At 61.1% G+C, this 57671-nt stretch carries 47 protein-coding genes and 1 pseudogene (2 of these 48 cut by a window edge); 28 read left to right on the forward strand and 20 right to left on the reverse strand.

The annotated features are described in order from the left end of the window. Positions 1 to 369 carry the 5' portion of a DUF427 domain-containing protein gene (locus ACSQ3Z_RS12600; RefSeq protein ID WP_436171583.1) on the reverse strand. It extends 21 nt beyond the left edge of the window, so 369 of the gene's 390 nt are visible here — the first part of the coding sequence; its start codon is at positions 367 to 369; the stop codon falls past the left edge of the window. Positions 370 to 518: 149 nt separating this feature from the next. Further along, entirely contained in the window at positions 519 to 875 is a 357-nt protein-coding gene (locus ACSQ3Z_RS12605) for a hypothetical protein (protein ID WP_436171584.1), read from the reverse strand. A 187-nt stretch (positions 876 to 1062) separates the two neighbouring features. Here ACSQ3Z_RS12605 and ACSQ3Z_RS12610 point away from each other — a divergent pair, with 187 nt between their 5' ends. Together ACSQ3Z_RS12610 and ACSQ3Z_RS12615 are read left to right on the forward strand one after the other, a co-directional pair. Next, a complete protein-coding gene (locus ACSQ3Z_RS12610; protein WP_436171585.1) occupies positions 1063 to 2691 on the forward strand; it encodes a fatty-acid--CoA ligase in 1629 nt (542 codons plus the stop codon). Between the two features lie 177 nt (positions 2692 to 2868). After that, complete coding sequence (locus ACSQ3Z_RS12615) at positions 2869 to 3654, forward strand: DUF1499 domain-containing protein (protein ID WP_436171586.1); 786 nt, start codon at positions 2869 to 2871, stop codon at positions 3652 to 3654. A 3-nt stretch (positions 3655 to 3657) separates the two neighbouring features. Here ACSQ3Z_RS12615 and ACSQ3Z_RS12620 read toward each other — a convergent pair whose 3' ends face one another. Then, positions 3658 to 4566, reverse strand: coding sequence for an MBL fold metallo-hydrolase (locus tag ACSQ3Z_RS12620; RefSeq protein ID WP_436171587.1), 909 nt, complete (start codon positions 4564 to 4566; stop codon positions 3658 to 3660). A 114-nt stretch (positions 4567 to 4680) separates the two neighbouring features. Between ACSQ3Z_RS12620 and ACSQ3Z_RS12625 the strand changes: the two genes are divergently transcribed. Continuing rightward, entirely contained in the window at positions 4681 to 5274 is a 594-nt protein-coding gene (locus tag ACSQ3Z_RS12625) for a biotin transporter BioY (RefSeq protein WP_436171588.1), read from the forward strand. A 79-nt stretch (positions 5275 to 5353) separates the two neighbouring features. Here the strand turns inward: ACSQ3Z_RS12625 and ACSQ3Z_RS12630 are convergent, their stop codons facing one another. Both ACSQ3Z_RS12630 and ACSQ3Z_RS12635 read right to left on the reverse strand, forming a co-directional pair. Continuing rightward, positions 5354 to 6472 (reverse strand): glycosyltransferase, encoded by a 1119-nt coding sequence (locus ACSQ3Z_RS12630; protein ID WP_436171589.1) that lies wholly within the window; start codon positions 6470 to 6472, stop codon positions 5354 to 5356. Further along, on the reverse strand, positions 6469 to 7593 hold the full coding sequence (locus ACSQ3Z_RS12635) for a glycosyltransferase family 4 protein (protein ID WP_436171590.1): 1125 nt from the start codon (positions 7591 to 7593) through the stop codon (positions 6469 to 6471). Before ACSQ3Z_RS12635 ends, ACSQ3Z_RS12630 begins: the two co-directional genes overlap by 4 nt. A gap of 196 nt (positions 7594 to 7789) precedes the next feature. On the opposite strand from ACSQ3Z_RS12635, the gene ACSQ3Z_RS12640 reads away from it, so the two are divergent. The 7 genes from ACSQ3Z_RS12640 (at position 7790) to ACSQ3Z_RS12670 (ending at position 14937) form a co-directional block, all read left to right on the forward strand. Continuing rightward, positions 7790 to 8812 carry a glycosyltransferase family 2 protein gene (locus tag ACSQ3Z_RS12640; RefSeq protein ID WP_436171591.1) on the forward strand — a complete coding sequence of 341 codons (1023 nt, stop codon included), beginning with the start codon at positions 7790 to 7792 and terminating at the stop codon, positions 8810 to 8812. Positions 8813 to 8858: 46 nt separating this feature from the next. Then, positions 8859 to 9947 (forward strand): glycosyltransferase family 4 protein, encoded by a 1089-nt coding sequence (locus tag ACSQ3Z_RS12645; protein ID WP_436171592.1) that lies wholly within the window; start codon positions 8859 to 8861, stop codon positions 9945 to 9947. Continuing rightward, a complete protein-coding gene (locus ACSQ3Z_RS12650) occupies positions 9934 to 10668 on the forward strand; it encodes a class I SAM-dependent methyltransferase (RefSeq protein ID WP_436171593.1) in 735 nt (244 codons plus the stop codon). Before ACSQ3Z_RS12645 ends, ACSQ3Z_RS12650 begins: the two co-directional genes overlap by 14 nt. Continuing rightward, positions 10665 to 11585, forward strand: a complete 921-nt coding sequence (locus tag ACSQ3Z_RS12655) for a lysylphosphatidylglycerol synthase domain-containing protein (RefSeq protein WP_436171594.1) — start codon at positions 10665 to 10667, stop codon at positions 11583 to 11585. The genes ACSQ3Z_RS12650 and ACSQ3Z_RS12655 overlap by 4 nt, the downstream gene beginning before the upstream one ends. 249 nt (positions 11586 to 11834) lie before the next feature. Further along, entirely contained in the window at positions 11835 to 12596 is a 762-nt protein-coding gene (locus ACSQ3Z_RS12660) for an FkbM family methyltransferase (protein WP_436171595.1), read from the forward strand. A 223-nt stretch (positions 12597 to 12819) separates the two neighbouring features. Next, positions 12820 to 12966, forward strand: a complete 147-nt coding sequence (locus ACSQ3Z_RS12665) for a hypothetical protein (RefSeq protein WP_436171596.1) — start codon at positions 12820 to 12822, stop codon at positions 12964 to 12966. A gap of 237 nt (positions 12967 to 13203) precedes the next feature. Further along, positions 13204 to 14937, forward strand: a complete 1734-nt coding sequence (locus ACSQ3Z_RS12670) for a hypothetical protein (protein WP_436171597.1) — start codon at positions 13204 to 13206, stop codon at positions 14935 to 14937. A gap of 293 nt (positions 14938 to 15230) precedes the next feature. Here ACSQ3Z_RS12670 and ACSQ3Z_RS12675 read toward each other — a convergent pair whose 3' ends face one another. From ACSQ3Z_RS12675 to ACSQ3Z_RS12715, 9 genes and pseudogenes are all read right to left on the reverse strand, one after another. Next, positions 15231 to 18107: a glycosyltransferase family 4 protein gene (locus tag ACSQ3Z_RS12675; RefSeq protein WP_436171598.1), complete on the reverse strand. Its 2877-nt coding sequence runs from the start codon at positions 18105 to 18107 to the stop codon at positions 15231 to 15233. Further along, on the reverse strand, positions 18104 to 19660 hold the full coding sequence (locus ACSQ3Z_RS12680) for a methyltransferase domain-containing protein (protein WP_436171599.1): 1557 nt from the start codon (positions 19658 to 19660) through the stop codon (positions 18104 to 18106). Before ACSQ3Z_RS12680 ends, ACSQ3Z_RS12675 begins: the two co-directional genes overlap by 4 nt. Beyond that, positions 19657 to 20883: an ABC transporter ATP-binding protein gene (locus ACSQ3Z_RS12685; protein WP_436171600.1), complete on the reverse strand. Its 1227-nt coding sequence runs from the start codon at positions 20881 to 20883 to the stop codon at positions 19657 to 19659. Before ACSQ3Z_RS12685 ends, ACSQ3Z_RS12680 begins: the two co-directional genes overlap by 4 nt. A gap of 2 nt (positions 20884 to 20885) precedes the next feature. Beyond that, positions 20886 to 21671 (reverse strand): ABC transporter permease, encoded by a 786-nt coding sequence (locus ACSQ3Z_RS12690; protein ID WP_436171601.1) that lies wholly within the window; start codon positions 21669 to 21671, stop codon positions 20886 to 20888. Positions 21672 to 21690: 19 nt separating this feature from the next. Beyond that, positions 21691 to 22635 (reverse strand): GDP-mannose 4,6-dehydratase, encoded by a 945-nt coding sequence (locus tag ACSQ3Z_RS12695; RefSeq protein ID WP_436171602.1) that lies wholly within the window; start codon positions 22633 to 22635, stop codon positions 21691 to 21693. A gap of 36 nt (positions 22636 to 22671) precedes the next feature. After that, positions 22672 to 23658, reverse strand: a complete 987-nt coding sequence (gene gmd / locus ACSQ3Z_RS12700; protein WP_436171603.1) for a GDP-mannose 4,6-dehydratase — start codon at positions 23656 to 23658, stop codon at positions 22672 to 22674. Between the two features lie 78 nt (positions 23659 to 23736). After that, entirely contained in the window at positions 23737 to 25152 is a 1416-nt protein-coding gene (locus tag ACSQ3Z_RS12705) for a mannose-1-phosphate guanylyltransferase/mannose-6-phosphate isomerase (protein WP_436171604.1), read from the reverse strand. Next, entirely contained in the window at positions 25149 to 26576 is a 1428-nt protein-coding gene (locus ACSQ3Z_RS12710) for a phosphomannomutase (protein WP_436171908.1), read from the reverse strand. The genes ACSQ3Z_RS12705 and ACSQ3Z_RS12710 overlap by 4 nt, the downstream gene beginning before the upstream one ends. Before the next feature lie 93 nt (positions 26577 to 26669). Beyond that, a pseudogene (locus ACSQ3Z_RS12715) lies at positions 26670 to 27026 on the reverse strand (VOC family protein). Positions 27027 to 27141: 115 nt separating this feature from the next. Here ACSQ3Z_RS12715 and rfbA point away from each other — a divergent pair. The 6 genes from rfbA to ACSQ3Z_RS12745 all read left to right on the forward strand — a co-directional run bounded on the left by rfbA (position 27142) and on the right by ACSQ3Z_RS12745 (position 33526). Beyond that, the gene (gene rfbA / locus ACSQ3Z_RS12720; RefSeq protein WP_436171605.1) at positions 27142 to 28023 is read left to right on the forward strand and encodes a glucose-1-phosphate thymidylyltransferase RfbA; all 882 of its coding nucleotides are present in this window, start codon (positions 27142 to 27144) and stop codon (positions 28021 to 28023) included. Then, entirely contained in the window at positions 28024 to 28578 is a 555-nt protein-coding gene (rfbC, locus tag ACSQ3Z_RS12725) for a dTDP-4-dehydrorhamnose 3,5-epimerase (protein WP_436171606.1), read from the forward strand. A gap of 25 nt (positions 28579 to 28603) precedes the next feature. Further along, positions 28604 to 29686, forward strand: coding sequence for a dTDP-glucose 4,6-dehydratase (gene rfbB / locus ACSQ3Z_RS12730; RefSeq protein ID WP_436171607.1), 1083 nt, complete (start codon positions 28604 to 28606; stop codon positions 29684 to 29686). Continuing rightward, the gene (gene rfbD / locus ACSQ3Z_RS12735) at positions 29683 to 30621 is read left to right on the forward strand and encodes a dTDP-4-dehydrorhamnose reductase (protein ID WP_436171608.1); all 939 of its coding nucleotides are present in this window, start codon (positions 29683 to 29685) and stop codon (positions 30619 to 30621) included. Before rfbB ends, rfbD begins: the two co-directional genes overlap by 4 nt. A gap of 250 nt (positions 30622 to 30871) precedes the next feature. Beyond that, positions 30872 to 32860, forward strand: coding sequence for an SDR family NAD(P)-dependent oxidoreductase (locus tag ACSQ3Z_RS12740; protein WP_436171609.1), 1989 nt, complete (start codon positions 30872 to 30874; stop codon positions 32858 to 32860). Positions 32861 to 32980: 120 nt separating this feature from the next. Further along, positions 32981 to 33526, forward strand: coding sequence for a sugar transferase (locus ACSQ3Z_RS12745; protein ID WP_436171610.1), 546 nt, complete (start codon positions 32981 to 32983; stop codon positions 33524 to 33526). Between the two features lie 18 nt (positions 33527 to 33544). On the opposite strand, the gene ACSQ3Z_RS12750 is transcribed toward ACSQ3Z_RS12745, so the two are convergent. Beyond that, entirely contained in the window at positions 33545 to 34483 is a 939-nt protein-coding gene (locus ACSQ3Z_RS12750; RefSeq protein ID WP_436171611.1) for an NAD-dependent epimerase/dehydratase family protein, read from the reverse strand. A gap of 18 nt (positions 34484 to 34501) precedes the next feature. Further along, positions 34502 to 35764 carry an O-antigen ligase family protein gene (locus ACSQ3Z_RS12755; RefSeq protein WP_436171612.1) on the reverse strand — a complete coding sequence of 421 codons (1263 nt, stop codon included), beginning with the start codon at positions 35762 to 35764 and terminating at the stop codon, positions 34502 to 34504. A gap of 492 nt (positions 35765 to 36256) precedes the next feature. Between ACSQ3Z_RS12755 and cysD the strand changes: the two genes are divergently transcribed. From cysD to cysQ, 3 genes are read left to right on the forward strand one after another with little or no spacing between them, the layout of a single operon-like run. Continuing rightward, positions 36257 to 37162, forward strand: coding sequence for a sulfate adenylyltransferase subunit CysD (cysD, locus tag ACSQ3Z_RS12760; protein ID WP_436171613.1), 906 nt, complete (start codon positions 36257 to 36259; stop codon positions 37160 to 37162). Between the two features lie 2 nt (positions 37163 to 37164). Further along, entirely contained in the window at positions 37165 to 39102 is a 1938-nt protein-coding gene (gene cysN, locus ACSQ3Z_RS12765) for a sulfate adenylyltransferase subunit CysN (RefSeq protein WP_436171614.1), read from the forward strand. 10 nt (positions 39103 to 39112) lie between these two features. Next, entirely contained in the window at positions 39113 to 39901 is a 789-nt protein-coding gene (gene cysQ, locus ACSQ3Z_RS12770) for a 3'(2'),5'-bisphosphate nucleotidase CysQ (RefSeq protein ID WP_436171615.1), read from the forward strand. 3 nt (positions 39902 to 39904) lie between these two features. Here the strand turns inward: cysQ and ACSQ3Z_RS12775 are convergent, their stop codons facing one another. From ACSQ3Z_RS12775 to ACSQ3Z_RS12790, 4 genes are all read right to left on the reverse strand, one after another. Then, a complete protein-coding gene (locus ACSQ3Z_RS12775) occupies positions 39905 to 41047 on the reverse strand; it encodes a DegT/DnrJ/EryC1/StrS family aminotransferase (RefSeq protein ID WP_436171616.1) in 1143 nt (380 codons plus the stop codon). A 255-nt stretch (positions 41048 to 41302) separates the two neighbouring features. Continuing rightward, the gene (locus ACSQ3Z_RS12780) at positions 41303 to 42226 is read right to left on the reverse strand and encodes a carbohydrate kinase family protein (RefSeq protein WP_436171617.1); all 924 of its coding nucleotides are present in this window, start codon (positions 42224 to 42226) and stop codon (positions 41303 to 41305) included. Further along, positions 42223 to 42669, reverse strand: coding sequence for an RbsD/FucU family protein (locus ACSQ3Z_RS12785; protein ID WP_436171618.1), 447 nt, complete (start codon positions 42667 to 42669; stop codon positions 42223 to 42225). The genes ACSQ3Z_RS12780 and ACSQ3Z_RS12785 overlap by 4 nt, the downstream gene beginning before the upstream one ends. Positions 42670 to 42672: 3 nt before the next feature. Further along, a complete protein-coding gene (locus ACSQ3Z_RS12790) occupies positions 42673 to 43896 on the reverse strand; it encodes an ROK family protein (protein ID WP_192183709.1) in 1224 nt (407 codons plus the stop codon). A gap of 272 nt (positions 43897 to 44168) precedes the next feature. Here ACSQ3Z_RS12790 and ACSQ3Z_RS12795 point away from each other — a divergent pair, with 272 nt between their 5' ends. The 9 genes from ACSQ3Z_RS12795 to glgX form a co-directional block, all read left to right on the forward strand. After that, positions 44169 to 45146 (forward strand): sugar ABC transporter substrate-binding protein, encoded by a 978-nt coding sequence (locus ACSQ3Z_RS12795; protein WP_436171909.1) that lies wholly within the window; start codon positions 44169 to 44171, stop codon positions 45144 to 45146. A gap of 113 nt (positions 45147 to 45259) precedes the next feature. Further along, positions 45260 to 46285 carry an ABC transporter permease gene (locus ACSQ3Z_RS12800; RefSeq protein WP_436171619.1) on the forward strand — a complete coding sequence of 342 codons (1026 nt, stop codon included), beginning with the start codon at positions 45260 to 45262 and terminating at the stop codon, positions 46283 to 46285. Beyond that, positions 46285 to 47067 carry an ATP-binding cassette domain-containing protein gene (locus ACSQ3Z_RS12805; protein WP_436171620.1) on the forward strand — a complete coding sequence of 261 codons (783 nt, stop codon included), beginning with the start codon at positions 46285 to 46287 and terminating at the stop codon, positions 47065 to 47067. Before ACSQ3Z_RS12800 ends, ACSQ3Z_RS12805 begins: the two co-directional genes overlap by 1 nt. A 142-nt stretch (positions 47068 to 47209) precedes the next feature. Further along, the gene (locus ACSQ3Z_RS12810; protein WP_436171621.1) at positions 47210 to 49672 is read left to right on the forward strand and encodes a glycogen/starch/alpha-glucan phosphorylase; all 2463 of its coding nucleotides are present in this window, start codon (positions 47210 to 47212) and stop codon (positions 49670 to 49672) included. 58 nt (positions 49673 to 49730) lie between these two features. Further along, a complete protein-coding gene (glgB, locus tag ACSQ3Z_RS12815; protein ID WP_436171622.1) occupies positions 49731 to 51944 on the forward strand; it encodes a 1,4-alpha-glucan branching protein GlgB in 2214 nt (737 codons plus the stop codon). A gap of 35 nt (positions 51945 to 51979) precedes the next feature. Next, a complete protein-coding gene (glgC, locus tag ACSQ3Z_RS12820) occupies positions 51980 to 53245 on the forward strand; it encodes a glucose-1-phosphate adenylyltransferase (RefSeq protein ID WP_436171623.1) in 1266 nt (421 codons plus the stop codon). A 21-nt stretch (positions 53246 to 53266) separates the two neighbouring features. Further along, positions 53267 to 54712 (forward strand): glycogen synthase GlgA, encoded by a 1446-nt coding sequence (glgA, locus tag ACSQ3Z_RS12825; RefSeq protein WP_436171624.1) that lies wholly within the window; start codon positions 53267 to 53269, stop codon positions 54710 to 54712. A gap of 3 nt (positions 54713 to 54715) precedes the next feature. Continuing rightward, a complete protein-coding gene (locus tag ACSQ3Z_RS12830) occupies positions 54716 to 56344 on the forward strand; it encodes an alpha-D-glucose phosphate-specific phosphoglucomutase (protein WP_436171625.1) in 1629 nt (542 codons plus the stop codon). Positions 56345 to 56630: 286 nt separating this feature from the next. Further along, a protein-coding gene (gene glgX / locus ACSQ3Z_RS12835; protein WP_436171626.1) for a glycogen debranching protein GlgX crosses the window boundary here: on the forward strand, positions 56631 to 57671 show its 5' portion. Its footprint extends 972 nt past the window's final position; 1041 of the gene's 2013 nt are visible here — the first part of the coding sequence; it begins with the start codon at positions 56631 to 56633; the stop codon falls past the right edge of the window.

Genomic DNA, 57671 nt, shown 5'->3' on the forward strand with positions numbered 1-57671 from the left:
CGTCACTTTGCTGGGATAGAAGGCGCCGTGATTGCGGATTTCCGTCATCTCGTCGAAGGGCCGCTCATAGGCCCACATTGCATCCTTGCCGGTCTCTTTCGCGGGCAGCACGCTCCAGTAGGTGGCGTCGCCCTTGTAGGGACAATGCGTTGAGTGCTCGGTCTTGCCAAGCTGGCTGAAATCGATGTCATCGAACGGAATGTAGAGAACAGCGGGATACGGCGGTTCCGACAGGAGCTTCGCGTTCGTCGAGCTGGCGATGATCGTATCGCCGGCGCGCACGACGACGGTGCCGTGAAAGGGCTCGACGGTGATGACCTTGCCGGGGTTGCGCTGAAAGCCGGGTGCAGGGTTTGCGATCTGGTCCAAGACGGGGTCTCCTTGTCTGGGGTGAGAACGTCCTGCACTAGGTGTGTCGGATGACCGCGCTTCGCAAGGTCACCATTCGAGGACGACACGCAGCAAACCTGACCGAGCCCTCCCTTGGTCTGCTGTCATACTGGTCTTGTCCCGAGATTTCAGGCCGCGGTCTTGAACACATCCATCAGCCCGGCATAGGCGGCAGCGATGCCGGCCACCGGATTGGTGCTCCTCGACGCCGTCTCGACCTTCAGCGCGCCGCCGACCGTTGGCAGGGTCAGCAGCAGGAACTGACGGTTGCCGCCATCTCCCACGCATGCCGCGGCGACATGCTGGCCTTCGCCGTCGTTGTCGACGCACATCTTGAACAGCAGCGTGCCGCCGACCGCCTCGAGGGCGCCGCCGACAACCTCGACGAATTCATCTTCGGAGACGGTTTTGGTGTCCGGCACCAAATCGGCCAGACTTTCGGCAAGTGTGTTTTCAAGTGCCTTGTCGTCGAGCTGCGCGTCCATGCGAACCTCTTCCATTCGCCAATCGCACCCCTGCCCATTAGCAAACCTTAACGCCGACGATGGCCGGATTGTGGCGGTTTTCCTTGTCATTTCGGTCAATGCACCGGGATGGGTGGACAATCCGCCGGTTCGTCCCACAATGGGGCAAAAGCGCGTAGACGCGAAAAAAGCGCAGGGAGGAACAGACATGCTCGGACTGATGCAGGAATGGCCACTGCTTTGCCACAAGCTGATCGACAATGCCGAACGTCAGCATGGCAGCCGCGAGATCGTGTCGCGATCGATCGAGGGGCCGATCGTGCGCACCACCTACGCCGAAATTCACCGCCGCGCGCTTAAGGTGGCGCAACGGCTGGAGCGCGACGGGTTCGCGCTTGGCGACCGCATCGCGACGCTGGCCTGGAACACGGCGCGCCACATCGAGGCCTGGTATGGCATCATGGGGATCGGCGCGATCTATCACACGCTCAATCCGCGGCTCTTCCCCGAGCAGATCGCCTGGATCATGAACAACGCCGAGGACAAGGCGATCTTCGTCGACCTGACATTCGTGCCGCTGCTCGAGAAGATCGCCGGGTCGGTCAAATCGCTGAAGCGTGTGATTGTGCTGACCGACAGCGCGCACATGCCCGAAACGGCGCTGCCGAACGCCGTCGCCTACGAGGAATGGCTGGCCGAGACCGACGCCGACTTCGCCTGGAGGACCTTCGACGAAAACACCGCCGCCGGCATGTGCTACACCTCGGGCACGACAGGCGATCCCAAGGGCGTTCTCTACAGCCATCGCTCGAACGTGCTGCACGCTATGATCGCCGCCATGCCCGACGCCATGGGCATCTCGGCCCGCGACACCATCCTGCCGGTTGTGCCGATGTTCCATGCCAATGCCTGGGGCCTCGGCCAGAGTGCGCCCATGATCGGGGCCAAGCTGGTCATGCCTGGCTGCAAGATGGACGGGGCCTCGATCTACGAACTGCTGGATACCGAGAAGGTGACCTTCAGCGCCGCCGTGCCGACCGTGTGGATGATGCTGCTGCAATATCTGGAGGAGACCGGCAAGAAACTCCCTTACCTGCAGAAGGTGGTCATCGGGGGCTCGTCCTGTCCGCGCGCCATCACCCAGAAATTCCAAGACAATTACGATATCCAGGTGATCCATGCCTGGGGCATGACCGAGATGTCGCCGCTCGGCACGTTGTGCACAATGAAGCCCGACTATGAAGGGCTGAAGGGCGAGGCGCGGCTCGATATCCAGGGCAAGCAGGGCTATCCGCCCTTCGGCGTCGAGATGAAGGTAACGGACGACGACGACAAGGCGCTGCCTTGGGACGGAAGGACCTTCGGGCGGCTGAAGGTGCGTGGGCCGGCCATCGCTCGCGCCTATTATGGCGGCGTCGGCGCCGAGCAGTTCGACGCCGAAGGTTGGTTCGATACAGGCGATGTCGCGCATATCGATCCGGGCGGCTACATGCAGATCACCGATCGTGCCAAGGACGTCATCAAATCGGGCGGCGAATGGATTTCGACCATCGATCTGGAGAACCTCGCCGTCGGCCATCCCGATGTCGCCGAGGCGGCCGCCATTGGCGTTGCCCATTCCAAATGGGGCGAACGGCCCTTGCTCGTCGTCGTGCGCAAGCCAGGCAAGGAGCCGAGCAAGACCGAAATCCTCGATTTCATGAACGGCAAGGTAGCCAAATGGTGGATGCCCGACGACGTCGCCTTTGTCGGCGAAATTCCTCATACCGCCACCGGCAAGATCCAGAAGATCACCTTGCGCGAGCAGTTCAGGGACTATCGCCTGCCGACGGATTGATGGGCATGCAGCGTCTTTCAGCTTCAAGCTGAGCCAAAACGCTCTGGCGCTTGATCCCGAAAAGTTGCAGACTTTTCGGGATCAAGCGACAAAACAAAGGCTTAGAGCAGGGTGAATGACAATTCCAATTCATCCTGCTCTAAGTCTCGGTTCGGGCTTGGGGTGGTGCGGCTGAGAATGGTTAGTATTCCTGAACGACAGACGTCGAGGGCGGCCGGCTGGTCGCGCGGGACAGCGGCTTTTTCGCTGGTCCTGCTGCTGACCGTGCTCGTCGGCCACAGACTCGATCTCGTCGAAACACCAGTATTTCTCTGGGTGTTGGCGATCGTCGCGCTGCTCGCCGCCTTCGCTTTGCTGTTTGCCGGATTCGCCTTGTCCAGGTTGTGGAATTTCGGCGACCGCGGCGGCCGCGATCTCTCCGTCGGCGCCCTGCTGGCGCTTCTGGTGCTCGCCCCCTATGGCACCGCCGCCTATTGGGCGACGATCTCGCCGCCGCTGAGCGACATTTCGACCGATTTCGACGATCCGCCGGCGATCGACACGTCTGACCGCACCAAGGGCATGAACGTTCTGGCGACGCCGACGCCAGGCGAGCAAAGCCTGCAAGGCGATGCCTATCCTTTGGTCACCAGTCGCAGTTACAATTTGCCCTTTGAAACCGTCGTCGATGCGGTCGAGACCGTGCTCGATCGGCGCGACTGGCAGCTTCAGGCGCCGTACCCGGAAACCGACGGGCAAAGCGAAGTGACGATCAATGCGCTCGCCAAAAGCTTCGTGCTTGGCCTTCCCGCCGATGTCGCGATCCGCGTGACCGACGATGGCGACACCGTCATCGTCGACATGCGGTCCGCCTCGCGCTACGGCCAATACGACCTTGGCGACAATGCCGCCCGCATCGTGGAATTCCTGGGGGAGCTCGACCAGGAAGTGGCCGGCCAGGTGGGTGCCGCACCGGCCGAATGATGTTTACGGTGCCGGCCAGAAAATGCCGTCGATGCCTGGATCGCCATCGGTGGCGACCAGGCCGCGCGCCACCAGATCCTCCAGATGCGCAAGCACCGAGAGGCCGGCGGCGCCATGCAGGCGCGGGTCGGTGTCGCGATAGATTGCCGCAACCATCTCCCTGATCGTCCTGTCGCCGCCCCGGATGCGTTCCAGGATCGCCCGCTCGCGTATCTTGCGGTGCGTCTTCAACCCGCGCATGAAGCTGCGCGGCGCGGTCACCGGACCGCCGTGACCGGGCAAAAGCAGACGGTCGCCTCGCTCGATCAGCCGGTCGAGCGAGGCCATATAGTCGGCCATGGCGCCGTCCGGCGGCGCCACGATCGAGGTCGCCCACGCCATCACGTGATCGGCCGAAAACAGCACGCCGCTTCCTTCCAGCGCAAAGGCCGCGTGATTGGCGGCATGGCCTGGCGTCAGCACCGTTCTGATCGCCCAGCCGTCGCCATGGACCAGCGTGTCATCTTGGAGCGCAATGTCCGGGGCGAAAGCCATGTCGGCGCTGGCGTCGAGCGGGTTGACCTCGCCGATGCGCAATGGCCGCGCCGGGCGATGCGGCCCCTCCGCCAGAACGATCGCCCCGGTCCGCTCTTTCAGCCGGGCCGCCAGTGGTGAATGGTCGCGATGCGTGTGGCTGACGAAGATGTGGCTGACCGGCCGCAGCCCGATCGCGTCGAGTAATGTCTCGAGATGCGCATCGTCTTCCGGCCCCGGATCGATCACTGCCAGCGTGTCACGCCCGACAAGATAGCTGTTGGTTCCGTGAAAGGTGAACGGGCTCGGGTTTCGGGCGGTGATGCGTTGGACGTCTGGTGCGACGGTTACGGCCTGGCCATAGGCAGGATCGAAGCTGGTGTCGAATTTGAGGGCCATGAGGGGCGTGGAGCTCTGTTCCTGAGGCGGCAAAACCGATTGCCGCATAACACGGAAGCCAATATAGGAAAATGCGGGGCCGCACGTCAGCGGCTGTCCGGAATGGGGAAGATCATGGCAATTGCAACGACGATGCGTCCGCTTGTTTCTCTGGCTCTGCCTGAAAAAGGCGCGACACGGCTCGCGACGCAGCTTTTGCTGGCGATTGCCGGTACCCTGCTCTTGACGTTGTCGGCGAAGACGAAGGTCGTGCTCGGGCCGGTCGATATCTCGCTGCAGACGCTCGCCGTCTTCCTGATTGCCGCCGCGTTCGGCCTGCGCCTCGGCGTTGCCACGCTGCTTCTCTACATGGCCGAGGGCGCCATGGGCTTCCCGGTCTTCCAGGGCACGCCGGAAAAGGGCATCGGCCTCGCCTACATGGTGGGCCCGACCGGCGGCTATCTCGCCGGCTTCGTTGTCATGGCCGCCATCGTCGGCTGGGCCGCCGACCGTGGTTGGGACCGCCATCCGGTCAAGCTGTTCAATGCGATGCTGGTCGCCGAAATCGTCATGATGGCGATGGGCTTTGCCTGGCTGGCGCTGCTGATCGGTGCGGAAAAGTCATGGCAGTTCGGCGTCGTGCCTTTCATCGTCGGCGACCTGATCAAGGTGGCGCTCGCCGCGACCCTGGTGCCTGCCGCCTGGGCGCTGCTGCCGAAGCAGCCCTGACATCTATCTATCACCGAATGAGAGCCAGCCGGCGGAGGCCGGCATCGCGCCGAGTCACCGGCAGAAGCAAGGCCGCCTTTCAGCGTTGGCGGCTGTCGAGCTGATAATAGAGTTCGGCGTAAGACTTCCCCATTCTGTCGGCGGTGAAAAGACGAACGTACCGATCACGCGCAGCTCGGCCCCAGTTCGCCGTTTCGACCGGCGAATCGACGAACCGGTTGATGGCTTCGGCAAGACGATCCGGATCCGAAGGTGGGACGATCAGACCGGTTTTGTCGGCTTCATTCACGTAGCTTGTGCCCGTTCCGATTTCGCACGAGATCATCGGCTTGCCGCACATCGCCGCCTCGACGAGCGAAAGCCCGTAGGCCTCCGACCTCTGGTTTGAAGGGAAAACGAACCCGAGGCAGTTGCGAAGGAGCGCCATCTTGCGCGGCTCGGCGATCTCGCCAAGGAAAATCACGTTGTTGCGACGTAGCGTCTTGGCCTGAAGCTTGAGTTGCCGCTCGATGGGTCCGGACCCGGCGATAACGATCTTGCATCGAACCTGGTCGGCAGCCTGGATCAGGATGTCCAATCCCTTGTAGTAGCGCAGAACACCGACGAACAGCACGAATGGTTCCGCGACTGTCGATCGGCACCAGTCGTTGTCGGCTTCGGTCGGCGCGGGATAGGCGTCTTCGTCGATGCCGATCGGAATGACCTTGGACTTGGCCCTGAACGCCCTGAGAACGGGGCTCGATTCCAGATAATTCGGCGATGTCGCCACGATCGCATCGACATCGCCGAGGAAGCGCATCATCAGTGGCCTGTAGAAAGGCAGGATGAGCCTCTGTTTGACGATGTCTGAATGATAGGTGACGACCGTCGGCTTGCGGTGGCCGGACTGAAAATGCACCACGTCCATGAGCGGCCATGGAAAGTGATAATGGATCAGGTCGGCTTTGCCGGACAGGGCCTTGAACTTGCGGAAGACGTCGCGTGAAAAACCGGTCGATGCCAGTTCGAAATCCAGACTGGCTTTTCGCGCCAGGTGTCCGTCGAGCCGTTGAGTGGCCTCCTCGGGAGTGCGGCTCAGCGAAAGCACTTCGGTTTCGATGCCATGGCGAGCAGTGCTTTGGGCGATGGCGTGTATTGTCCGCTCCACACCGCCAAAGGAATCCGGCCAGTATGTCTTGAAGAAGTGCAGAACTTTCAAGCGAGTGTCTTTCGTCTTTTTTCGATGGCCTGTTCAAAAACATGAAGCATGCCCTTGGCGTGATTTTCCCACGTGAAGCGTTCCGCGTTTTTGCGCGCTCCGGCCGCGATCTTCTGGCGCAATTGCCCATCGACGCAAAGCTGATCGAATGCAACGGCGATTGCCTCGGGGTTGCCCGGGTCGACAAGGATACCGCTGTCGCCGGCGACTTCCGGCATCGACGATGTGTTCGATGTCAGCACCGGCTTGCCGAAAGACTGCGCCTCGACGATCGGAAAGCCGAAACCTTCATAGAGCGACGGCATCGCCAGAAAAAGACAATTCGAATAGAGCGTTGCAAGCTTTGCGTCGTCGACGAACCCGGTGAAGATGATATTTTTTTCGAGCCCGCCGAGACGCACATCATCGGCCAGGCTCGTTTGCTTCCAGCCGCTGCCCCCGACAATGACCAGGTCGCAGCCCGACCGGGTACTTGCGGGCAACAGGCCGTAACCCCTTATCAGGTTGCGCAGGTTCTTTCTTGGTTCGAGCGTGCCGACAAAAAGCGCGTAGGGTCTGGTGATGCCGAGATGCTCCAAGCTTGAAAAGCTGCCCGGAGCGGGCAGGGGGGACGTGCCGGGGGCAATCGTCTTGATCGGTGATTTCAACCAGGGAAACTCTGCCGTCAACGCGGTTGCCGTGGCATTCGAATCCGTCGCCACGACATCGGCTTTTCGCAAAGCGGGTTTCATCAGGAGGCGCTCGCCGATCCAGGTCCGGACGCGCATGGTTTCCGGCGCGTGGATCCAGACAAGGTCGTGGATTGTGACCACGCGTGCCATCCGGTCGTCCAGGGTGAGGGGCAGGCGGTGAGCCGGGCCCCAGAACACGTCCACCTTGTCGCGCGCAGCCCAGGAAGGCAGCACGACTTGCCCCCACAGCGCGCGCGCAGGCAGCGCGTTGAAGCTGCCTGTTCGCAAGCCAACGCCGCGCGGGAGTTCGTAGTTGGCGTTGATCTGGGCGGGAGCGTAGACACACACCTCGGCGCCAAGCGTCGCCAAGGCCTCGATCGACTTAAGGACGAACCTGCCGATTCCGTCGGTGGCCGATCCCAGGTTCTTGCCGTCGATCCCGATTTTCAATCTTTTCTCCGGAGACGAACTGAACAAAGGATTCCGGACACTTGCACCGGATAAGAGAAGGCGCTTGGAGGCGCGATCCGCCAGCAGCGTGTTGCGAGGCTAGCCCCTGACATACATCTCGCCAATTCGATACACGAAACTGGAAAAGCAGTCTCGCGTGGGGAAAACAGCTTGCGCCTCAGTCTGATGATGGTAGATGCACGATTGTCCAACCTCCCAATTAGAGAGCGAACTTCTGCCAAAGCTGATTATCCAGATTCCTTGCTATAACGAAGCCGAAACACTGGCGATAGCGCTGAGCGATCTGCCGCGGACCGTTACAGGTTTCGACAGCGTCGAATGGTTGATCATTGACGACGGAAGCACCGACGAAACCGTCAGGGTCGCCGAGGAAACCGGCGTCGATCATATCGTACGTCATACAAGCAATCGTGGTCTTGCCTACGCCTTCATGACAGGTGTCGAAGCCTGTCTCGCACGAGGCGCCGATGTCATCGTGAACACCGACGCCGACAACCAGTATCAGGCAGCCGACATTCCGGCCCTTACCAAACCGATTCTGGAGGGGCGTGCGGATATGGTCATCGGCGCCCGGCCGATATCGGAAATAGAGCATTTCTCTCCGGTCAAGAAGCTTCTGCAGAAAATCGGCAGCTGGGTGGTTCGGGTCAGCAGCGGCACCGATGTGCAGGATGCGCCGAGCGGGTTTCGCGCCATCTCGCGAAACGCGGCCCAACGGCTGATCGTGTTCAACAACTACACCTATACGCTGGAAACCATCATCCAGGCCGGCCGCAAGAACATGCGCGTGGTCTCGGTGCCGATCCGCGTCAATGGCGATTTGCGGCCGTCGAGGCTGGTCAAGAGCATTCCGTCCTATCTGAAGCGCTCGATCTTCACCATCGTGCGCATCTTCGTCATCTATCAGCCTGCGCGGTTCTTCGGCATTGCTGCGGCACTTCTTTTCGGACTTGGCTTCCTGATCGGCCTGCGCTTCCTCTATTTCTACCTGACGGGAACGGGCACCGGCCACATACAGTCGGTGATCCTGGCGGGCTCTCTCATGTCGATGGGCTTCCAGTGCCTTCTCGTAGCCTTTCTGGCCGATGTGATAGCGGCCAATCGCAAGCTTCTTGAAGACATCCGCTATGCACAGCGTGCCGACCTGAATCCGGGCGCCAAAGCTGTGAGGCTGAAGGCGACTGGAGACTCAGTGTGACTCTAGATGTAGCGTATTGCGGGACTGGATTGGTGGTCTGAAGCCAATGAAGATCTTATTTACTACAAGAAAATGGCCTCCTGCGATTGGGGGGATGGAGGTGTATAGTGTTGAGTTAACTAAGCATCTTTCTTCTGGAAATGATGTAGAAGTGTGGGCCCTTCCTGGAAAAAATAGCGGCAGACCGCCGAATCTCTTTCGGCAAATCGTGTTCATAGCACTTTGCTGTGTTAGGGCATTTCTTGGACCTCAGCGTGACATCGTCCATGTTGGCGATCTTGTCAGTTGGCCAATCGCTCTTCCATTTGTGCTGAGAAGATCGTGTCCTGTATTCATTACCGCATATGGGTTAGATATTGTCTTTGCACATAGGAAGGGCCTTTTCCCTTGGCTCTATCGGCAATACCTTGGCCTATGCGTTCGCGTGATGGGGAATAGGTTGAATGTTGTTGCCATCTCTCAGGCAACAGCGCTGCTTTGCGAGACTGCCGGTTTCAGCAAGGTCGCTGTTGTGCCTTTGGGAGTGAATCTACATGAGAGGAAGCCTTTCGCGACGATCGAGAGCCATCCTGATGTGTTTGGCAAATTTGTCTTGTTTGTTGGCCGCCTCGTTCCGCGGAAGGGCGCGTCGTGGTTTGCTAAGCACGTTCTACCCCGCTTGCCACAGGATATTTCGCTGAAGGTTGTTGGCGCGAAATGGGATAGCCAAGAATGGTCTGCAATTTCCTCAAATCCGAGGGCCGAATATCTTGGAACCCTTAGCAACGAGGACATTGCTCACCTTAGGCGTGCGGCATTGGTTGTCATTATGCCCAACATTTCCAGCGACGGAACTGACATAGAAGGATTTGGGCTTGCAGCATTGGAGGCTGCGGCGGACGGGGGAATTCTTGTTGCTTCAGCAATCGAAGGGATAGTGGATGCGGTTATCCCGGGAGAGACCGGCTTTCTAGTTCCGGAGCGAGACGTAAGCGCTTGGCTTGAGACTATTGCATCAATCGCTCGATGGTCGAGAAAAGAGCGCGAAGATTTCATCGGGAACGCGTTTCATTTGATTTCGAAGCGTTACTCATGGGATCAAGTTGCTAAAAATACAAAATACGAATATGAAAGTGCAGTCTATGGGCGATCATAGTCAAAATAGGACGCACGCGATTCTCGACGAGCAGTCCCGGTACCTGAAAGCGATCAAGATTCATCGTCTATCCCGCCTTTCGGACATTCGTCCCGGCATGAAAATGTTAGAAGTTGGAAGTGGCTCAGGGTATATATGCAAATACTTTTCGGAGATTGGATTTGGGTTCGAGGGAACATTTGCTGTCGATGTTGCAGATGAGCGTCAAGTGGAGAGCGGTTATCAGTTTTCCCTGGTGCATGACGCTCTACTTCCATTTCCTGACCGCGAATTTGACTTTATCATCTCGAACCACGTTATTGAACATGTTGGACCAGAGAGAAATCAAATGGTCCATCTTTCCGAAATTAAGCGCTGCCTAAAAGATACTGGTATACTTTATCTCGCTTTTCCTAATAAATGGCGGCTTGTAGAGCCGCACTATCGTGTGCCCTTCCTTAGTTGGCTACCCAGAGGGATCGCGCATGTCATTCTTCGAGCGCTCGGCGCTGCTCCAATCTATGATTGTTACCCGATGGCTGCGGGAATGGCGAGGAGATTACTCGATCAATCAGGTCTTACCCAGAACGACAAGACTATAGAGGCCATAACTGTTGTTGCCGACGTTGAATTTAGCAGCCGCTACATACGGTTCCTATTGAAGAACCTCGCCCCGCTTTGGGGAATTCTCAAACCCATAATGCCGACCTTGATATTTGTTGCTGAAAAGAAAGATAAATGAGGTTATTGCGGTATACCGGCATTGGCATTTGCCTGGTCGGGCTCGTCTATTTCGCGTTGGCGATCGCGCGTTCGCCCGAGGCGCTGATACGCGTTGTTTCTGAGCCGACTTTTGCGTGCGCTTTGGTCGTAGCCACGATTTGCACATTTGTTAGTCTGGTTTGCGCTTCCATTGGCTGGCAGTTGCTATTGTCTATGTTCGGAGGCCGGAGGCCTTTGACGCTGGTCTGCGCTGTTTTCTTAGCAACACAGATCGGCAAGTATGCACCTGGTAACATTGGGCATCTGGTCGGGCGAGCGGCAGTACTCAAGGCATACGACGTCCCCATTGGCGCTTCATCGAAGGCAATGTTGGTTGAGGTGGTTGTGCTTCTAGCGACTGGAGTGGCGCTGGTTGTCGCTTTCATGGCTGACTGGCTGTTAGCGGTGCTTGGCGACGTTGCCAGCCGCATCAGCATCACTCTTATCACATCGGCACTCGCAATTTTTGGCGCCATGATGATTTTTGCAGCGGCACGATTTCGGGCGCGCCTGAAGCCTGTCCTCTGGCAACTGTGGGCCGATCTGATCGCATCGCGAAAGCGCCTTGCCGCCATTGCCTTGATCGATCTCGCCTGCTTTGCCCTCAACGGTTTGGCGCTATTTGCCGCAACTCGTTTGCTGTTTCCGGAAACTACGATCGAGTTTGTCGCTTGCCTTGGAGTCGCGACCGCATCGTTTCTCGCTGGCTATGTCACGCCTGGCGCACCGGGAGGTATCGGAGTGCGCGAGGCGACCACGATCCTGCTGCTTGGCCCAAGCGTAAGTACAAACGAAGCAGCGCTGGTTGCGCTGACAGTTCGACTGGCAGCGACCGTCGCAGACCTGATCGGATTCGTCGCGGGGAATGCGATGCTTCAGCGTAGAAAGTTGAGTTGAGAGGATAGGAATAACATTGGTTCGCTGGACGGTAGGTTTTTTGGTCATCGCAAAAGCGGCGACACGGTGTCTACGTCCTCGGCATCGCCTAGGAGGCTTTTCAGGGTCGCGCCGATCTTTCGGCGAAGCGTAGTCTGCTGCTCAAGGAAACGACCCTTGCCAGCATCCGCTGGTCTGAATCTAGTCAGTGGGTTATAGCGATGGCATCGTGCTGGGAAGACGGCTCATTCTTACTCCGAGAGAAAGCAAATGCAGAGAAGACACATTCAATTTGACGGGCAAGACATCGCCCTCTGCGGGCGTGAGGGTGACAGCTACTTTGACCACGCCGCACCTGATGAGCCGTTTGCATACGCAATGCGTGCTCTTCCCAGTGATGCAGTCGTTTTCGACATCGGGTCAAATATCGGAATGACGGCTGTTGTCGCAGCGAAGCAAGGTACTGCGAAGGTCTACGCTTTTGAGCCGGACCCGAACGTCTTCCCATTCCTGCTGGATACGATCAAAGCCAACGCAGCGTTGGTGGATGCTCACAATATGGCGCTGGGAGCAAGAGAAGGATCGCTCTCCTTCTTTTCCAACCCCGATTCGGCCTCTGCCAGTCACCTTGTCACGGAAGACACGCTTGGACATTCGCCCACGGGAACTGTTCAGATGTCGACATTCGATGCGTTTGTGGAGGCCCATCACATCAACAAGATCGACTTCATCAAGATTGACGTGGAAGGCTTCGAAATAGACGTTCTGCGGGGCGGAAGAGACACGATAGAGCGGCTAAAGCCCTCGCTACTCATCGAGTTCAACGCCTTCACGATGGTTGGCTTTCGGGATATCAACCCGCGCGACCTGCTGCGGCTGTTGCGGGAAATGTTCCCCTACGTCTATCGCTTCAAAGCTGGGCAGCCGCTATTGATTGATAGCGACCACGCCGCCTTGACCTTTATTCATGACAATCTGGTATCGGCCGGATGCGTGGATGACCTCTACTGCTCCTTCAGATCTATCGGATAGACTTATCTTATCGTGAATCGACACGTTGTCGACAATAGGCAGGTTTTTAGCAACCGTCCGGACCGGGAGCCCGTTTTAACAACTTGGCGTTGTTGGGCAGGCGTGCGACGCAGGTGTAGCCGTCCCTCTTCATGTCAGCGTCCACGATCGTCGCATCCCCTTGATTAATGTCTTCTTGAGCGATGTCCGACCACGGCATCGGCTTGGATAGCTTCGGGGTGAAATGCGCATCAACGCCGCCGGCACGGTGATCCCGCAGTTCCAGTATTCCGCCGCTCCCGGCGGTGCCCCGACAATCAAGCGCAACTCGTTCTTCCGCATCAAGCCGATGGGGCTGAACACGATGGTTTCGCAGGGTCCGTGGTCCTGACGGCACTATTGCGTTCTCGCATCTGCTTTTGTACACAACAGCATGAGCACTAAACCTGTCGTGCACGTCATTGTTTCGGTTTTTCTGGCGCTTTGGGTTGTTTGGGCGATTGCCCAGCCCGCGCCGGAAAACCCCGCCGCCGGATTCAACCTTTGCCGCACCAATGCCGAATTGGCGACTCTGCCAAAGGGCGCAAAGAGGTGCGTAGGACCGGACGGCGGCTGATCTAGAGTGAGCATGCGTCTTCTTACTGCGATTGCAGCACTGCCCTTCGTTGCATTCGTGCTGGTGTTGCATGGGGCAATCCCGGGCTACTCTATGCCCGCATTCGGGCAAGCTCTCTCGTTGATGGGCTTTGCCAGATCGTTCGCAAACGCTTTTTCGGTCTTCGCCAGTGATATCGGAAATCCGGTTCCCGCTGCCATCGCCTTCGGACTTCCTGCATCTCTGACAGCGGCAGTCTTTCTGAAAATTGGTTTCAATGCCGCCGATGCATATTCGCTATCCTTTGCAGCTTGGCTGATCTTGGCATTTTGGGGATGCTATCAGCTTGGGCGGCTTCTTGACGCGGGCAGGATATTTTCGCTCACAGCCGCAGCAATGTGGCTGTCGACGCCAATGCTGTGGATGCACGAAAGCTACTCGGCTCTGGCGCTAGGGATGTCGCTGCTTCCATTCTATGCAATGTGCGCTTGGCCGATCGTATGGGCGAATGGTCCGGCGCTGAGGACGACCTTTCCGCTGTTTGTCGCAGCGGCCGTGATCTCGATCTTCATGGACGGCTATACGTTCGTGATGTTTGCTGTCGCATCGTCCTGCCTGTGTGCGGTGAGAATAGTCAGCGGGGAAGCCTGGAAGCTTTCGGCCCTTCGGATCGCATTGATCGGGTCCGCGTTCCTGATCGCGTATATTCTCTATGCGCTCTACATCGGGCGATCGAGTTATGACCAAGCGCCACTGGACTTCTTTCGAGGTTGGGGCGCAAATATAGAGTTCCTGTTTCGTCCGGTTCTTGGGCTTTTGTGGCTTTCGGACTGGGCTGGTTTCGCCGAAAACAGAGCGGCCGCCGACTATTTTGGTGATCCCTCGGTGTTCACCACTTCGCATGCCATATTTCTGATGCTGGCTGCAGCTGTCGGCCTTGCGGTCAGCCGAGGCGACAGGCGAGCCGTTTACGCGTTCATCGCAATTGCCCTAATCGGCTTCTATTTCTCGCTGGGCCCGTCGTTCAAATTCTACGCGCTGAAACCGGACGGCGTCGCTGGCCCGACAATGCCGGAGACATATGCTCCGATCCCTACCGGAACGGGGTGGATCTCATCGAGCCTGCCGGGCTTCGACGCCATGCGGGCCAGCTATCGGTGGGCAGTTCTCGGCATGTTCGGATTATGGGCCGCGTTCATGGCAAGCGCCGCAGGACGCCGAAGCTTTGCCGGGTCACCGATGGTGGTGGCGATTGCTGTCGTGCTGTTCAACTTGCCACATCAATCCTGGCTGGCCACCTACGCCACGAACCGAGACAACATGCTGAAGGTCGAAGCGATGGCTTCCGGCATTGATGAGAGTTTCGGGGATGGTGAGACGGTCTTCTTTGCGCCTTGGGGCAATGACCCATTCATCACCTTTCTGGCGCCAAACATTAGGATCAAAACGTTCAACATCGGCGGTGACAAGAACGTTGCCGCTGCATTCGACCAATGGCCAGCTTCGCTACAGGCATTCCCTCAACGCGAAGTGGACCGGACGATTGGCGCCAACTATGCCGATCTGGTGACCCAAGTGCTAACTACCCAGACTGCAGATGCTGTCGCGCTGTCGTTCATCGACAATCTAGCCCCGACTCGCGGTTGGCCGGTGGAGCAAGAATTCAAGGCGGATCTCCTACATCTTGCCGACACTCTGGAAGCCAATCAGGCATTGTCCGTGACGCGCACCGATGACTACGCGATCATCCGGTTGCGACAAAACTAGCCGCCCAATTGACGATTCCTGCCTAAGACTACTCTGCCCGCAACCATAGGAGGTTTCGGGCATGGCAAAGGGCAAGGCACAGGATCTGTTTCGTTCATGTGTCGCGCGCGCGAACAAGGGCAGTGAAAACGCAGGTGGCGAACGAGTGCCAAGACCCCTGCACACCACAAAGCTTCATCGCACCAGGACTAAACCTTTGCAATCCCCATCTTTAGCCATAGTCGTTGCACACCACAGTTGAAGCAATCGCTTGGTAGGATTCGGAGGCACCGGGCCGAACGGAAATAGACAAACTACAAAGCCACGCGAAGGGGGCTGCCGAACCAACGAACGCCCTCCTGGACGAGTTCTATATCGACGCGTGCGGCACCACGTTCTCTAAGCGACGCGGGGACGTTGACGGCCAGATAGATTGTATCATTCGGCACCAGAACAAATGGAATACAGGTGCGCGCTTGATCATACTGGAGGAGTTCGCCAGCGGCGTCGAACGCATGATAGCCCAGCGCTATTCCCATGTGGCCGTCGGTCGGGCCGAGGCTCGACCAGGCTGTCCCGGAAAGGTTGGTCACATTGACAACGATCTTCAATCCCGTGCCATCATCGGTCCTGTAGGGACCTTCCACAAGTTCAAGGCGATGGGCACGCTGCTCCTCATCGAGGGCTGCTGCGACCCGTGTGTCGCCAAGGTCGGTGAGCTGTGTGAAAGGCCTAGGCGATCGTGGCTCGTAGAGCTTGTACCAGTTCTGCCCAACAACAATATCTTCCAGCTGCGCTGCGCTTTCGGACCAGGTTGGCCAGGACGCATGGGGAGGCGTGCCACCGGACGTACGATTCAGAAAACTCTTAACGGCCGCAGCCAGCGCGGCAGGCGAGCCGACCTTGAAGAAATGCGCCTCCGCTGCCCCCTTGCTCACTTCGCGGAACACGGGAATGTCACTGGCCAGCACCGGTTTGCCAAAATGGCCTGCCTCGACAATGGGCAGACCGAAACCTTCGGCAAAGGAGGCCGCAATCAAGGCTTCGCACTCGCTGTACCGAGCGGCCAGGTCGGTATCGCCAACCTTTTCGTGTAGGTGAAGACGCTTGCCGAATTCCGCATGGCGCCGAATACGGTCGGCCAGATGCGAGATGCCCCACCCGATCTTTCCGACGATAACCAGCTCGACATCGAAACCATCGGCCCATAATGCCTCGAAGGCTTCCAATGCAACGCGGTGGCCCTTGCGGGGCTCCAGCGTTCCGACCATCAGGAAGCGAGGACGGGCCGCGGCCATGTTCCGCCGCCGAACCGGCTTGGGTGAGGACAGGTCGGTTGCGAAATCCGCGCCGAGATGCCAGTAGCCGACCTTCATGCGGCGTGGAAACTGGATGCCTGCGAGCAATTCCAGCAGTTCGTCGGCGACCGCGCGCGAGATGCAGACAAAGCCGGTCGAATAGGCGAGAGCGGTTTGAAACCATGCACTGAAAATGGGCGGCATGCCTTCATGGCAAAAGGCAGCCGAGCGCAGGGGAACCGTGTCGTAGAGGCAGGATATGACTTCGCCGCCCTTGATCAGGACCGGGCGAAGAAATGCCGGATGCAGGGTGTGGAAAGGCCACGAGCTGTCTAGCATCAAGACGGTGTCGCCGGCGTGTGGCCGGATACGGTTCGATGGTTGCTTCGACGGCGGGCGTGCTGTCCATTCTCTTGCAAAGTACCAGCCGGATTCGTCGTCGCAGAACGAGATGTACTTGCCCTCGTCGCTCGACCGGGGCGGGAACATGTTTTCACAGATCCGCCGAACAACGCGTTGAATGCCAGTCTTGTGGTCGTCTATCAGTGTTGCGCTCGCGTCCACCAGCAGCCGCGCCTTCGTGGCTTCCGGCTCGGCGAGGGCCATCAGGGTCGCCAGGTCCGTTTCATCACCTTTCTTGACGCCAAGCGCCTTGACCAGGTCAACCTGCTGCGGAGCCGTGTGGCGGTCGAGTCCGTGCAAGCCCTGAACGACGCGCTCTGCGACTTTTCGCCAACTGAACGTGTCAATTCTATCCCGCGCCAGTTCTTCCAGCTTTCGCGCGTCGAGTTTGCCTGCCGCTACCGCTTCTATTTTCTCCGCAAGATCCGAAGGTGACGCGGGGTCGAAGAGCAATGCGCCGTCTCCGACAACTTCGGGAAGTGCGCCCGTTCTGGCCGCAATTGCAGGCGTTCCGCAGGCAATTGCTTCCAGCGCAGTCAGCCCGAAGCCTTCCATGAACGACGGCTGGACCAGTGCAAGCGCCCCTTTGTAAAGACGAACCAGCGTTCTGTCATCGACCGCGCCTGCAAATACAAGCCGGTCAGAAGATAAGTTATGCGATTCCCAATTCTTACGGTATTCAATCTCTTCTCGGTCGGTAATCTCTCCGGCGATTACGAATTTCAAGTTTTCCTGCAATGATATGGAAATTTTCCTAAATGCAGACGGAATTATTTCAAGGTTCTTGCGCCAATCTGAGCCACCAACGTAAAGAACGTATTTCCCATCAATTGGGCTTTCACCCGAGCTATCGTTGATGCACTTAACAAAGCTTTCAGATATTCCCGTGCCGATGCATGTCTCTTTTGACGACTGGACGAAATGTCGAAATTCTTGAGAAGAAAAATCTGAAATGGTGAACACCAGATCAAAATTCTTGTAGCTGGCAAGACGCCGATGATAATATTCCCGTTGACGAAGATCGCGAATGTATTTGTGCGGAAACCTGAACGGGATCGCATCATAAAACAGGGCTGCCGTTCTGACCGCCGCCAATGACCCTCCGAGGTAGGGGATCGCGGGGTCGACTGCGCCTTCGAACGGGCTGGCAGACAAGGCAACGTCTGGATTGAGCTGATTGACATGATGGACGAGGGCCATCTCACTACGACTGCGCCATGGCGTGTGTCCGTAGTCGGCTTCACCGCCTTCGACTTTCCCGTGCCAGACGTGAATGCGCTCCGATGGCACGATGCCCGAAAGCAGCGATCGCGCAGCAACTGTGGCGTCAGGCATCGCGGCATTCAGCGAAACCGAGAGCTCGATGCTGCTTTCGTGAGTCGAAAGGGCGCTCAGCAGATCCAATACGTAGCGTCCGATCCCGCGCTTGCGGCTATGCGTCTGGAGACACTGGCCGTCGACCCAGAGTCTCAAGGGCTGTGTGTTGGTCATGCCGACCTTCCGGTCTCGAGACGTTTGCGCCACACGCCAAGAGCAACCGGGTCAGGTTCAAGCGTCCAACCCGTGTCGATGGGGACGAAACCGCTGCTTGCTCGTGCGAACGCCAGGAGGCGGCGTTCGACCGGCGGAACGAACCGCACCATGCGCTGGACAAATGCTGCGATCCTGGGCCTTCGGCGCAACCACAGCAACCCATGCACCATCACAAGCCGGGCATTTGCCTTCGGAAGTCGACCCACAGCCCGAGAGCCATAGACAAGACCACGCATTGGCGCTGCAACTCTCCATGAGGTCGAGTTCTGAAAGGCAGTGATCTGGGCTGCCAACTGCTGGGCCCGTTCCTCGACAGTCGTGACTTTTTTGCTTAGCCGGGCAATTTCGGCATCACGCTCGCGGATGGCGGCTTCCTTGCGAGCCAGCAACTCCGTGCTCGCGGTATCTGCATCCGCAACATGCTGGTGGAGGCGCTCGATTTCATCATCCCGCTCCTGGATGGCAGTCTCTTTCAAGGCCAACTGTTCCGCCTTGGCAACCTCCGCTTCGGCAATCTGGAGACGAAGACGCTCGATCTCGCCATCGCGCGTGGCTACCGCCTTGTCCTTGACTATTTCCGCCAGCTGCTTGCCGAGAGAAGCCACCGTGTTCCTCAAGGCAATGTTTCCTGTTCGCAACAGCTTCGACTGGGCAGTGAGATTGTCGCTCAATTGGCGAAGTTGGTCCGCGTTGGAGGACATCGTTGCCTTGACCCCTTCCGATATGCCCACGATCTCGTCATCGGCGGAACGGAGCCATTCCTTTAGCTTTCCGGTGTCGGTGGGGGCCGGCTGTGACACTGACTGGACAAAGGCGGCAAGCGAGTCTGGTGCTTCCGCAGCTTGTTTATCACGTTTTCTTGCCAGGCAGGCATAGTCACGCGCCACTTCGAACATGAGATGAATGCTTCGCTCGATCGGCCCCGCGTTGATCATCGGCGCGCCGTTCAGCCTGACGATTGCTGTCTCCGAGAAGCCCGCTTGTTCCACCAGAAACTCAAGAAGGTCGGGAGGCAGCGGGCTTTTGTGAGTCGGATCGAGGTGGAAAGTATGCGTCCCGACCGAGATATTTTCCGGATTGGGTGTCTCCAGGATCAGCAGGCCGTCTTCGGCCAGCACCCTCTGGCATTCACCCAGCAGTCCGATCAGGTAATCGGTCGGTACATGCTCGACCATGTGGAAGGCCGAAATGACGGCCACGCTGTTGTCCGGCCTGCCGCCGAGATATTCGAGCGCGTCCTCCAATTCGATTGTGAGGCCGTTGTCGATGGCCTCCTGCGCCATGCGCGCATTGGTATCCACGCCTATCGCATCGAACCCGGACTCGGTGAGTATCTCCAGCCATTCGCCCCGTCCGCAGCCGAGATCGACTGCCAGGGTCGGCCCTTCAGCCTGCCGCGGCACCTGCTCCAACAAGGGCAGATAGATCGTCAGCCGCTCCGTTATGAGTTCTCGCGAACCCCGGAAGCGGTCCTCGAACGCCTTGTACAAATCGTCAAAGTTCTTTTTCATCGAGTGATTTCAAACGCGTGTTCAAGACGGCTTGTCCCAATGAAAAATGGCGGGCTCGAATTGATGACGTCGAAAACCTCGACGTTTTCAATCCAGTCGAAATTGCTGTTGATATGAACGTCTCCCGTGTGCAGCGATATGGAAAGGCCGTATGAGCCTTGGCCAAGAGCGCAGGAGAGACGCAGGCGGCATTCGACCTTGTCCCCGGCCGAGAGGTTGGAAAGAACTTGGCCCGTATGCCAGGTGTTGGTTCCCCAGACGGTATGGCCGGCGCGGTCCTTCAGCATGAAACCGATGACAAGCTCCGGGACATCTTCCTTGGCGACAACCCGCGCCTGAATCGTCACGGTCTGCCCCGAAACGGCGGTCCTGATTTGCCCGCCGCTGTCGCTGTCGAGCAGCGTCACCGATTCAACGGCCACTGCCTTGGTCCCGCTTCTGCTGTAAAGCCACTCGTCCTTTTCGCGCCGCTGCTCGATGGTCAGCTTCGCGTTCTCCTTGGTCGCAATCAGGGCGTTGTAGTAGTCGACGACCTCGTCCGGCGGCCCGTCCTTCAGCACCTGTCCCTTGTCCAGCAGAATTACACGGTCGCACAATGCTCTCACATCGCCCATACCGTGGGTGACCAGGATGATCGAGGTGCCGGCGGCCCTGAAACTGCGTATCCGGTCGAAGCTCTTGTGCTGGAAATAGCTGTCGCCAACCGAAAGCACCTCGTCGACGATCAGCACCTCCGGCCGTTCGGCGGTGGCGAGCGCGAAGGCCAGCCGCGCCTGCATGCCACTCGAATAGGTTCGCAGCGGCTGGTCGAAGAACTCGCCGATCTCGGCAAAGTCCTCGATATGCGGCATCAGCTCGGCCAGGCGCGCCTGTGAGAGGCCCATCAGCCCGCCGGCATGATAGGCGTTCTGCCGTCCGGTGAACTCGGGATTGAAGCCGAGACCGAGTTCGAGGATGGCGCTGATGCGGCCGACGACATGCGCCGTGCCCTCGGTCGGCCGCACCGTGCCGGTGATCAGCTTCAAAAGCGTGCTCTTGCCGGCGCCGTTCTGCCCGATGAGGCCGAGCGTTTCTCCTGCCGACAGCGAAAAAGAGATGTCCTTGACCGGCCAGAATTCCTCTATCGGCTTGACCGGCGCGCCGAACCAGCCCGCAAATCGCTCGAGGTTGCTCGCATAGTTTGCATAGCGTTTCGACAAATGACTGACGGAAAGCACGGTCATGGCTACAGCACGTCGACGAGTTCGGGGCTTGCGCGGCGAAAGAACAGCATCGCGAAGCCCATGCTGAGCAGTCCCAAAACGGCCGGCATGATCAGGCTTTCCGGACTCGGCCAGCGGTTGAACAACAGCGCATCCTGATACAACCCCACCAGCGGCGCGATCGGGTTCAGGCTGATCATGAAGCTGTACTTTTCGGGCAGAACATTGGCCGGATAGACAATCGGCGTCATCCAGTACCAGAGCTGCAGCACGATCGTCATGACCTGCGCTATGTCGCGGATGAACACGTTCATCACCCCGAGGATCACACCGAGGCCGAAGCCGATTGCCGCAATCAGGACGATCCCGACCGGCAGCAAAATCAACGCCCGGCCCGGTACATGGCCCAGGAAGATGAAGATGATGAACAGGGCGACGAGCAGTAGCAGATGATTGATCAGCGCCGTGCCCCCGACGATCACCGGCAGGCACAGACGCGGAAAGGCGATCTTCTTCATCACCGGCGCCTGCTCGATGAAGACAGTCATGCTGCGCGTGAGGATTTCGCTGAACAGCGTCCACGCCGCCATCCCGGACAAAAGATAGATCGGATAGGCGGCGGGGCTGTCCGTATCCGGAAGCCGTGCCTTGAGAACTTCCGAAAGCACGATCGAGAAGATCACCGCCTGAGCCAGCGGGTGAAGGATGAACCAAAGGCCGCCCAGACGGGACCGCACAAAACGTCCCTTCATCTCGCCTCTGATCGAGGAGATGATGAAATGGCGATATTGCCAAAGGCTTCGGAACATTCGATCAACCTCTTGCGCGTCAGCGGGCCTTACATACCCGCTGCCAATATCCGAAAACGTCGGCTATTGTCTGCTCGAATGGCACCAGAGGCTTCCACTTCAGCCAGTCGCGTGCTTTTGACGCATCACCCGACGCGAAGGGAATGTCGTTCGGGCGGAGTTTTTCCGGGTCGACACGGACTTCGATATCGATGCCCGACTGCGCGATAAGCATATCAAGGATATGCCGGATTTTGAGCGGTTGCCCGGATGCGATATTGTAGACACAGTCCGGATCGGCGTTCGGATTCAGCATCGCGGCACCGGCATATGCGCGCACGACGTCGCGAACATCGAGGAAGTCGCGCTCGACTTCAAGATTTCCCACATGAATGACCGGTTCGTTCTTGCCAGCCGCGATCTCGGCCACTTGGCGAGCGAAGGCGGGAATTACATAGGCATCGGACTGGCCAGGGCCGGTGTGGTTGAACGGGCGGCAACGAACCGCGCGCAGTCCGTCATACGCCATCTGACCGATCATCAGATCCGCGGCTGCCTTGGTGACACCGTAGACCGTCACGGGCCGAAGCGGCACGGTTTCTGTCACCGGACCGGCTACGCTCTGGAATGAGGCTCCGTAGGCTTCCGAACTCCCAACATAAACGAACCTGGCCTCCGGAGCATGGCGCATGACGGATTCTGCGAGATTCATCGTTCCCGTCACATTGACGTCCCAGGCATGGCGCGGGGCATTGCGAGCATCGGCGGGCGCGGCGACCGCCGCCAAATGCACAAGCGCGGTAGGACGGACCTTATGGACTGCCGCGTCGACCGCGTCCCGATCCATGAGATCGATCGGGTTCAGATGTCCGTTGCCATGGCCAAACGCGAACACCTCGCATTCGCTGTGTTCCTGCTCCAGCAGCCGCAATAATGCTGTGCCCACAAATCCACTCGCCCCGGTTATCAGGATGCGATGCTTCAACCTATCAACCATCCGCGCCAGGGCCTTCTGCTCAGTTCAACGCCTGACCGGCTGGGAGTGACGTTCGAGGTCGGCATCCACCATTTCCCTGATCATCTCTTCCAGCGAGATCGTCGCTTCCCAGCCCAGCTTCTGCTTTGCCTTTGCCGGATTGCCAAGCAGGATTTCGACTTCCGCCGGCCTGAACAGTTCTGGATCTATGACAAGGTGGTCCTCAATGTTGAGCCCCACATGCTCGAATGCGATCCGGCACATGTCGCGCACGGTCGTCGTCTTGCCTGTGGCAACGACATAGTCGTCTGGCTGGTCCTGCTGCACCATCAACCACATGGCGCGGACATAATCCTTGGAGTGACCCCAGTCGCGCTTGGCGTCGATATTGCCGAGCCGCAACTCCTTGGACATGCCCTTCTTGATGCGCGCAACCGCATCCGTGACCTTGCGGGTCACGAACTCGATGCCGCGAAGCGGTGATTCGTGATTGAACAGGATGCCGCTCGAGGCATGCAGGCCAAAACTCTCGCGATAGTTGATGGTGATCCAATGGCCGTAGAGTTTCGCCACAGCATAAGGGGAGCGGGGATGGAAGGGGGTGGTTTCCGACTGCATCGGCTCCTGGATAAGACCATACATCTCCGACGATGAGGCTTGATAGAAGCGCGCCTCCGGGGCTTCGAGCCGGAGAGCCTCCAGGACATTGGTCACGCCTATGCCGGTAACGTTGCCTGTCAGGATCGGCTGCTGCCATGATGATTTGACGAAGGATTGGGCGGCGAGATTGTAGACTTCGTCCGGTCTTATGTCGCGCATGGTTCGAGCCAGTCCGGACAGATCCGTCAGGTTTCCATCAACGATTCGAACGTCTTTCTCGATGCCAAGCCATTTCAGGCGCGTGGTGTTCACGTCTGCAGTGCTCGATCGCCTGGCGAGCCCGTGAACTTCATAGCCCTTGGAGAGCAGAAACTCAGCCAGGTAGGCGCCGTCCTGCCCGGTGACGCCGGTTATCAGTGCTGTCTTTGTCATCAATTCTCTCGATTGTGTCTGCCCGCCCCAGCCCAGAATTGATGTTTGCTCGCCCCAGCCCTGCGAGCCAATGAATTGTCAGGTGCGACCGTATACGTCATCGAACCGCACGATGTCATCCTCGCCTAGATAGTCGCCGCTCTGGACTTCGATGATTACCAGGTCGATCTTGCCTGGGTTCTCGAGCCGATGCTTGTGGCCGCAGGGTATGTAGGTCGACTGGTTGGTCGCCAGGAACAGTTCCTCGTCACCGTTGACTATCTTTGCAGAACCGCTGACCACGACCCAGTGCTCGGAACGATGGTAGTGCATTTGCAGGCTCAGGCGCCGTCCAGGCTTCACCTCGATGCGTTTGATCTTGAAGCGTTCGCCTTCCTCCAGGACCGTGTAGGTGCCCCACGGTCGGTGCACGGTGCTGTGAAGCAAATGCGCCTCATGTCCGGAAGCCTTGAGGGACTCGAACAACTTCTTGACGTCCTGAACGCGGTCGCGGGACGCCACGAGCAAGGCATCCGGGGAATCCACGATCACCAGGTCGCTGATGCCGACCGTGCCGATGACGCGTTTGCCCGAACTTATGTAGCTGCCGGTGGTGTCCACCATGCGAACGTCGCCGCGAATTCTGTTCCCGCTCTCGTCGGGGGCGACCAGTTCGGCCATCGCGTTCCACGATCCAATGTCGTTCCATTCCATGTCGCAGGGGACGACCGCCAGGTTTTGGGTCTTTTCCATCACCGCGTGGTCGAGCGAAATACGCGGAGCCAAGGCGAAATGTTCTGATGAGAGTTCGATGCTCGCAAAGCCTTCGCCATGGCTGACGCGACCGTCCTCGTAACTGGCGAGAACGGCCTCGATCACGGCAGGACAATGCGAAGCCATTTCATCAAGCATGACCTGCGCTCTGAAGCAGAAGATGCCGGCGTTCCAGAAGAAGCGCTTGGACGCGACATAGGCCTTGGCCGTCTCGATATCCGGTTTTTCGACGAAGCGGACAACTTTTTCGCCGTCTGCCTCGATATAGCCGAATGCCGTGTCCGGCCGGGTCGGGTTTATGCCCAGGGTTGCGATACGTCCTTGCTTCGCATGTTCGATGGCCTTGGCCATGACGCTTAGAAATGCCGGCACGTTCCCGATCATGTGGTCGGCGGGAAAGATGCACAGAATGGCGTCGGGACCTTGCGTTGCCTTGGCGTGGATCGTGGCCGCTGCCACGGCGGCGGCAGTGTCGCGCCCCTCTGGTTCAAGCAGAAAGGTGCGCGGCGGGATGACTGATTCCAGCTCGTCGAAATCATCTGTCGTGAGGAAAAGGTGTTCCCTGGACGTCACGGTGACAAGCTCGACGACATCCGGGATCGAGGCAGCGCGCAACACAGTATGCTGTATGAGCGAATGTCCGTCCGCCACCTTGAGGAAGGGTTTGGGATGCGACTGCCGGGAGGCCGGCCATAGTCGCGAACCAGCTCCACCGCTGATGATGACCGGAACAACTTTCATCGAACGACCTCAGTGTCCGTGGACGCGGTTGCCCGCACCTTCTCCAGTGTCTGCGCTACGAGCGCCGTCGCCCTGTCGAAGTCCGCGGCCTCCGAATAGCAGCGCAATTCCGGCGCATTTCCGGACGGCCGCAAGTGTAAGATCTCGCCTGTATGCATCCGCGCCCTGATGCCGTCGGTTTCATCGACGTCGGCAACAGTGCCAAACGGGGCTAGAAACTGCTGGAGCGAATCCAAGCTCGCGAGCTGGCGCATCAGTTTGCGCGAGCTCTCAAGGGGAAAGTTCTCGAGACGTTCGCTTGCGCAGAATGGAAGCTTCCACATCTCGCGTAGGCGGGACAGGGGTCTTTTTGTCGATGCCACGGTGCCGATCACGGCCAGGATCGGGAGGATGGCGTCCCGCGTCGGCAGCGCCGTCAATGTCTTCCCATTCAGCGAGCAATCCGATCCCAGGAGAACGCCGCCATTGGCCTCGAAGCCGACGACAATCTTGCCATCGCCGTACGCCGCTTCCATGCCCTCGATGACAAAAGGGGACCCGACCTTCGTTCTCACCACCTCAAAACCCAGAGCACCTGAAATACCTGAATTGGAGGTTACCGGCGTGACGACAATATCTGCGGCTACGAAAAGAGCCGTGGCGAGCCCGATCAGGTCGCCCCGAAATAGATCACCGTTCTCGTCGGCGATAAGGGGGCGATCGGCGTCGGCGTCCGTGGACACAATGGCATCGAGCTTGAATTCGTGGGCCCAACCCTTCAGCTTCGCAAGCGTGGCCGCATCCACGGCTTCGGTGTCGACTGGCACGAAGGTTTCAGTTTTGCCGACGGGAACTACATCGGCCCCGTAGGACTGAAGAACCTCCACCAGCAGCTCCGCTGCGACCGAACTGTGCTGATAGACGCCGAGCCTCATACCGGAAAGAGCGCCCGGCTCCAATATCTCATTGGCGCGGTCTCGATAGGCCGCGACCGCCTCGTCATGACAAACCGGCCACGTTCCGCGAGCAGGCGGCCAAGAGTACACATTTGACCGTTCGGCGACATAGTTCGTGATCGCTGCCTCGTCCGCTTTGTCGATCTCACCTTTCAGGCCATAAAACTTGATACCGTTGCGATCTGCAGGGATATGCGAACCCGTCACCATGAGGGCCGCGGCCCTGAACTTCCGGGCATATAGAGCGAGGGCAGGCGTAGGGATGGTGCCGCAATCCATGGGCCGAAACCCGCTTGCGACCAAGGCTGCCATGCAGTCGTCGGCAATTGCTTGACTGCTATCGCGCCGATCTCGGCCTACGAAGACCTGGCCATTCGGCTGAAATCCACTGGAAACCAAACGCCGAGCAAAGGCTTCGGTATAAAGTCCGCTTGGCTTTCCAACCAATTCCGAAGCCAAACCTCGGACGCCGCTTGACCCGAATTTCATCATTCTGCTTTTGCCGTTGGAAAGTGGGGCTGCTACTTATTGGAGTGAGCCCGCCTGTCAACAGGCAAAATGGCTTCGAAATCTGCATCTTTCCTAATATCCCCATACCGCCATCCCATTGCCGGCCGGGTCGACGAAATGGAATTGCCGGCACCTCGGAATGAAAAGATCGGCCTGACGATCGTACCACCGGCACTTTTCGACGGCATCCAGGGGCTCTTCCAGATCTCGGAATCAAGCACGGGCAGCAGCTTGGCGGGCGCTTCCGCGGCGTCCGCCTGAAAGCCTCCGTCGAGCCCCGGAAAAGGCCGAATAGGTCGGCCCGCCATCGGTGAACCACCATGAAAAGGCAGCTGCGCAGAACGCCTTGAACCTGTCCAATGTCGCACTCGTTGCCGGCTGGCTGCCAGTGCTCCTGGATCGCCAATGGCTTGTAACATCGGATGGAATCCATTAGAGCAGCCGCCATCCGTTCTCTGCAAAATGCGGGCCGCTGGGCCTTTCCTGTGCTACCTTGACTGGACTGCGGGAGGCTGGCCGACTTGGGTAACTCGAGGAGATTAGGTTGAAGGGGATTATCCTTGCTGGAGGCAGCGGAACCCGCCTTTATCCCATAACATTAGCGATATCTAAGCAAATCCTTCCGATACACGACAAGCCGATGATCTACTATCCGCTGAGCGTATTGATGCTCGCCGGAATCCGCCAGATCCTGATCATTTCAACGCCTCGCGACTTGCCGGTATTTCGCGATTTGCTCGGCGACGGTTCCGAATTCGGGCTCGACTTCTCCTATGCAGAGCAGCCGCATCCCAACGGCCTTGCCGAAGCCTTCATCATCGGCCGCGACTTCATCGGCAAGGACAGCGTGTCGATGATCCTTGGCGACAACATCTATTTCGGCGATGGGCTGTCCCAGCTTTGCCGCACGGCGGCAGCCCGCGATAGCGGCGCGTCGGTGTTCGCCTATCATGTCGACGATCCGGAACGCTACGGCGTGGTGTCATTCGACAAGCTCAGCGGCACCGCTCTGACGATCGAGGAAAAGCCGCAGAAGCCAAAATCCAACTGGGCCGTCACCGGCCTCTACTTCTACGACAACGATGTCGTCGACATCGCCTCGACGATCCGGCCCTCGGAGCGCGGCGAGCTCGAGATCACGGCGGTCAACAATGTCTATCTCGAACGCGGGCACCTGCACGTCCATCAGCTCGGCCGCGGCTATGCCTGGCTCGACACCGGCACCCATGACAGCCTGCATGAGGCTTCATCTTTCGTGCGCACAATCGAGCACCGCCAAGGCATCAAGGTCGCCTGCCCGGAGGAGATCGCCTTCGAACAGGGCTGGCTGACGGCGGACAAGGTGCTTCAGCGCGCCACCCGCCTCGGAAAGAACGAATATGCCGCCTATCTGCGCAGGCGCGTCACCGAACTGACGGAGAACTAGGTGCTTGAGGTAAGGCAACTGGGTCTCGACGGCGTGCTGGAGATCGTGCCGAAGCGGCACGGCGACGCGCGCGGCTTTTTCATCGAAACCTGGAATGCCGAGCGCTTCGCCGAGGCCGGCATCGACCTGCGCTTTGTGCAGGACAATCATTCCTATTCCGCCGCTGCGGGCGTGGTGAGGGGGCTGCACTACCAGCTTCCGCCGCGCGCCCAGGACAAGCTGCTGCGCGTCATCAGAGGCAAGATCCTCGACGTCGCGGTCGACATCCGCCGCGGCTCGAAAGGCTTCGGAAAATGGGTCGCCCTCGAAGTCTCGGCCGAGAAGGGCAACCAGATCCTGGTGCCGAAAGGCTTCGCCCACGGATTCGTCACGCTCGTGCCGGACACCGAGGTTCTCTACAAGGTGACCGATACCTATTCGCCCGGGCACGACCGGTCGATCCGTTACGATGACCCCGCCATCGGCGTTGAATGGCCGGCGATATCAGGCGGGTTCCAGCTTTCAGACAAGGACCTGAAGGCGCCGCTCCTTGCCGGCGCGGAGGTGTTCCCGTGAGAACCGTTCGCGTAAGGAGAGCGGCATGAATTTCCTGGTGACTGGCGGTGCCGGCTTCATCGGCTCGGCCGTGTGCCGGCATTTGTGCGCCAATCCGGCCTACCGGGTGACCAATCTCGACAAGCTTACCTATGCCGGCAATCTCGCCTCGTTGCGGCCGATCGAGAACGCGCACAATTACCGCTTCGAGCAGGCCGATATTTGCGACGAGAGGGCGGTGCTCGACATATTGCGCCGCGACGACATCGACATCGTCATGAATCTGGCAGCCGAGAGCCATGTCGACCGCTCGATCGACGGGCCGGGCACTTTCATCGAGACCAACATCGTCGGCACCTACCGGATGCTGAATACGACCCTGGAATACTGGCGCGGCCTGCCGGAGGACCGCAAGGCCCGCTTCCGCTTCCATCATGTCTCGACCGACGAGGTGTTCGGTGATCTTCCCTTCGACGGCGGCATGTTCGTCGAGGAGACGCCCTATGCGCCGTCCTCGCCCTATTCCGCCTCCAAGGCGGCCTCGGACCATCTGGTGCGCGCCTGGCACGAGACCTATGGCCTGCCGGTCGTGCTTTCCAACTGCTCGAACAATTACGGGCCCTATCACTTTCCCGAAAAGCTCATTCCGCTGGTCATCCTGAACGCGCTCGACGAAAAGCCGCTGCCGGTCTACGGCGCCGGCGCCAATGTGCGCGACTGGCTGTTCGTCGAGGATCACGCGCGCGCGCTCGAGCTTGTCGCGACAAAGGGGCAAGCGGGCGAGAGCTACAATGTCGGCGGCAATTCCGAGCGCACCAATCTGAGCGTCGTAGAGACCATTTGCGATCTTCTCGACCTGAGAAGGCCGCGCGCCGGCGGCAAGCGCTACCGCGACCTGATCTCCTTCGTCACCGACCGCCCCGGCCACGACCGCCGCTATGCCATCGACGCCTCCAAGATCAGCCGCGATCTCGGCTGGTCGCCAAAGGAGAATTTCGACAGCGGCCTGGCAAGGACGGTCGACTGGTTCCTCGACAACAAATGGTGGTGGGGACCGATTCGCGAGCAGCGCTATGCCGGTGAGCGGTTGGGCCGAAGCCCGGTGGAAGACAGGAAGGGCGCGGCGTGAGGCTTGTGGTCACCGGACGCGAGGGCCAGATCGCCGCGAGCCTGCTGGAGGCGGCGCATGGACGAGATGACGTGCAGGTCATTGCCGTCGGCCGGCCGCAGTTCGATCTGACGCGGCCCGACACGGTGTTCAAGACGCTCGAAGCATCGAGGCCCGACATCATCGTCTCTGCAGCCGCCTACACCGACGTTGACCAGGCTGAGGACGAGCCGGACCTGGCTTTTGCTGTGAATGCCGAAGGCGCCGGCGCGGTCGCCGAAGCCGCCGCGCGACTCGGCGTTCCCGTCATCCATCTGTCGACCGACTATGTCTTCGACGGCACCAAGGACGGCGCCTATGTGGAGACTGACGCGGCAGCGCCGCTCGGCGTCTACGGCGCCTCCAAGCTCGCCGGCGAATTGGCGGTGGCGGCGGCCAATCCACGCCACATCATCCTGCGCACGGCATGGGCTTACAGCCCGTTCGGCAGGAATTTCGTCAAGACCATGCTCAGGCTTGCCGCCGATCGCGACGAGATGAAAGTGGTGGCCGATCAGTGGGGAAATCCGACGTCGGCGCTGGATATCGCCGCTGCTATCCTGCATGCCGCCGCCGTGCTCGATCGCGACAAGGGTTTTGACGCCTTCGGCGTCTACCATCTGGCAGGGACGGGCGAGACCAATTGGAGCGGCTTTGCCCGCCAAATACTGGATATCAGCCGGGCGCTTGGGGGGCCGCATGCACGAATATGCGACATCGCCACCGAGGACTATTCGACCAAGGCTCGGCGCCCTTGCAATTCGCGCCTGTCGACTGTGAAATTCAGGAGTGCATTCGCTTGGCAAGCACCGGATTGGCGCATCTCCACGCAAAGGACGGTATCTCGACTGCTGAGCAAGGAAACCGCAATTTTGGCAGGTCCTTCACAGACTCGGAATTGCAGCAGCGATCGCTAACGTAGGATGCCCGCTCGCCAGTCTGGCAGGGTTCGTGCGCGCAAAACAATTGGCCGGCTGAAAAGTATGTGATCGCTCAACCACGTGCGGTTCCAAAAAATCTCTGGCGATGCCCCCAACTCCGCGCTATGCGATAGGAGGCGGCGGGGTTGAAGATTTGGCACTCTAACAGGTGGCCGGTGACGGTTGAAAGTCGATCTGGCGCCACTTTTGCGTTACTATCTTCGCGCCTGGAGTTCAGTACTACCCAATGACCTCATACGTAGAAGCCGTGTCCGGACTTCGGCCGAAGATACGGCGCGCCATCATCATGCTTCAGGACATCGTCATGGTCCTGATCGCGGTGGCGCTCAGCCTGGTTTTGTCGCGATCGAACCTGTCGTTCGGGGCGCTGTCTCCAATGGGCCTGGCATGCTGGGCAAGTATCGTCGTTCTCAGCCATCTGCTGTTCAGATATTGCGGTCTCTACAACACAGTGTGGCGGTTCGCCTCGACGCCCGACTTCTTCAACATCCTGAAGAGCTGCGCGACTTTGACTGTGCTGCTCTATGGCGCCTCGCTGACGTTTCGTGCCTTCCAGCCGGTGATCGGCCTCAACGAGCGCCAGTTCATCGTCTTCTTCCTGGTCTCCTTCACCATCATATCGGCGCCCCGGCTCTACTACCGGTTCCTTCGCGACGGCGCGAGCTGGCGCATCCTGGGCCGCGACACCAACAACAAGCTGATCAAGCAGGCGCTGTTCATCGGCAGGTTGAGCGAGGCCGACGTGATCATCCGTTTCACGCGCACCGCGCAGCCGGCGGAGTATGCCATTGCCGGCATCATGGCCATCGAGAGCGAGGCGCCGCGGGGCACGCGGATCCAGGGCGTTCCGGTGGTGGCGCTGCGCCCGCGGCTGGTCGAAGTGCTGGAAGAATACGCCAAGGGTACCGAGAATCTCGACCTGCTGATTTTCGGCAACGGCGTCGAACGCGAGATCGAGGAGTATTCGGAGCTGGTTCGCGTCGCCCGCCACAGCGGCATCGCCGTCGTGCAGTTCTCCGGCTTCTCGGAGCTCGGGCAGGGCAGCAAGCTGGTTCTCGACGCCGTCGAGATGGAAACGATTCTGCGCCGCTCGACCGTGCCGCCCGATATCGAGCGTATCGGTGCTTTCGTCAGCGGCAAGCGCGTCCTGGTGACCGGGGGCGCCGGCTCCATCGGCCGCATCCTGGTCAAACGCTCGCTGGAACTCGGCGCCGAGGCCGTTCTGGTCGCCGATATCTCGGAATTCGGCATTTTCCAGCTCGACCAGTCCGTCGACGAAAAGGACCATGATCGGCTGAAGTGCCGCATCATCGATGTCACCGACCGGCGCCAGATGACGCGCGTCGTCAGCGAATTCAAGCCGGCCATCATCTTCCATGCCGCGGCGCTGAAGCACGTGCCGCTGCTCGAAGAGAACTGGGAATCGGCGATCCAGACCAACATTTTCGGAACGCTCGCCTGCGCCGAGGTCGCCGCCAAATGCGGGGTGCCGCAGTTCCTGCTGATTTCGAGCGACAAGGCGGTGGACCCTACCTCGGTGTTAGGCGTCACCAAAAGGGCCGCCGAGCAGATCGTCAGTTCCTTGCATGAAACGCACGCCACCGGGCTCGGCGGGCGCCGCTCCGGCACCAAATTCATCGCCGTGCGCTTCGGCAACGTGTTTGGCTCAAACGGCTCCGTGGCCACCATCTTCCAGGCGCAGATCGAGGCAGGCGGCCCCGTCACCATTACCGACCGGCGCATGACGCGCTATTTCATGACCGTGGCCGAGGCCGTCGACCTTGTCATCATGTCAGCCGCCGATTCGGAGCGGCGCGAGGGCAAGGACGACTATGCCATCTATATGCTCGATATGGGCAAGCCTGTGCCGATCCTCCAGGTCGCCGAAACCATGATCCGCATGGCCGGCAAGAGCCCATACACCGACATTCCGATCCGTTTCACCGGCATCAGGCCCGGTGAGAAGCTGCACGAAACGCTTCAGGGCGAGAACGAGGAGATCGTCACGATCGACATCGCCAAGGTTTTTGGCCTGAGGACCGATATCGTGGAATGGCCGAGCATCCAGGCCGCTCTGACGGCGTTGCAGGCGGCGATGCGGATCCAGGACAAGGCTGCCGCGCTTGCCGTGTTGGCGGGACTGCATGAGGCTAGAAAACCTCCGGTCGAGGCACTGCAGGAAAACAGCCCGAAAACAGTTGGACAAATAGGTTAGACCTGTTCCGCGCGACGACGATTGCTATTGAAGCCAAGGCCGATCGTCGCCTCGCGCATTGGTTTCTATCTGTCATTCGGGTGCGCCGGATCTTGGCTATCGACCGCGGAGCAACATCGGATGACCCTGAAAGGGCCAAAGCGGGCCTTCGATCTTGTGATTGCAGCCTCGATGCTGGTGGCGACATCCCCTGTCCTGCTTATCGCCATGCTGGCCGTCAAGGCATCGTCGCCGGGGCCGGCGCTGTTTTCCCAGGTCCGGGTCGGCCAGGGCGGTACGCCTTTTCGCTGTCACAAGCTGAGAACGATGCATCAGGGAACGCCGTCCCTGCCCACGCATGAGGCGCCGGCGCATTCCGTCACCGCCGTCGGCAGGATTTTGCGCAGGACCAAGATCGACGAGTTGCCGCAGCTCTGGAATGTGCTGAAAGGCGAGATGAGCCTTGTCGGGCCGCGCCCGTGCCTGCCCACGCAGACGGAACTGATCGGGCACCGCAAGGAATTGGGCGTGCTGCAGGCGCTCCCCGGCATAACCGGCCTCGCCCAGGTCAGGGGCATCGACATGTCGGACCCGAAGCTCTGCGCCGAGACCGATGCCGCCTATCTCGATACGGCCTCGATCGGCGGCGATCTCGAGATATTGCTGCGGACGATCTATCGGAGCTGATCACCAACACGGTTTGGATCAGGCTCCGATCTTGCTGTGTCTGGCCATTTCGGCCAATTGTTCGAGCGTGTCGGTTTCCGGCGCCCAGCCTTGCGAAACAAGCAGCGACGGATCGCAGATCTGCGTTGCGGTCATGGTCTCCCAGGTGCTGCCCTTGCCCAGTAAGGACGCGGCCGCCCGCATCGGCGCCGCGGGCATGGCAAACAGCCGCGCCGGCCGTCCGAAGCCTCGCCGAAAGGCTGTGATGATCTCCGAAATCGGGCTGGGGCGGCGATCGCCGGCGACATAGACGGGGCGAAGTGGCGTCGACCGGGTCAACAGGTGCAGCACCGCGCGCGCGGCCGCCCCGCAAGATATCAGCGAGCGGACCCCCGTCAACGCGGCCGCCGGCAACGGCAGGGCGGTGTCGGCCAGCCGCATCAGCGTCGCCAGGTTTCCCTTCATACCCTCGCCATGAACCGGCGGCAGCCGCAGCACGGCGGCGTCGGACCGGCCTGCCGACCTATAGGCGTCCAGCGTCCTGATCTCGCCTTCGCGCTTCGAACGCCCATAGGCACATTGCGGGGCAGGGGGTGTTTTTTCGTCGATGGTGCCGCTGAAGCCGGGACCGGCCACTGCCCGTATCGACGACAGATAGATGAAGCGTCCGCCGGCCTGCACGGCCGCGGCATGCGCCAGCCGGCCGGTCAGTTCGGCGTTGGCTCTCAAATAGTCGGCCCCGCTTGCGTCGCGATCATTGTTCAGGGCGGCGCAATGAGCGACATGTGTGACGTCCTGCATGATGGACAGGAACGCCTCGACCGGCGCGTCAGGCTCCGGCAGTAGGACGGCATCGCTCGCCGCCTCGAAGCGTTCGGGATGACGGGAGGCGATCCGCACCTCGAACCTGGCTTCGCGGAGCTGTTGCACGACTTGGCGCCCGATAAACCCCGTAGCGCCTGTGACCAGCACTTTCATGGCCTTGTCCGAAAATTGTCAGCCAACTGCCGATGCTTCCGGCAATGGCTGCTGGCGCCCCGAGGCCAGATATGTCCCGCAGACCAGGAACACCATCAAGGTCGAATCGAGGATGTCATGGCCGACCAGGATGCCGGTCAGCCCGCCGATGAGATAGGTGATCAGGGTCACGACGATCATCGTTGCGCCGAAGCGCTCCATAGGATCGGTGCTGATGCGCAGCACCCTCGCCGCATTTCTGGCAGCGACCACGAATATGGCCGCCAACGTGATGGCGCCCAGAATCCCAGCCTCGACCATTGCCGTCAGGAAGCCGTTGTGAAAGTGGCTGAAGCCGCGGTCCATGCCGAACTGGTCCTGGAATCCCTGATGCATGAGGTCACGGCTGGCGGCGATGCCGTGTCCGAAAATCGGCATCTCGCGGAATGCGCCAAGACCGATCTGCCAAAGCGCCACGCGCAAGCCGAGCGCCGTCGAGTGGTCGTCCTTGGTGTTCAGCGCATCCCAGTCGCTGAACAGGAAATCGGCGCGCTCCGATATGATGGGAAAGCCGACCGCCGCGATCACCAGCGCGATCCCGGCGGCGATCAGCAGCAGGCGCACGGAATTCCTGCCGGTGAGCTTGCGCCGGTTGATCAGGAGCACGGCAATGCCGGCGATCAGCATGGCCAGCCAGATGATGCGCGAACCCGAGCAGACGATGGCGACAGCGCCGGCCAGTGCTGCTGAGAGCAACAGCCACGCCCTCTCTAGGCCCGACAGGGCGCCGGCCAGGCACATCATGACGCTGAGGCAGGCGACGGTCGCGAACACGATCGCATTTCCGGCCCCGCCTTCAGCCCTCATGCCAAGCCAATAATACTGCACGATGGCCAAAGCCAGGGCGCCAAAACATGCCGCCATGCTGGCCAGTACGACAATGCGAACAAGGGTGGCTTTTTCGGTAATGCTCCAGGTCGAGTAGGAGAGGGGGAAAAACAGCAAGGTTATCAGCGGCAGGAAATAGACCGCGTCGGCCCTGAGCGTATTGTTGACGATCGAAGCGAGGATCATCGCGGCGCAATAGGCATAGATCGCCACGGTCATCGCCAGCATCGGCCGGTCGATATTGAAGCGCCGCCGCTTCACGGCGAGCAGCAGGACGGACCACAGGGCGCCGCCGCTGAACACGAAGCTGACCACCGATCCCAGAACCGCCGGAGAAAAGAAGCAGACGATGGAGAAGTAGATGTTGATCTGCGAAGGCGTGAAGTGACGTTTTATGGATGAAAGCCGGTTCAATGCTCTGGTTCACAATTGCGGGGGGTTGGGGGACGCTGCCTTCTTGTGGCAGCAAACAAGATCACCTTCGAAATCCACGCGCCGCAAGGCGGCCGCTGGCCCATCTGCTGCGTCCGGTATAGCGGCTGGGTCCGATCTTCGATAGTGCGGCGAGGCCCGGGTCCTGATCAAAAATCGCCAGCATGGCCTTTACGCCCCGTGACATCAGCCTTTCGCCGGGTGGCAGCTTGCAGCGGCAATAGTTTTTCGCGGCCTTTCGGGCGCATCAACCCGTTAGGCAGGAATTTCCGGTTTCTAAGCTTTATGTGGAAAATTCATTCTCTATCCGCCCGGTAGCGGACCTCTACGGCATTGTTCCCGGCAATGGCGATCTGCTAGAACGCCGGCACGAAATCATAATGTCCAGACGTGAAGCTTGAACCGGGCTGTTGAAAGACTGTGCCCGACGCGTCGATGTAAGGTCTGGATGGCACGAGAGAACGCTCACAGTCCATGAATATCGCGCTAACGCACCTGCAGCGGCTTGAGGCCGAATCCATCCACATCTTCCGCGAGGTCGCGGCTGCGTTCAGCAAGCCGGTCATGCTCTATTCGGTGGGCAAGGATTCCTCGGTGCTGATGCATCTGGCGATGAAGGCGTTCTATCCCGCCAAGCCGCCTTTTCCTTTTCTCCACGTCGACACGACCTGGAAGTTTCGCGAGATGATCACCTTTCGCGATCAAATGGCGCAAAAGCTCGGCTTCGACCTTCTGGTCCATGTCAACGAAGACGGCGTGCGCGACAATATCAATCCGTTCGATCATGGCTCCAACACCCACACCCATGTGATGAAGACCGTGGCGCTGCGCCAGGCGCTCGATAAATACGGTTTTGACGCCGCCTTCGGCGGCGCCCGCCGCGACGAGGAGAAGTCGCGCGCCAAGGAGCGCATCTTTTCCTTCCGCAACGCCCAGCACGCCTGGGATCCGAAGAACCAGCGGCCGGAGATGTGGAAGATATTCAACACCCGCATCGCTTCAGGGGAATCGATCCGCGTGTTTCCGTTGTCGAACTGGACCGAGCTCGATATCTGGCAGTACATTCTGCAGGAAAACATCCCGATCGTGCCGCTCTATTTCGCCAAGGAGCGTCCGGTCGTCGAACGCGACGGCATGCTTATTTTGAAGGACGACGACCGCATGCAGTTGCGACCGGGCGAGACGGTGGAGGACCGGCTGGTGCGGTTCCGCACGCTTGGCTGCTATCCGCTGACTGGCGCCATCGAATCCGACGCCGACACACTTGAGGCCATCGTCGGCGAGATGCTGACGGCGCGCACCTCCGAGCGCCAGGGCCGCCTCATCGACCGCGATGAAGCCGGCTCCATGGAAAAGAAGAAGCGCGAAGGGTATTTCTGAGCATGCGCCACATCCTGGCCAAGAGCCTCGCCCCGACCGACAGCATCCGCGAATACATGGCGGCGCAGGAGAAGAAGTCGCTGCTGCGCTTCCTCACCTGCGGTTCCGTCGATGACGGCAAGTCGACCCTGATCGGCCGCCTGCTGTCCGACACCAAGCAGATTTTCGAGGACCAGCTCGCCGCGCTCGAGCGCGATTCGCGCAAGCATGGCACCACCGGCGACGACATCGACTTCGCGCTTCTGGTCGACGGCCTCGAGGCCGAGCGCGAGCAGGGCATCACCATCGACGTCGCCTATCGCTTCTTCGCCACGCCGAAGCGCAAGTTCATCGTCGCCGACACGCCCGGCCACGAACAGTACACGCGCAACATGGCGACCGGCGCCTCGACCGCCGATCTCGCCATCGTGCTGATCGACGCCCGCCAGGGCGTGCTGCGCCAGACCAGGCGTCATTCGATCATCGCCTCGCTGCTCGGCATTCGCCACATCGTGCTCGCCGTCAACAAGATCGACCTCGTCGGTTTCGACCAGGGCGTCTTCGATCGGATCATCGAAGACTTCAGGCAGTTCTCGCAGGAACTCGGCTTCCAGACGGTCGTGCCGATCCCGATGTCCGCGCGCTACGGCGACAACGTCTCCGGCCGCTCCGACAAGACGAAATGGTATTCCGGCCCGACGCTGATCGAGCATCTCGAAAACGTGTCGGTCGACGAAGCTGCCGCCGAACTGCCGTTCCGTTTCCCGGTGCAGTACGTCAACCGTCCCAATCTTGACTTCCGCGGCTTTGCCGGCACCATCGCATCCGGCATGGTTGCGCAGGGCGACGAGGTCGTCGTCGCCAAATCCGGCAAATCCTCGCGTGTAGGGCGCATCGTCGCGCATGGCGGCGACCTCAGCCAAGCGGTTGCCGGCCAGGCCATCACCTTGGTGCTCGACGATGAGGTCGAGGTCTCGCGCGGCAACATGCTGGTGTCGCCAGCGGCGCGGCCGCAGGTCGCCGATCAGTTTGCCGCCAACATCGTCTGGTTCGACGAACACGCCCTGCTGCCCGGCCGCTCCTACATCCTGCGCACCGAGACCGACCAGACCAGCGCCACCGTCACCGACCTGAAGTACCGCGTGAACGTCAACGACTTTGCCCATGAGGCGGCGAAGTCGCTGGAGATGAATGAAGTCGGTATCTGCAACATCTCGACCCGGTCGCCGATCGCCTTCGACACCTTTGCCGAGAACCGCACCACCGGCGCCTTCATCCTGATCGACCGCATCACCAACGCCACGGTCGGCGCCGGCATGATCCTGCATTCGCTGCGCCGCGCCGAAAACATCCACTGGCAGTCGCTCGATGTCGGCAAGCATGGCCGCTCCGACTTGAAGAATCAGCGCCCCGCCGTGTTCTGGTTCACCGGGCTTTCCGGCTCGGGCAAGTCGACCATCGCCAATCTGTTCGAGAAGAAGCTCTTCGCCTCGGGTCGCCACACCTACATCCTGGACGGCGACAATGTTCGCCACGGCCTCAACCGCGATCTCGGCTTCACCGATGCCGACCGCGTCGAAAACATCCGCCGCGTCGCCGAAGTGGCGCGGCTGATGGCTGACGCCGGGCTGATCGTCATCGTATCCTTCATCTCGCCGTTTAGCGCCGAGCGGCGCATGGCGCGCGAATTGATGGCCGACGGCGAATTCATCGAGGTGTTCGTCGACACGCCGTTCGAGGAATGCGCCAGGCGCGATCCGAAAGGCCTCTATGCACGGGCGCTGAATGGCGAGATCAAGAATTTCACCGGCGTCGATTCACCGTATGAAGCTCCGGAAAAACCTGAAATCCATCTCAAGACACTCGGCAAGTCGGCCGAGGAGATGGTAGAGGCCCTGGAACTCTGGCTGAACGAGCGCGACATTGCCGAAGACCAATACGACAACGGCGGCGGTATCTGACGGCGAAACAATGCTCGGCGTATTCGAGCGCCTTGCGCTGGAGGCCGGTCGCGAGGTCATGCGCGTCTTTCATGAGGGCTGCGCGGTCGATCGCAAGTCCGACAGTTCGCCGGTGACCGAAGCCGATCGCGAGAGCGAGAAGATCATCCTCGCCGGCCTGCGCGCCGCATTTCCGGAAATTCCTTGCGTAGCCGAGGAGGAAGCTTCGGCCGGCGTCATGCCGAGCGATCTCGGCGATGCCTTCTTCCTGATCGATCCGCTCGACGGCACCAAGGAGTTCGTCAACCGCCGGACCGATTTCACCGTCAACATCGCGTTTGTCCGCCATGGCGTGCCGGAAGTCGGCGTCGTCTTCGCGCCCTGCACCGGACGCTTCTTCTCCGGACGGCCGGGCAGGGCGGAAACAATCGAAGTCGATGGCGACTATCGCATCGTCGGCCGCCGGCCGATTTCGGCACGACCGGCCGCTGAGCCGCCTGCCGTCGTTGCCAGCCGCTCCCACAATACGCCGGAAACCGACGCCTTCATCCGTGATCTTGGCGCCGCGGAGATCGTCTCGGTCGGCTCGTCGCTGAAGTTCTGCCTCGTCGCGGCGGCCGAGGCCGATATTTATCCGCGCTTCGGCCGCACCATGGAATGGGACACGGCGGCCGGCGACGCTGTGCTGCGCGCCGCGGGCGGCGTGACGCGTACGCTGGACGGTAAGCCGCTGGCCTATGGCAAGCGCAAGCAAGCTGACGACGCGGACTTCGCCAACCCGCATTTTATCGCCAGCGGGAAGAGCGCCGGCGCAGCCTGACGGTCAAGCCGCCGCGACGTGCGCCGAATTCGAGCCGATATAATTGCGGATCGTCTCGATGACCCGGTCCTGGTCGTCTTCGCTGAGATAGGGGTGCATCGGCAGGCACAGGATGCGCTTCGGTAGCTCCTCAGAAACGGCAAGGCCGGTCGGCGTGCGCGGATAGTCGCGATAGGCGATCTGGCTGTGCAGCGGCTTCACGTAGTAGATGACCGAGGGGATGCCCTTTTCGCCCAGATGCGCCTTCAGCCCGTCGCGCTTCGGCGTTTCGATGGCATATTGCGCCCAGGCCGAGTGGCTGCCGTCCAGATTGCGGGACGCCTTGACGATGTCGCCGAGACCTTCGGCATAACGCTTGGCGACCACCTGCCGGGCGACCATCTCGTCCTCGAGGATGGCGAGCTTCTCGATCAGGATCGCCGCCTGCAGCGTGTCGAGCCGCGAATTGATGCCGACGCGGACATTGTCGTACTGCGTTTCGCCCTTGCCGTGGAAGGCGAAGGAGCGGAGCTTGTCGGCCATACCATCGTCATTGGTGAACATCGCGCCGCCATCACCATAGCAGCCGAGGGGCTTCGCCGGATAGAAGCTGGTCGAGCCGACATGGCCGAACCCGCCGCACATCTTGCCGTCGAGCGAACCGCCCATCGACTGGGCGGCATCCTCGATCACCAGCAGCCCTTCGCGGTCGGCGATTGCCATGATCGCCTCATAGTCGGCGGCGAGCCCGAACAGGTCGACCGGAATGATCGCCTTCGGCTGCAGCCTTCCTTCCTTCTTGATCATGGCGATCGCCGCTTCGAGGCTGGCGATGTCGATGTTGTAGGTCTCGGGATCGACGTCGACGAACACCGGCTCGGCCTTGGCCAGCGCCACGACTTCCGCCGTCGCGGCAAAGGTGAAGCTCGGCACGAACACCGCATCGCCCGGCCCGATGCCGGCCGCGAACAGCGGCAGCAGCAGCGCATCGGTGCCGTTGGCGCAGGCCACGACATGCTTGGTGCCGACATAGGCGGCGAGCTTGTTCTCGAATTCCGTAACCTGAGGTCCGAGGATGTAGCGGCCATCCTCGATGACATGGTCGATCGCGGCTTTCAGCCGGTCGCGGATTCGTTCGCGCTGCGCGCCAAGATCGATGAATTGCATGTAGGCCTCGAATAGCTAGCCAATTAACCGGCCGCTGGTACCAGACTTGAGCCAGCCGAGAAAGGCGGACAGGCGGGACAGCGAATTGCCTAGGTGCCGCAGGCTGTTACTGCCGATTTCCTCCGCATTGCCGGAGGATGCCGGAAATCCGGCCTTCGCCTGGTATGACCCGGCCAATTTATCGCGACTTTCCTGCTCTCGGAAACATAAAGTGATCGGCCGGCTGAGCCGCGATCAACGCCGATTTCCCAATGATCAGGCGATTTCATGCCGCCAGGGCGGATTGGCGCCGGCCCGCGAGACCGTCACCGCTGCGGCCTTGGCGCCGAGCGCCAAAGCCTGGCGGATCGCGTCCTCGGGCAGGCCGCCGATCGCCGCCTTGGTGAGCAGGCCCTGTTCGTGCAGCGAGGCGAGGATGCCGGCGTTGAAGGTATCGCCGGCGCCGACCGTGTCGACCACCGTGACCTTCTGCGGCATGACCGTGACCTTGTGCTCCCGGCTGTAGCCGACAGCGCCTTCGCTGCCATGGGTGACGACGATCAGCTTCGGCCCGCGATCCAGCCAGTTGCGGATGACGTCCTCATGCGAGCCGGCTTCGCCGAACCAGTTCAGGTCTTCGTCCGACAGCTTGACGATGTCGGCCATCGCCATCATCGAGCGGATGCGCCTGAGGTGCTTGGCCTTGTCGGGGATGAAATTCGGCCGGATGTTGGGGTCGAGCATCATGACGCGCCGCTCCTGCTCGCGCCGCATGAACTCCTCATAGGCCGATCCGGCCGGCTCCGAGATCAGGCTGATGGCGCCGAACAGCATGGCCTCGATCTCTGCGCCGAGTTCCGGCAGGTCCTCGATGGTCAGCATGCGTCCGGCAGTGTTCTCGTCATAGAAGGTATAGGTCGCCTGGCCGTTGTTCAGCCGCACGAAGGCAAGCGTCGTCGGCCGGGGCGAGGTGTGCGCGTAGGTCGAACTGACCTTGCTTGCCCCAAGCGCGTCCCGGAACTGGCCGCCGAACAGGTCAGACGACAGGCCGGAAAAGAAGCCCGCGGGCGCGCCCAGCCGGCCGAGTGCAATGGCCGTGTTGAACACCGCGCCGCCGACATAGGGCGCAAAGGCGGGCTCGCCCTCCGTGGTGGTGCGCGGCAGCATGTCGATCAGGGCTTCGCCGCAGCAGAGGATCATTGTTTCTTGGTCTCCGGCGGATAGATCACGCCCTTGCGGATGATGATGTTGGCGTAGAGCCTGGGTTCGCTGGTCGCCACGATCGCGTGCGCGGCCTTGACCCGTGCATAGAAGTCGGGGCCAGCCAGCGCAACCACCTTGTGGCCCGGCGCGCGCCTGGCGCAGACCGCCTCCATCTCGTGATGAACCGGATCGGCAAGCGTGGGGTCGCCCTTGACCGAGGCGCGAAACAACGCTTCCGGCACGGCATCGTCCACGGGCAAGACGCTCAATATGGCGTCGAGCACCGGGACCAACGGATGACCGTCGGCGCGGATGAGCCGCTTCGCCTGTTCCTCGGCCGGATAGTTTCCGTCGACAAGCGCGATCTCATCGCCATGGCCCATGGCGCGCAAAATCGCCAGAAGCTCCGGGCCGAGCAGCGCCGGGATGCCGATCAGCATGGCTCAGGCGCTCCTGGAAATCGTGGTCGAGCCGATGAGGAAACGCTCGGAAAGCGGCAGGCTGGCGCCGCCCAGCGCCCGCGCATGGATGCCGACGGTGCCTTCGCGCACGGCGGGAAGCTTGAGGCCTTCGCCGTCGATCGTGCCGATCGCCTCGATGACGGCATCGACCAGGCGGCGGCGTACGGTCAGCGGCATCCAGCCGTCGATCACCGCCGCTTCGAAATCGATCACCGAGGACGCCGCGACGATGGCATAGGCGAGCGCCTGGGAGGCGGTGGCGATCCACGTGTCGAGCTCGTCGCCGATGTCGCCCCAATCCTGCGGCGAGGTCCACAGATGTGAGGCCTCGACGCCGCGTGCGTTGAGCGCCTTTTCCAGCATGGCGATCGAAGCGACGTCGATCAGCTGCGTCGGCTTGCCGTCAGGCCCTGGCACCGGCATCGAACCCAGCGCCCCGGCATTGCCGGTCGGACCGCCGAAAAGCCGGCCGTTGAGCACGATGCCGCCGCCGGCAAAGGCGCCGATGTAGAAATAGACGAAGTCGCGCGCCGCCGCCTGGCCGAAGACAAGCTCGGCGCCGCAGGCCGAAGTGGCGTCGTTCTGCAGATAGACCGGAAAATCGCACTGCGCCTGGATGTCGGAGCGGATGTCGCGATGGCGCCATTCGTCCATGACCTCGCGCGGCGCACCGGCCGTATCGGCCCAGTTCCACAGTTCGAACGGCATGGCGATGCCAAGCCCGGCAATGCGCTTGTCCTGCGCCGGCGTCAGTTCGCCGCGCATCGTCTTCATGCCGGCGGTGACGAACTCCACCGTCTCGCGCGGCGCCGGATAGCGGTAGGAGTGGTGCAGCATCGAGCGCACCGTGCCGAGGAAGTCGATCAGCACCAGCTCGGCGCTGCGGCGGCCGATCTTGAGACCGATGAAGAAGGCGCCTTCGGGATTGAGCGCCATGGGGATGGAGGGCTGGCCGATCTTGCCGCGCAGCGGCGCCTGGCGCACGAGCAGGCTGTCTTCCTCCAGCTCGCGCATGATGACCGAGACGGTCTGCGCCGAGAGGCCGGTCATGCGTGCTATGTCGGATTTGGCCAGGCTGCCATGCTGGCGCACGAGCGACAGCACCAGCCGCTCATTGTGGTCGCGCATGCCGCTCTGGTTGGTGCCACGGTGCAGACGGCTCTCGGCTGCCTCGGGCGAACCGTGCCTCGCAATGCCGGTCTCCACCCTTGTTCCTCCCGTCGTTTCCCCACACTGCTTTTGGGCCAGAATGAGCGCACGAGGCAAGTGTGTCAATAATAAATAAGAGTGATTTAATTATTGACACGCCCTGCGGACTGGTGTCTGTTGACATTAGCGTCCACGCTGGGAGAATTTCGTTGGACGCCTATGCGGATACCGGGTTGGCCGGCATCTGAAATGGTTCCACTGGGAGGAAAATCGTGACCAAGACAACACTGTTGAAGTCCACCGTTTTTGTGGCGGCCGGGCTGGGTCTGATGGCGTTTGCATCGTCGGCGTCCGCCGCCGACGTCAGCGCCTGCCTGATCACCAAGACCGACACCAACCCCTTTTTCGTCAAGATGAAGGAGGGCGCCTCGGCCAAGGCGAAAGAGCTGGGTATCACGCTGAAGGCCTATGCCGGCAAGGTCGACGGCGACAATGAAAGCCAGGTCGCCGCGATCGAGTCGTGCATCGCCGATCAGGCTAAAGGCATTCTGCTGGTGCCGTCCGACTCCAAGGCCATAGTCGATTCCGTCAAGAAGGCGCGGGACGCCGGCATCCTTGTCATCGCTCTCGATACCCCGCTCGACCCGATCGACGCTGCTGACTCGACCTTTGCAACCGACAACTTCAAGGCCGGCGAACTGATCGGTTCCTGGGCCAAGGCGACCCTGGGCGACAAGGCCAAGGATGCTCACATCGCCTATATGGACCTGAACCCAAGCCAGCCGACCGTCGACGTTCTGCGCGACCAGGGTTTCATGACCGGCTTCGGCATCGACACCAAGGACGTCAACAAGATCGGCGACGAGGACGATGCGCGCAACGTCTGCCATGACGTCACGAACGGCAACGAGGAGGGCGGGCGCAAGGCAATGGAGAACTGCCTCACGAAAGACCCCGGCATCAACGTTGTGTACACGATCAACGAGCCGGCCGCCGCTGGCGCATTCGAGGCGCTGAAGGCCGTCGGCAACGAAAAGAACGTGCTGATCGTGTCGGTCGATGGCGGCTGCCCTGGCGTCAAGAACGTCGCGGAAGGGGTGATAGGTGCCACCTCACAACAGTATCCGCTGCTGATGGCGGCGATGGGCATCGAGGCGATCAAGAAGTTCGCCGACACTGGCGAGAAGCCGAAGCCGACGGAAGGCAAGACTTTCTTCGACACCGGCGCCACGCTCATAACCGACAAGCCGGCGGCTGGTGTCGATTCCATTGACACCAAGGACGGCCTGGCCAAGTGCTGGGGCTAGGCGATTCCCAAATCCTAGCTGACAACGTGGAGAGCGGCCGCTAGGCTGCTCTCCTCGCAAAGAGATGCATAAAGAGATGCATAAAGCGTCCGGTAACGGGGAGGAACGGCGTCATGTCGACTGCGCAGGAATTCGAAAAGGTCCTCGACAAGAGCGATACGACCGTCGCCTCCTTCGAAAAGCGGCGTACGCCGCTTGAACATGTGCAGCACTTCCTGCACGCCAATCCGGCTGCGGTGCCGCTCATAGTCCTGGTGCTGTCTGTCGCTCTCTTCGGCATTGCCGTCGGCACGAAGTTTTTCGTGGCCCTGCCGCTTATCCTGCAGCAGGTCGCCATCTCCGGTATCATCGGCGCGGCGCAGACGCTCGTCATCCTGACGGCTGGCATCGACCTTTCGGTCGGCGCCATCATGGTTCTCTCGTCTGTCGTTATGGGCCAGTTCACGTTCCGCTATGGCTTTCCGGCACCGATTTCCCTTCTATGTGGTTTCGCCTGCGGGGCGCTGTGTGGCTGGCTGAACGGAGCACTGGTCGCTTATATGAAGCTGCCGCCCTTCATCGTCACGCTGGGCACCTGGCAGATTATCCTGGCCACCAACTTCCTCTACTCCGCCAACGAGACGATCCGCAGCCAGGACATCGCGCAAACCGCGCCACTGCTGCAGTTGGTTTCGGGAAACAAGATCATCGTCGTCATGTTTCTACTGGTGGGCTTGCTATGGTACGTGCTCAATCACACCGCCTGGGGCCGATACCTCTATGCTATAGGTGACGACCCTGACGCCGCTGAACTGTCGGGCGTGCGCACGAAGCGCATGCTGGTTCAGGTCTATGTCCTTTCAGGCCTTATCTGCGCGCTGGCGGGCTGGGTGCTGATCGGACGCCTCGGTTCGGTCTCTCCGACCTCAGGCCAGTTCGCCAACATCGAATCGATCACCGCCGTGGTGATCGGCGGCATCTCGCTGTTCGGCGGGCGCGGTTCGATCCTCGGCATGATTTTCGGCGCCCTCATCGTCGGGGTGTTTCAGCTTGGCCTGCGCATGATCGGCACCGATCCGCAATGGACCTATCTCCTGATCGGGGTGCTGATTATCGCCGCCGTCGCCATCGATCAGTGGATTAGAAAGGTAGCGGGCTAATGGAACGCGAACCCATTCTCACCGCGCGGGGGCTCGTCAAACGCTATGGCCGCGTCACCGCGCTCGACAATGCGGACTTCGACCTGTACCCAGCCGAGATACTTGCCGTAATCGGCGACAATGGAGCTGGGAAATCGTCGCTGATCAAGGCGATCGCAGGCGCTATCACGCCCGACGAGGGCGAAATCCATCTTGAAGGCAAGAAGATCAACTTCAAGTCGCCGATGGAAGCCCGTGCATCGGGAATCGAAACAGTCTACCAGAACCTTGCCCTGTCACCGGCATTGTCGATCGCCGACAACATGTTTCTTGGTCGTGAGATCCGCAAGCCGGGCTTTCTTGGCGAGTGGATGAGGATGCTCGACCGACCCGCGATGGAAAAGCGGGCGCGGGAAAAGCTGACCGAACTCGGCCTGATGACTATTCAGAACATCAGCCAGGCAGTGGAGACGCTCTCCGGCGGCCAGCGTCAGGGCGTGGCGGTGGCCCGCGCCGCCGCGTTCGGCTCGAAGGTCGTCATCATGGACGAGCCGACGGCCGCGCTTGGCGTCAAGGAGAGCCGCCGCGTGCTCGAACTGATCCTCGACGTCAAGAAGCGCGGCCTGCCGATCGTGCTCATCTCGCACAACATGCCGCACGTCTTCGAGGTGGCGGACCGCATCCACATCCATCGGCTCGGCCGTCGCCTCTGCGTCATCGATCCCAAGCAATATACGATGTCCGATGCCGTTGCTTTCATGACCGGGGCGAAGCTTCCGCCGGAGGCGGTGCTGGCGGCCTGATCTGCCTAGCCGGGTAAATTGCCGCAGGGGAGCCAGGTGGCATGGCGATCTAAATCGATTGAACATATGCTGCAATGCACTAGGATGGGCTGGGAGTGACGGTGAAAGCCGGTATGATCGCGGTACGATCACGAGAGGCAGTATGACGCGCACGATGACATCCCAAGCCCCCGTTCTCGAAATCCCCGACCCCAAGACGCTCGCCGACGAAGTCTTGCTGGCCCTCAAATACAGGGTCGGCAAGGGCACCAACGTCGCCACCCAATACGACTGGCTCACCGCCTCGATCAAAGTCGTGCGCGACCGCATCGTCGATCACTGGATGCAGGCGACGCAGGAGGCCTACGCTCAGCAGGAAAAGCGCGTCTACTATCTGTCGCTGGAGTTCCTCATCGGCCGCCTGATGCGCGATGCCTTCTCCAATCTCGGCCTGATGGACAATATGCGCGAGGCGCTCAAGTCTCTCGGCGTCGACCTCGACCTCATCGCCGGGCTCGAACCGGATGCAGCACTCGGCAACGGCGGTCTCGGCCGGCTTGCCGCCTGCTTCATGGAAAGCATGGCCACCGTGGACATTCCCGCGCATGGCTACGGCATACGCTACGCCAACGGCATGTTCCGCCAGGAGATCCACGATGGCTGGCAGGTAGAGCTGCCCGAAACCTGGCTCGACCACGGCAACCCCTGGGAGTTCGAGCGCCGCGAACGTTCCTTCGAGGTCGGCTTCGGCGGCTCGGTGGAATCGATCACCTCGAAGGACGGCCGGCTCGAACGCCACGTCTGGAAGCCGACCGAACATGTTCTGGCCGTCGCCTACGACACGCCGGTGGTCGGCTGGCGAGCCAACCGCGTCAACACGCTGCGGCTGTGGTCCGGTATGCCGATCGATCCGATCCTGCTCGACAAGTTCAATGCCGGCGACCACATCGGCGCGCTTGCCGAGAGCAACAAGGCCGATGCCTTGTCGCGCGTGCTCTATCCGGCCGATTCCCACAAGGCCGGGCAGGAATTGCGGCTGCGGCAGGAGTATTTCTTCTCCACCGCCTCGCTGCAGGACATTCTCCAGCGTCATCTCAGCCAATATGGCGATCTGCAGTCGCTGCCTGACAAGGCGGCGATCCATCTCAACGACACCCATCCGGCCATCGCCGTACCGGAACTGTTGCGTCTGTTGATGGACGTCCACGGCATGGATTTCGACCAGGCCTGGAGCATCACCAAGCGCACTTTCGGCTACACCAACCACACGTTGCTGCCCGAGGCACTGGAAAGCTGGCCGGTGCCGCTGTTCGAGCGGCTGCTGCCGCGCCACATGCAGATCGTCTACGCCATCAACGCCGAGGTGCTTCTGGAGGCGCGCGCCACCAACAAGTTCTCGGGCGAGCAGATCAGCCGCATCTCGCTGATCCAGGAAAACGGCGACCGCCGCGTGCGCATGGGCAACCTGGCCTTTGTCGGCTCGCACTCGATCAACGGCGTCTCGGCGCTGCACACCGAATTGATGAAAGAGACGGTCTTCGCCGATCTCCACAAGCTCTACCCCAACCGCATCAACAACAAGACCAACGGCATCACGCCCAGGCGCTGGCTGATCCAGTGCAATCCCGGCCTCACCGCGCTCACCCGCGAGGCGATCGGCGACCGTTTCCTCGATGACATCGATGCGATCAAGGGGCTTGACGCCTTTGCCGACGACGCCGCCTTCCGCGACAAGTTCGCCGCCGTCAAGCGGGCGAACAAGGCCAAGCTCGCCAACCTGGTCGCCGACCGGCTCGGCATCAAGCTCGATCCCTCGGCGCTGTTCGACATCCAGGTCAAGCGCATCCACGAATACAAGCGCCAGCTGCTCAACATCCTTGAGGCGGTCGCGCTCTACGACCAGATCCGCTCGCACCCCGAGCGCGACTGGATGCCGCGCGTGAAATTCTTCGGTGGCAAGGCGGCGCCTAGCTACCACAACGCCAAGCTGATCATCAAACTCGCCAACGACGTCGCCAGGGTCATCAACCGCGACCCGGCGGTGCGCGGCCTGCTGAAAGTGGTGTTCGTGCCGAACTACAATGTCAGCCTGGCCGAGATCTTGATGCCGGCCGCCGACCTTTCCGAGCAGATCTCGACCGCCGGCATGGAAGCGTCCGGCACCGGCAATATGAAGTTCGCGCTCAACGGCGCGCTGACCATCGGCACGCTCGACGGCGCCAATGTCGAGATCAAGGAGTGCGTCGGCGACGACAACATCTTCATCTTCGGCCTGACCACCGCCGAAGTCGCCGAGCGACGCAACAACGGCTACGATCCGCGCGCCGTGATCGAGGCCTCGCCGGAACTGTCGCAGGCGCTCGCCGCCATCTCGTCGGGCGTCTTTTCGCCTGACGATCCCGAGCGCTATCGCGAGCTGATCAACGGCCTCTTTGGCAGCGACTGGTTCATGGTGGCGGCCGACTTCGATGCCTATGCCGCCACCCAGCGCGACGTCGACACCGTCTGGCGCAACAGTCCCGACTGGTACGCGCGGGCGATCCGCAATGTCGCTCGCGTCGGCTGGTTCTCGTCCGATCGCACGATCCGCCAATATGCGAAAGACATCTGGAACGTGCCCGCCTGATATGATTGCATGAGACCACGAACAATGTGGTCCAGCTCCCTGGGAGGGACACAGCCTGATGAGGAAACCGCGCGTGACCGCTGCGACAAGCGGGCCGGACGGACTGGCGCCAGCCAGCGATGTCGCGGCGATTGTCGCCGGCACGCATGGCGACCCGTTTGCCGTTCTCGGCGTGCATGAGGCAGGCAAGGGCTTTGTCGCCCGCTGTTTCGTGCCGCATGCCGAGCTCGTCACCGCCTACACGCTGACCGGCAAGAACGCCGGCGAACTGTCCCGGCGCGACGATGGCGGTTTCTTCGAGGGCAAGCTGTCGCTCAAGAAGCGCCAGCCGCTGCGCTACCATGCCAGGAATGCCGGCGGCGACTGGTGGCTGACCGATCCCTATTCCTTCGGTCCCGTGCTCGGCCCGCTGGACGATTACTACATTGCCCAGGGATCGCATCTCAGGCTGTTCGACAAGCTCGGCGCTCATCTCATTGACCATGAGGGCGCCACCGGCGTGCACTTCGCCGTTTGGGCGCCAAATGCGCGGCGCGTCTCGGTGGTCGGCGACTTCAATGAATGGGACGGTCGCCGGCATACGATGCGCGACCGCCGCGACACCGGCATCTGGGAACTGTTCATTCCCGACATCGGTGCTGGCCGGCCCTACAAATACGAGATCATCGCGCCCGATGGCGTGCGCCTGCCGCTCAAGGCCGATCCGTTCGCCTTCAAGTCCGAGCTGCGCCCGGCCACCGCTTCGGTGACGGCGGTGCCGCCGGCGCATGAATGGGGCGACGAGGCACACCGCAATTTCTGGCGCAACGCCGATCCCCGGCGCGAAGCGATATCGATCTACGAAGTCCATGCCGGCTCGTGGCAGTTGCGCGACGACGGCACCTTCCTGTCATGGGATGAACTCGCCGACCGGCTGATCCCTTATGTCGCCGAAGCCGGTTTCACCCATATCGAATTCCTGCCGATCTCCGAACACCCCTATGATCCGTCATGGGGTTACCAGACCACCGGCCTCTACGCGCCGTCGGCCCGCTTCGGCGATCCGGATGGTTTTGCCCGTTTCGTCGATGGCGCCCATCGTGCCGGCATTGGCGTCATCCTCGACTGGGTACCGGCGCATTTCCCGGTCGACGCGCATGGGCTGGCCAATTTCGACGGCACCGCGCTCTACGAGCATGCCGACCCACGCAAGGGTTTTCATCCCGACTGGAACACGGCGATCTACAATTTCGGCCGCCGCGAGGTGGTGTCGTTCCTCGTCAACAACGCGCTGTTCTGGGCCGAGAAATATCATGTCGACGGTTTGCGCGTCGATGCGGTGGCCTCGATGCTCTACCTCGACTACTCGCGCAAGGCCGGCGAGTGGATCCCCAATGAGAAGGGCGGACGCGAAAACCTCGAAGCGGTCAGCTTCCTGCAGAAGATGAACAAGGAGCTCTACGGCCATCACCCCGGCGTGATGACCATCGCCGAGGAATCGACCTCATGGCCGAAGGTGTCGCAGCCGGTGCATGAGGGCGGCCTGGGCTTCGGCTTCAAGTGGAACATGGGCTTCATGCACGACACGCTGGAGTATTTCTCCAAGGAGCCGATCTTCCGCAAACATCACCACAACGACATCACCTTCGGTCTGGTCTACGCCTTCTCCGAGAATTTCGTGCTGCCGCTCTCCCATGACGAGGTCGTGCACGGCAAGGGCACGCTGCTCGGCAAGATGGCCGGCGACGACTGGCAGAAATTCGCGACGCTGCGCGCCTACTACGCCTTCATGTGGGGCTATCCCGGCAAGAAGCTGCTGTTCATGGGCCAGGAATTCGCCCAGCGCCGCGAGTGGAGCGAGGCGCGCGCGCTCGACTGGAACCTGCTCGATTTCAGGCTGCACCGCGGCGTCTGGCAGACGGTGCGCGACCTCAACTACCTCTACCGTTCGCGTCCGGCGCTGCATGCGCGCGACTGCGAGCCGGAGGGGTTCTCGTGGCTGATCGTCGACGACAGTGCCAACTCGGTGTTTGCCTGGCTGCGCAGCGCGCCCGATGGCAACCCGATCGCCATCATTTCGAACTTCACGCCGGTGCCGCGCGACAATTACCGCGTGCCATTGCCGCAGGCCGGCAAATGGCGTGAAATCATCAACACCGATGCTTCGGACTATGGCGGTTCGGGCCAGGGCAATGGCGGCGAGGTCGAGGCACGGGCGGAAGGAGGAGGCATATCGGCGACGATGCTTTTGCCGCCGCTGTCGACGACCATGCTCGAATTTGTTCCGGACTGAGATGTTTCAGACTGAGTGACTTGGGAGGGTAAAAAATGGCAGAGACGAAACGGACCCAGCCGCTGGCGCGCGACGCCATGGCCTATGTGCTGGCCGGCGGGCGAGGCAGCCGCCTCAAGGAATTGACCGACCGGCGCGCCAAGCCCGCGGTCTATTTCGGCGGCAAGACGCGCATCATCGATTTCGCGCTCTCCAACGCGCTCAACTCAGGCATTCGCCGCCTCGGTGTCGCCACCCAGTACAAGGCGCATTCGCTGATCCGCCACCTGCAGCGCGGCTGGAACTTCCTGCGCCCGGAGCGAAATGAAAGCTTCGACATCCTGCCGGCCAGCCAGCGTGTCTCGGAAACGCAGTGGTATGAAGGCACGGCCGATGCCGTCTACCAGAACATCGACATCATCGAGGCCTACGGCCCCGAATACATGGTGATCCTGGCCGGCGACCACATCTACAAGATGGACTACGAGCTGATGCTGCGCCAGCACGTCGACGCCAATGCCGACGTCACGGTCGGCTGCCTCGAAGTGCCGCGCATGGAAGCGACCGGCTTCGGCGTCATGCATGTCGACGCCAAGGACAACATCATAGCCTTCGTCGAAAAGCCGGCCGATCCGCCCGGCATTCCCGACAAGCCGGAGTTCGCGCTGGCCTCGATGGGCATCTATGTCTTCAAGACCAAGTTCCTGATGGAGCAATTGCGTCGCGACGCCGCCGAGGCGGGCTCGAGCCGCGACTTCGGCAAGGACATCATCCCCTACATCGTCCAGCACGGTAAGGCGATCGCCCACCGCTTCGCTAAATCCTGCGTGCGTTCGACCGCCGAGAACGAGGCCTATTGGCGCGATGTCGGAACCGTCGACGCCTATTGGGAAGCCAATATCGACCTCACCGACATCACGCCGGAACTCGACCTCTACGACCGCGACTGGCCGATCTGGACCTATGCCGAATTGAAGCCGCCGGCAAAGTTCGTGCACGACGAGGATGGCCGGCGCGGTTCGGCCGTGTCCTCGCTGGTGTCGGGCGATTGCATCGTCTCGGGCGCTTCGCTGAAGCGCAGCCTGATCTTCACCGGCGCCCGCATCAATTCCTATTCGACGCTGGAAGAAGTCGTCATGCTGCCCGACGTTCATGTCGGCCGGAACGCAAAGTTGAAGCGCGTGGTCATCGATCACGGCGTAAGGATACCGGAAGGGCTGGTGGTCGGCGAAGATCCCGTGCTCGACGCCAAGCGTTTCCGCGTCTCGGAGAAAGGCATCTGCCTGGTCACGCAGGACATGATCGACAAGCTGAAGCTATAGGCAGGATTGGATTGTAGGCGCATGCAGGTTCTGTCGGTCACGCCCGAGATCTTTCCGCTGATCAAGACCGGCGGGCTTGCCGACGTGACCGGCGCGCTGCCCATTGCGCTCGCCGGCAAGGGCGTCGCCATGCGCACACTCATTCCCGGCTATCCCGTTGTCATGGGCGCCTTCAAGAAAAAGAAGGCCGTCTATCAATACCCGCTGCTGCAGGGCGGCAAGGCCGCCGTCCATGCCGTCCAGATCGCCGGGCTCGACCTGTTCGTGCTCGACGCGCCGCATCTGTTCGACCGTCCCGGCGGCCCGTACGGCAATGCGACAGGCGCCGACTGGCCGGACAATTGGCGGCGCTTCGCGGCCTTGAGCCAGGCCGGCGGCGACATCGCCGGCGGTGCCATCTCCGGCTACCAGCCCGACATCGTGCATGCGCACGACTGGCAGTCGGCGATGACGCTGGCCTATATGCGCTACGGCAAGGCGGTCGGCATCCCGTCGCTGATCACCGTGCACAATCTTGCTTTCCAGGGTCAGTTCGGCGCCGGCATCTTCGGCGAGCTCGGCCTGCCGGCGGTGGCGATGGCGCTCGACGGCGTCGAGTATTATGGCGGCGTCGGCTTTTTGAAGGCCGGCCTGCAGGCGGCCTGGGCGATCACCACGGTGAGCCCGACCTATGCGCAGGAGATCCGCTCGGCCGAATTCGGCATGGGCCTCGACGGCCTGATCAACATGCGCTCCACCGATCTCTACGGCATCGTCAACGGCATCGATGTCGACATCTGGAACCCGGAAACCGACAAGCATCTGGTGGCAACCTATTCGGCCGCGACGCTCGAGGCGCGGCGCGCCAACCGGACGGCTGTCGAGGACCGTTTCGGCCTCGAACGCGACGACAGCCCGATCGTCTGCGTCGTCAGCCGGCTGACATGGCAGAAGGGCATGGACATACTCGCCGCGGTCGTCGACGGCGTCGTCGCGGCCGGTGCGCGGCTGGCGATCCTGGGCTCGGGCGATGCCGGCCTTGAAGGCGCGCTGCTCGCCGCCGCCGCCCGCCATCGCGGCCGTATTGGCGTCGTCGTCGGCTATGACGAGGGGCTCTCCCACACCATGCAGGGCGGCTGCGACGCGATCATCATCCCGTCGCGCTTCGAGCCTTGCGGGCTGACCCAGCTCTACGGCCTGCGCTATGGCTGCGTGCCCATCGTCGCCCGCACCGGCGGCCTTGCCGACACCATCATCGACGCCAATGAAGCGGCGATTTCGGCCGGCGTGGCGACCGGCTTCCAGTTCGCGCCGAACAATGCCGGCGCGCTGCTCCACGCCATCCGCCGGCTGGTCGACGCGCATGCCAGCGCCGCTACCTGGCAATCGATCCAGCGCCAGGGCATGAAAGCCGATGTCTCGTGGGACAAGAGCGCTGAAAAATACGTCGAACTCTATCGCTTGCTGCTATCGAAAAGGGCTGCCTGAGGCATGATCAGAACCGTCGCCACCAAACCTTATCTCGACCAGAAGCCCGGCACCTCCGGCCTGCGCAAGAAGGTACCGGTATTCCAGCAGGAGCATTATGCCGAGAACTTCATCCAGTCGATCTTCGACGCGCTGGAGGGATTTGAGGGCAAAGCGCTGGTGATCGGCGGCGACGGCCGCTTCTACAACCGCGAGGTCATCCAGAAGGCCATCGCCATGGCCGCCGCCAACGGTTTCGGCAAGGTGATGGTCGGGCAGGGCGGCATATTGTCGACGCCGGCCGCTTCGCACGTCATCCGCAAGTACAAGACCTTCGGCGGCATCATCCTGTCGGCCAGCCACAATCCCGGCGGTCCGCACGAGGATTTCGGCATCAAGTACAATGCCGGCAATGGCGGCCCGGCGCCGGAAAAGCTGACCGACCTGATCTTCGAAAAAACCAAGACGATCGCGAGCTTCAAGATCGCCGATATCGGGCCGATCGACATCGACAAGATCGGTACGGTCAAGGCGGACGGCATGGCCGTCGAGATCATCGACCCGGTCACCGACTATGCCGAGCTGATGGAAAGCCTGTTCGATTTCGACGCCATCCGCGCCAATTTCAAATACGGCTTCCGCGTGCGCTTCGACGCTATGCATGCGGTCACCGGGCCCTATGCCAAGGAGATCCTCGAACGGCGGCTCGGCGCGCCCAACGGCACCTGCCGCAACTTCAAGCCGCTGCCGGATTTCGGCGGCCATCACCCCGATCCGAATCTGGTCCACGCCAAGCATCTCTATGACGAGATGATGGGGCCGGATGCGCCCGACTTCGGCGCTGCCTCCGACGGTGACGGCGACCGCAATCTGATCATCGGCAAGGGCATCTTCGTCACGCCATCGGATTCGGTGGCGATGTTGGCCGCCAACGCGCATCTGGCGCCGGGCTACAAGGAAGGCCTCAAGGGCATCGCCCGCTCGATGCCGACCAGCGGTGCCGCCGACCGTGTCGCCGAAAAGCTCGGCATCGGCATCTATGAGACGCCGACCGGCTGGAAGTTCTTCGGCAATCTGCTTGACGCCGATATGGCGACGATCTGCGGCGAGGAAAGCGCCGGCACCGGCTCCAACCATGTGCGCGAGAAGGACGGCCTATGGGCGGTGCTGCTGTGGCTGAACATCCTGGCGGTGCGCGGCGAGAGCGCAAAGCAGATCGTCACCGAGCATTGGGCGACCTACGGCCGAAACTACTATTCGCGGCACGACTATGAAGAGGTCGAGACGGATCGCGCCAACAAGCTGGTCGACGAGTTGCGCGCCAAGCTCGGCTCGCTGCCCGGCACCAGCGTCCGTGGCATGACAATCGCCAGCGCCGACGACTTTGCCTATCACGATCCGGTCGACGGTTCGGTCAGCAAGAACCAGGGCATCCGGGTGCTGTTCGAAGGCGGCTCGCGCGTCGTCTTCCGCCTCTCCGGCACCGGCACCTCGGGAGCCACGCTGCGCGTCTATATCGAGCGCTACGAGCCGGACAAGAACCGGCACGATCTCGACACCCAGGAGGCGCTTGCCGACCTGATCGCGGCAGCTGACGACATTGCCGGGATCAGGAGCCACACGGGCCGCAACAAGCCGAGCGTGATTACGTGAGGCTGACGCGGCGCGCCTTTCCTTCTCCCCTTGTGGGGTCCGGAGGACGGGCGAGGCAAGTGACTCGCCCCGGGGGTGGATCGGCGCGTAGCGCCGAGACGGATGAAGGGTGTTGGACGGATCGCCGTAGGCGCCAAGCTGGAGCCCCCCTCATCCGTCGCCTTCGGCGACACCGCCTGGGGGCGAGCCGCGGGTCTCGCCCCGTCCTTCGGACCCCACAAGGGGAGAAGGGGGAGCCAACCTGCCAACGCATCAAATTGTCTACGATCTGCCCCTGTGAGTGCGCGTGAGCCAGCTCGGCGCTACCGTCAGCCGCGAGGGCATTCGCTTCGCCGCCTGGTCGTCATCGGCGAGACGCCTCTGGGTCTCGATCTTCGACGTTGCCGGCACGCGCGAAACCGATCGGCTTGAACTCGAGCCGGAAGGCGAGGGCGTTCACGCGCTTTTCGTCTCCGGCCTCGGCGCCGGCACGCGCTATGGCTTTCGCGCCGATGGCGATTATGCGCCCGAGCGCGGCTTGTGGTTTGATCCGGAGAAGTTGCTCGTCGACCCTTACGCTATCGAGATCGACCGGCCCTATGCGCACCATTGGCGGCTCGCCGCGCGGCGCAACGAAGGCGCCGATACCGCACCGTTGATGCCGAAGGCTATGGCCAAAACCTTGCCGAAGCCGCTGCCTGCCTTGCCGCCGCTGTTTCGGCCAGGCGGCCTCATCTACGAGGTGCCGGTGCGCGCCTTCACCATGCTGCATCCGGATATCCCCGAGAGCGAACGAGGGACGATTGCGGCACTTGCCCATCCTGCAATCATCGAGCATCTGCAAAAGCTCGGGGTCGGCGCCGTCGAACTGATGCCGGTCACGGCCTCGATCGACGAGCGGCATTTGCCGCCGCTCGGGCTCAGCAACGCCTGGGGCTACAATCCCGTCACCTTCATGGCGCTCGACCCACGCCTGGCACCCGGCGGCCTTGCCGAATTGCACGACACGGTGGCCGCGCTGCGCAAGGCCGGAATCGGCACCATCCTCGACCTCGTCTTCAATCACACCGGCGAAAGCGACCGGCTTGGCCCGACGCTGTCGCTGCGCGGCCTCGACAACAGGGCCTATTACCGGCATGAACCGGACGGTAGGCTGGTGAACGACACCGGCACCGGCAACACGGTCGCCTGCGACCACCCGATCGTCGCGGAAATGGTGCTGGATACGCTTCGCCACTTCGTCCGCCATGCCGGGGTCGATGGTTTCCGCTTCGACCTCGCACCCATTCTCGGCCGGGTCGAGGGCGTGTTCGAGCCGGCCGCGCCGCTGCTCAAGGCCATCGCGAAC

This window comes from Mesorhizobium sp. LjNodule214 (genome assembly GCF_964252735.1).
In the GTDB taxonomy this organism is placed as follows: domain Bacteria; phylum Pseudomonadota; class Alphaproteobacteria; order Rhizobiales; family Rhizobiaceae; genus Mesorhizobium.

What these genes read in the sequence shown, in the direction of transcription:
- ACSQ3Z_RS12605 (WP_436171584.1), bottom strand. Translation starts at nt 875, where the DNA reads ATGGACGCGCAGCTCGACGACAAGGCACTTGAAAACACACTTGCCGAA.
- ACSQ3Z_RS12610 (WP_436171585.1), top strand. Translation starts at nt 1,063, where the DNA reads ATGCTCGGACTGATGCAGGAATGGCCACTGCTTTGCCACAAGCTGATC.
- ACSQ3Z_RS12615 (WP_436171586.1), top strand. Translation starts at nt 2,869, where the DNA reads ATGGTTAGTATTCCTGAACGACAGACGTCGAGGGCGGCCGGCTGGTCG.
- ACSQ3Z_RS12620 (WP_436171587.1), bottom strand. Translation starts at nt 4,566, where the DNA reads ATGGCCCTCAAATTCGACACCAGCTTCGATCCTGCCTATGGCCAGGCC.
- ACSQ3Z_RS12625 (WP_436171588.1), top strand. Translation starts at nt 4,681, where the DNA reads ATGGCAATTGCAACGACGATGCGTCCGCTTGTTTCTCTGGCTCTGCCT.
- ACSQ3Z_RS12640 (WP_436171591.1), top strand. Translation starts at nt 7,790, where the DNA reads ATGCACGATTGTCCAACCTCCCAATTAGAGAGCGAACTTCTGCCAAAG.
- ACSQ3Z_RS12645 (WP_436171592.1), top strand. Translation starts at nt 8,859, where the DNA reads ATGAAGATCTTATTTACTACAAGAAAATGGCCTCCTGCGATTGGGGGG.
- ACSQ3Z_RS12650 (WP_436171593.1), top strand. Translation starts at nt 9,934, where the DNA reads ATGGGCGATCATAGTCAAAATAGGACGCACGCGATTCTCGACGAGCAG.
- ACSQ3Z_RS12655 (WP_436171594.1), top strand. Translation starts at nt 10,665, where the DNA reads ATGAGGTTATTGCGGTATACCGGCATTGGCATTTGCCTGGTCGGGCTC.
- ACSQ3Z_RS12660 (WP_436171595.1), top strand. Translation starts at nt 11,835, where the DNA reads ATGCAGAGAAGACACATTCAATTTGACGGGCAAGACATCGCCCTCTGC.
- ACSQ3Z_RS12665 (WP_436171596.1), top strand. Translation starts at nt 12,820, where the DNA reads ATGCGCATCAACGCCGCCGGCACGGTGATCCCGCAGTTCCAGTATTCC.
- ACSQ3Z_RS12670 (WP_436171597.1), top strand. Translation starts at nt 13,204, where the DNA reads ATGCGTCTTCTTACTGCGATTGCAGCACTGCCCTTCGTTGCATTCGTG.
- ACSQ3Z_RS12675 (WP_436171598.1), bottom strand. Translation starts at nt 18,107, where the DNA reads ATGACCAACACACAGCCCTTGAGACTCTGGGTCGACGGCCAGTGTCTC.
- ACSQ3Z_RS12680 (WP_436171599.1), bottom strand. Translation starts at nt 19,660, where the DNA reads ATGAAAAAGAACTTTGACGATTTGTACAAGGCGTTCGAGGACCGCTTC.
- ACSQ3Z_RS12685 (WP_436171600.1), bottom strand. Translation starts at nt 20,883, where the DNA reads ATGACCGTGCTTTCCGTCAGTCATTTGTCGAAACGCTATGCAAACTAT.
- ACSQ3Z_RS12690 (WP_436171601.1), bottom strand. Translation starts at nt 21,671, where the DNA reads ATGTTCCGAAGCCTTTGGCAATATCGCCATTTCATCATCTCCTCGATC.
- gmd (WP_436171603.1), bottom strand. Translation starts at nt 23,658, where the DNA reads ATGACAAAGACAGCACTGATAACCGGCGTCACCGGGCAGGACGGCGCC.
- ACSQ3Z_RS12705 (WP_436171604.1), bottom strand. Translation starts at nt 25,152, where the DNA reads ATGAAAGTTGTTCCGGTCATCATCAGCGGTGGAGCTGGTTCGCGACTA.
- ACSQ3Z_RS12710 (WP_436171908.1), bottom strand. Translation starts at nt 26,576, where the DNA reads ATGAAATTCGGGTCAAGCGGCGTCCGAGGTTTGGCTTCGGAATTGGTT.
- rfbB (WP_436171607.1), top strand. Translation starts at nt 28,604, where the DNA reads ATGAATTTCCTGGTGACTGGCGGTGCCGGCTTCATCGGCTCGGCCGTG.
- ACSQ3Z_RS12740 (WP_436171609.1), top strand. Translation starts at nt 30,872, where the DNA reads ATGACCTCATACGTAGAAGCCGTGTCCGGACTTCGGCCGAAGATACGG.
- ACSQ3Z_RS12745 (WP_436171610.1), top strand. Translation starts at nt 32,981, where the DNA reads ATGACCCTGAAAGGGCCAAAGCGGGCCTTCGATCTTGTGATTGCAGCC.
- ACSQ3Z_RS12750 (WP_436171611.1), bottom strand. Translation starts at nt 34,483, where the DNA reads ATGAAAGTGCTGGTCACAGGCGCTACGGGGTTTATCGGGCGCCAAGTC.
- cysD (WP_436171613.1), top strand. Translation starts at nt 36,257, where the DNA reads ATGAATATCGCGCTAACGCACCTGCAGCGGCTTGAGGCCGAATCCATC.
- cysN (WP_436171614.1), top strand. Translation starts at nt 37,165, where the DNA reads ATGCGCCACATCCTGGCCAAGAGCCTCGCCCCGACCGACAGCATCCGC.
- cysQ (WP_436171615.1), top strand. Translation starts at nt 39,113, where the DNA reads ATGCTCGGCGTATTCGAGCGCCTTGCGCTGGAGGCCGGTCGCGAGGTC.
- ACSQ3Z_RS12775 (WP_436171616.1), bottom strand. Translation starts at nt 41,047, where the DNA reads ATGCAATTCATCGATCTTGGCGCGCAGCGCGAACGAATCCGCGACCGG.
- ACSQ3Z_RS12780 (WP_436171617.1), bottom strand. Translation starts at nt 42,226, where the DNA reads ATGATCCTCTGCTGCGGCGAAGCCCTGATCGACATGCTGCCGCGCACC.
- ACSQ3Z_RS12785 (WP_436171618.1), bottom strand. Translation starts at nt 42,669, where the DNA reads ATGCTGATCGGCATCCCGGCGCTGCTCGGCCCGGAGCTTCTGGCGATT.
- ACSQ3Z_RS12795 (WP_436171909.1), top strand. Translation starts at nt 44,169, where the DNA reads ATGGCGTTTGCATCGTCGGCGTCCGCCGCCGACGTCAGCGCCTGCCTG.
- ACSQ3Z_RS12800 (WP_436171619.1), top strand. Translation starts at nt 45,260, where the DNA reads ATGTCGACTGCGCAGGAATTCGAAAAGGTCCTCGACAAGAGCGATACG.
- ACSQ3Z_RS12805 (WP_436171620.1), top strand. Translation starts at nt 46,285, where the DNA reads ATGGAACGCGAACCCATTCTCACCGCGCGGGGGCTCGTCAAACGCTAT.
- ACSQ3Z_RS12810 (WP_436171621.1), top strand. Translation starts at nt 47,210, where the DNA reads ATGACGCGCACGATGACATCCCAAGCCCCCGTTCTCGAAATCCCCGAC.
- glgB (WP_436171622.1), top strand. Translation starts at nt 49,731, where the DNA reads ATGAGGAAACCGCGCGTGACCGCTGCGACAAGCGGGCCGGACGGACTG.
- glgC (WP_436171623.1), top strand. Translation starts at nt 51,980, where the DNA reads ATGGCAGAGACGAAACGGACCCAGCCGCTGGCGCGCGACGCCATGGCC.
- glgA (WP_436171624.1), top strand. Translation starts at nt 53,267, where the DNA reads ATGCAGGTTCTGTCGGTCACGCCCGAGATCTTTCCGCTGATCAAGACC.
- ACSQ3Z_RS12830 (WP_436171625.1), top strand. Translation starts at nt 54,716, where the DNA reads ATGATCAGAACCGTCGCCACCAAACCTTATCTCGACCAGAAGCCCGGC.